55 protein-coding genes and 4 pseudogenes (1 of these 59 running past the window's edge) are annotated in these 57671 nt (G+C 40.6%); 54 read left to right on the top strand and 5 right to left on the bottom strand.

The window, feature by feature from the left end; all coding sequences use genetic code 11:
• From RDY04_RS07035 to RDY04_RS07015, 5 genes are all read left to right on the top strand, one after another.
• On the top strand, positions 1-914 hold the 3' portion of the coding sequence (locus RDY04_RS07035) for a tyrosine-type recombinase/integrase (protein ID WP_001291561.1). 304 nt of this gene lie to the left of the window's left edge; only the last 914 of its 1218 coding nucleotides appear in the window; the start codon falls outside the window, past its left edge; its stop codon occupies positions 912-914.
• 355 nt (positions 915-1269) lie between these two features.
• Positions 1270-2703, top strand: a complete 1434-nt coding sequence (locus tag RDY04_RS07030; protein ID WP_295495503.1) for an NADP-dependent glyceraldehyde-3-phosphate dehydrogenase — start codon at positions 1270-1272, stop codon at positions 2701-2703.
• A gap of 115 nt (positions 2704-2818) precedes the next feature.
• Positions 2819-3646, top strand: coding sequence for an alpha/beta hydrolase (locus RDY04_RS07025; RefSeq protein ID WP_303951154.1), 828 nt, complete (start codon positions 2819-2821; stop codon positions 3644-3646).
• Positions 3647-3697: 51 nt separating this feature from the next.
• Positions 3698-4438 carry an esterase family protein gene (locus RDY04_RS07020; RefSeq protein WP_303951156.1) on the top strand — a complete coding sequence of 247 codons (741 nt, stop codon included), beginning with the start codon at positions 3698-3700 and terminating at the stop codon, positions 4436-4438.
• Positions 4439-4483: 45 nt separating this feature from the next.
• Positions 4484-5647, top strand: coding sequence for an acetyl-CoA carboxylase biotin carboxylase subunit family protein (locus tag RDY04_RS07015; RefSeq protein ID WP_303951158.1), 1164 nt, complete (start codon positions 4484-4486; stop codon positions 5645-5647).
• 54 nt (positions 5648-5701) lie between these two features.
• On the opposite strand, the gene RDY04_RS07010 is transcribed toward RDY04_RS07015, so the two are convergent.
• The gene (locus tag RDY04_RS07010; protein WP_303951160.1) at positions 5702-6784 is read right to left on the bottom strand and encodes a DEAD/DEAH box helicase; all 1083 of its coding nucleotides are present in this window, start codon (positions 6782-6784) and stop codon (positions 5702-5704) included.
• Positions 6785-6875: 91 nt separating this feature from the next.
• On the opposite strand from RDY04_RS07010, the gene udk reads away from it, so the two are divergent.
• The 5 genes and pseudogenes from udk (at position 6876) to mprF (ending at position 13271) form a co-directional block, all read left to right on the top strand.
• Positions 6876-7511, top strand: a complete 636-nt coding sequence (gene udk / locus RDY04_RS07005; RefSeq protein WP_002890688.1) for a uridine kinase — start codon at positions 6876-6878, stop codon at positions 7509-7511.
• Positions 7512-7547: 36 nt separating this feature from the next.
• A complete protein-coding gene (locus RDY04_RS07000; protein WP_303951164.1) occupies positions 7548-9467 on the top strand; it encodes an ABC-F family ATP-binding cassette domain-containing protein in 1920 nt (639 codons plus the stop codon).
• An 89-nt stretch (positions 9468-9556) separates the two neighbouring features.
• A pseudogene (locus RDY04_RS06995) lies at positions 9557-9813 on the top strand (YiaA/YiaB family inner membrane protein).
• Between the two features lie 186 nt (positions 9814-9999).
• Complete coding sequence (locus RDY04_RS06990; protein ID WP_303951166.1) at positions 10000-10719, top strand: alpha/beta fold hydrolase; 720 nt, start codon at positions 10000-10002, stop codon at positions 10717-10719.
• The gene (gene mprF, locus RDY04_RS06985) at positions 10716-13271 is read left to right on the top strand and encodes a bifunctional lysylphosphatidylglycerol flippase/synthetase MprF (protein ID WP_303951168.1); all 2556 of its coding nucleotides are present in this window, start codon (positions 10716-10718) and stop codon (positions 13269-13271) included. Before RDY04_RS06990 ends, mprF begins: the two co-directional genes overlap by 4 nt.
• A gap of 51 nt (positions 13272-13322) precedes the next feature.
• On the opposite strand, the gene gatD is transcribed toward mprF, so the two are convergent.
• Both gatD and murT read right to left on the bottom strand, forming a co-directional pair.
• Complete coding sequence (gene gatD / locus RDY04_RS06980) at positions 13323-14111, bottom strand: lipid II isoglutaminyl synthase subunit GatD (RefSeq protein WP_303951170.1); 789 nt, start codon at positions 14109-14111, stop codon at positions 13323-13325.
• Positions 14111-15454 carry a lipid II isoglutaminyl synthase subunit MurT gene (gene murT, locus RDY04_RS06975; RefSeq protein ID WP_303951171.1) on the bottom strand — a complete coding sequence of 448 codons (1344 nt, stop codon included), beginning with the start codon at positions 15452-15454 and terminating at the stop codon, positions 14111-14113. The genes gatD and murT overlap by 1 nt, the downstream gene beginning before the upstream one ends.
• A gap of 101 nt (positions 15455-15555) precedes the next feature.
• Here murT and cdaA point away from each other — a divergent pair, with 101 nt between their 5' ends.
• The 31 genes from cdaA (at position 15556) to hisE (ending at position 41679) form a co-directional block, all read left to right on the top strand.
• A complete protein-coding gene (cdaA, locus tag RDY04_RS06970) occupies positions 15556-16407 on the top strand; it encodes a diadenylate cyclase CdaA (protein ID WP_295495524.1) in 852 nt (283 codons plus the stop codon).
• Positions 16404-17369, top strand: a complete 966-nt coding sequence (locus RDY04_RS06965; protein WP_303951174.1) for a YbbR-like domain-containing protein — start codon at positions 16404-16406, stop codon at positions 17367-17369. Before cdaA ends, RDY04_RS06965 begins: the two co-directional genes overlap by 4 nt.
• Positions 17370-17594: 225 nt before the next feature.
• Positions 17595-18947 (top strand): phosphoglucosamine mutase, encoded by a 1353-nt coding sequence (gene glmM / locus RDY04_RS06960; protein ID WP_303951176.1) that lies wholly within the window; start codon positions 17595-17597, stop codon positions 18945-18947.
• Between the two features lie 2 nt (positions 18948-18949).
• On the top strand, positions 18950-19390 hold the full coding sequence (locus RDY04_RS06955) for a GtrA family protein (RefSeq protein ID WP_295495470.1): 441 nt from the start codon (positions 18950-18952) through the stop codon (positions 19388-19390).
• A gap of 98 nt (positions 19391-19488) precedes the next feature.
• Positions 19489-20175: a tRNA (adenine(22)-N(1))-methyltransferase TrmK gene (locus tag RDY04_RS06950; RefSeq protein ID WP_303951179.1), complete on the top strand. Its 687-nt coding sequence runs from the start codon at positions 19489-19491 to the stop codon at positions 20173-20175.
• Positions 20165-20953 (top strand): Nif3-like dinuclear metal center hexameric protein, encoded by a 789-nt coding sequence (locus RDY04_RS06945; RefSeq protein ID WP_303951180.1) that lies wholly within the window; start codon positions 20165-20167, stop codon positions 20951-20953. Before RDY04_RS06950 ends, RDY04_RS06945 begins: the two co-directional genes overlap by 11 nt.
• Before the next feature lie 12 nt (positions 20954-20965).
• On the top strand, positions 20966-21793 hold the full coding sequence (locus tag RDY04_RS06940) for a ZIP family metal transporter (protein ID WP_303951181.1): 828 nt from the start codon (positions 20966-20968) through the stop codon (positions 21791-21793).
• Positions 21794-21857: 64 nt separating this feature from the next.
• Positions 21858-22949, top strand: a complete 1092-nt coding sequence (locus tag RDY04_RS06935) for an FAD-binding oxidoreductase (RefSeq protein WP_303951182.1) — start codon at positions 21858-21860, stop codon at positions 22947-22949.
• Positions 22950-23179: 230 nt separating this feature from the next.
• Positions 23180-24049 (top strand): glucose-1-phosphate thymidylyltransferase RfbA, encoded by an 870-nt coding sequence (rfbA, locus tag RDY04_RS06930; protein ID WP_295495484.1) that lies wholly within the window; start codon positions 23180-23182, stop codon positions 24047-24049.
• Positions 24049-24642, top strand: a complete 594-nt coding sequence (locus tag RDY04_RS06925) for a dTDP-4-dehydrorhamnose 3,5-epimerase family protein (protein ID WP_303951184.1) — start codon at positions 24049-24051, stop codon at positions 24640-24642. Before rfbA ends, RDY04_RS06925 begins: the two co-directional genes overlap by 1 nt.
• Positions 24643-24848: 206 nt before the next feature.
• Positions 24849-25895: a dTDP-glucose 4,6-dehydratase gene (gene rfbB, locus RDY04_RS06920; protein WP_303951186.1), complete on the top strand. Its 1047-nt coding sequence runs from the start codon at positions 24849-24851 to the stop codon at positions 25893-25895.
• A gap of 61 nt (positions 25896-25956) precedes the next feature.
• The gene (locus RDY04_RS09625; RefSeq protein ID WP_374110370.1) at positions 25957-26187 is read left to right on the top strand and encodes a hypothetical protein; all 231 of its coding nucleotides are present in this window, start codon (positions 25957-25959) and stop codon (positions 26185-26187) included.
• A 607-nt stretch (positions 26188-26794) separates the two neighbouring features.
• Positions 26795-27040 (top strand): hypothetical protein, encoded by a 246-nt coding sequence (locus RDY04_RS09620; protein ID WP_374110369.1) that lies wholly within the window; start codon positions 26795-26797, stop codon positions 27038-27040.
• Positions 27041-27236: 196 nt separating this feature from the next.
• Positions 27237-27977: a hypothetical protein gene (locus RDY04_RS06910; RefSeq protein WP_303951188.1), complete on the top strand. Its 741-nt coding sequence runs from the start codon at positions 27237-27239 to the stop codon at positions 27975-27977.
• 95 nt (positions 27978-28072) lie between these two features.
• On the top strand, positions 28073-29209 hold the full coding sequence (gene hemW, locus RDY04_RS06905) for a radical SAM family heme chaperone HemW (RefSeq protein WP_303951190.1): 1137 nt from the start codon (positions 28073-28075) through the stop codon (positions 29207-29209).
• A complete protein-coding gene (locus RDY04_RS06900; protein WP_303951192.1) occupies positions 29210-29953 on the top strand; it encodes an acyl-ACP thioesterase domain-containing protein in 744 nt (247 codons plus the stop codon).
• 1 nt (position 29954) lies between these two features.
• Positions 29955-30728: a TIGR01457 family HAD-type hydrolase gene (locus tag RDY04_RS06895; protein WP_303951193.1), complete on the top strand. Its 774-nt coding sequence runs from the start codon at positions 29955-29957 to the stop codon at positions 30726-30728.
• Positions 30718-31362 carry a TIGR01906 family membrane protein gene (locus RDY04_RS06890; RefSeq protein WP_303951195.1) on the top strand — a complete coding sequence of 215 codons (645 nt, stop codon included), beginning with the start codon at positions 30718-30720 and terminating at the stop codon, positions 31360-31362. Before RDY04_RS06895 ends, RDY04_RS06890 begins: the two co-directional genes overlap by 11 nt.
• Before the next feature lie 8 nt (positions 31363-31370).
• Complete coding sequence (locus tag RDY04_RS06885; protein ID WP_303951237.1) at positions 31371-32105, top strand: PHP domain-containing protein; 735 nt, start codon at positions 31371-31373, stop codon at positions 32103-32105.
• 161 nt (positions 32106-32266) lie between these two features.
• On the top strand, positions 32267-33190 hold the full coding sequence (locus RDY04_RS06880; protein WP_303951197.1) for a phosphodiester glycosidase family protein: 924 nt from the start codon (positions 32267-32269) through the stop codon (positions 33188-33190).
• The gene (locus tag RDY04_RS06875; protein ID WP_303951199.1) at positions 33171-33566 is read left to right on the top strand and encodes a hypothetical protein; all 396 of its coding nucleotides are present in this window, start codon (positions 33171-33173) and stop codon (positions 33564-33566) included. Before RDY04_RS06880 ends, RDY04_RS06875 begins: the two co-directional genes overlap by 20 nt.
• Before the next feature lie 765 nt (positions 33567-34331).
• On the top strand, positions 34332-35384 hold the full coding sequence (hisC, locus tag RDY04_RS06870) for a histidinol-phosphate transaminase (protein WP_303951201.1): 1053 nt from the start codon (positions 34332-34334) through the stop codon (positions 35382-35384).
• Positions 35381-36361 carry an ATP phosphoribosyltransferase regulatory subunit gene (locus RDY04_RS06865; protein ID WP_303951203.1) on the top strand — a complete coding sequence of 327 codons (981 nt, stop codon included), beginning with the start codon at positions 35381-35383 and terminating at the stop codon, positions 36359-36361. Before hisC ends, RDY04_RS06865 begins: the two co-directional genes overlap by 4 nt.
• Complete coding sequence (hisG, locus tag RDY04_RS06860) at positions 36354-37004, top strand: ATP phosphoribosyltransferase (RefSeq protein WP_002883998.1); 651 nt, start codon at positions 36354-36356, stop codon at positions 37002-37004. The genes RDY04_RS06865 and hisG overlap by 8 nt, the downstream gene beginning before the upstream one ends.
• On the top strand, positions 37001-38284 hold the full coding sequence (hisD, locus tag RDY04_RS06855; protein ID WP_303951205.1) for a histidinol dehydrogenase: 1284 nt from the start codon (positions 37001-37003) through the stop codon (positions 38282-38284). The genes hisG and hisD overlap by 4 nt, the downstream gene beginning before the upstream one ends.
• A gap of 19 nt (positions 38285-38303) precedes the next feature.
• Positions 38304-38888 (top strand): imidazoleglycerol-phosphate dehydratase HisB, encoded by a 585-nt coding sequence (gene hisB, locus RDY04_RS06850; protein ID WP_002888923.1) that lies wholly within the window; start codon positions 38304-38306, stop codon positions 38886-38888.
• Positions 38885-39493 carry an imidazole glycerol phosphate synthase subunit HisH gene (gene hisH, locus RDY04_RS06845; RefSeq protein WP_303951208.1) on the top strand — a complete coding sequence of 203 codons (609 nt, stop codon included), beginning with the start codon at positions 38885-38887 and terminating at the stop codon, positions 39491-39493. Before hisB ends, hisH begins: the two co-directional genes overlap by 4 nt.
• A gap of 48 nt (positions 39494-39541) precedes the next feature.
• Entirely contained in the window at positions 39542-40261 is a 720-nt protein-coding gene (gene hisA / locus RDY04_RS06840; protein ID WP_303951209.1) for a 1-(5-phosphoribosyl)-5-[(5-phosphoribosylamino)methylideneamino]imidazole-4-carboxamide isomerase, read from the top strand.
• 1 nt (position 40262) lies between these two features.
• On the top strand, positions 40263-41021 hold the full coding sequence (hisF, locus tag RDY04_RS06835) for an imidazole glycerol phosphate synthase subunit HisF (RefSeq protein ID WP_303951210.1): 759 nt from the start codon (positions 40263-40265) through the stop codon (positions 41019-41021).
• A complete protein-coding gene (hisI, locus tag RDY04_RS06830; RefSeq protein WP_303951212.1) occupies positions 41018-41356 on the top strand; it encodes a phosphoribosyl-AMP cyclohydrolase in 339 nt (112 codons plus the stop codon). The genes hisF and hisI overlap by 4 nt, the downstream gene beginning before the upstream one ends.
• Positions 41357-41364: 8 nt before the next feature.
• Positions 41365-41679, top strand: a complete 315-nt coding sequence (gene hisE, locus RDY04_RS06825; protein ID WP_002884043.1) for a phosphoribosyl-ATP diphosphatase — start codon at positions 41365-41367, stop codon at positions 41677-41679.
• A gap of 153 nt (positions 41680-41832) precedes the next feature.
• Here the strand turns inward: hisE and RDY04_RS06820 are convergent, their stop codons facing one another.
• Together RDY04_RS06820 and RDY04_RS06815 are read right to left on the bottom strand one after the other, a co-directional pair.
• Entirely contained in the window at positions 41833-42516 is a 684-nt protein-coding gene (locus RDY04_RS06820) for a DUF4956 domain-containing protein (RefSeq protein WP_303951216.1), read from the bottom strand.
• Positions 42509-43288, bottom strand: coding sequence for a polyphosphate polymerase domain-containing protein (locus RDY04_RS06815; protein WP_303951218.1), 780 nt, complete (start codon positions 43286-43288; stop codon positions 42509-42511). Before RDY04_RS06815 ends, RDY04_RS06820 begins: the two co-directional genes overlap by 8 nt.
• 425 nt (positions 43289-43713) lie before the next feature.
• On the opposite strand from RDY04_RS06815, the pseudogene RDY04_RS06810 reads away from it, so the two are divergent.
• From RDY04_RS06810 to nth, 13 genes and pseudogenes are all read left to right on the top strand, one after another.
• Positions 43714-44995 (top strand): annotated as a pseudogene (locus RDY04_RS06810) (carbohydrate-binding domain-containing protein).
• Between the two features lie 33 nt (positions 44996-45028).
• Positions 45029-46051, top strand: coding sequence for a glycosyltransferase family 2 protein (locus RDY04_RS06805; protein ID WP_303951220.1), 1023 nt, complete (start codon positions 45029-45031; stop codon positions 46049-46051).
• A 267-nt stretch (positions 46052-46318) separates the two neighbouring features.
• Positions 46319-46861, top strand: a pseudogene (locus tag RDY04_RS09615) (KxYKxGKxW signal peptide domain-containing protein); the annotation flags it as partial.
• A gap of 131 nt (positions 46862-46992) precedes the next feature.
• Positions 46993-48162, top strand: a pseudogene (locus RDY04_RS06795) (FtsW/RodA/SpoVE family cell cycle protein); the annotation flags it as partial.
• Between the two features lie 377 nt (positions 48163-48539).
• Positions 48540-49778, top strand: a complete 1239-nt coding sequence (gene hflX / locus RDY04_RS06790) for a GTPase HflX (protein ID WP_303951239.1) — start codon at positions 48540-48542, stop codon at positions 49776-49778.
• A complete protein-coding gene (locus RDY04_RS06785) occupies positions 49771-50412 on the top strand; it encodes a cystathionine beta-lyase (RefSeq protein ID WP_303951224.1) in 642 nt (213 codons plus the stop codon). The genes hflX and RDY04_RS06785 overlap by 8 nt, the downstream gene beginning before the upstream one ends.
• A gap of 31 nt (positions 50413-50443) precedes the next feature.
• Entirely contained in the window at positions 50444-51373 is a 930-nt protein-coding gene (gene rnz / locus RDY04_RS06780) for a ribonuclease Z (protein ID WP_303951225.1), read from the top strand.
• Positions 51373-52140 carry an SDR family oxidoreductase gene (locus tag RDY04_RS06775; protein WP_303951227.1) on the top strand — a complete coding sequence of 256 codons (768 nt, stop codon included), beginning with the start codon at positions 51373-51375 and terminating at the stop codon, positions 52138-52140. The genes rnz and RDY04_RS06775 overlap by 1 nt, the downstream gene beginning before the upstream one ends.
• A 12-nt stretch (positions 52141-52152) precedes the next feature.
• Positions 52153-54363: a single-stranded-DNA-specific exonuclease RecJ gene (recJ, locus tag RDY04_RS06770; RefSeq protein ID WP_303951228.1), complete on the top strand. Its 2211-nt coding sequence runs from the start codon at positions 52153-52155 to the stop codon at positions 54361-54363.
• A 114-nt stretch (positions 54364-54477) separates the two neighbouring features.
• Positions 54478-54996, top strand: a complete 519-nt coding sequence (locus tag RDY04_RS06765) for an adenine phosphoribosyltransferase (RefSeq protein WP_048788237.1) — start codon at positions 54478-54480, stop codon at positions 54994-54996.
• A gap of 173 nt (positions 54997-55169) precedes the next feature.
• Positions 55170-56114 carry a homoserine O-succinyltransferase gene (metA, locus tag RDY04_RS06760; RefSeq protein WP_303951231.1) on the top strand — a complete coding sequence of 315 codons (945 nt, stop codon included), beginning with the start codon at positions 55170-55172 and terminating at the stop codon, positions 56112-56114.
• Between the two features lie 70 nt (positions 56115-56184).
• Positions 56185-56883, top strand: a complete 699-nt coding sequence (locus tag RDY04_RS06755; protein ID WP_303951233.1) for a DnaD domain-containing protein — start codon at positions 56185-56187, stop codon at positions 56881-56883.
• Entirely contained in the window at positions 56883-57527 is a 645-nt protein-coding gene (nth, locus tag RDY04_RS06750) for an endonuclease III (RefSeq protein ID WP_303951234.1), read from the top strand. The genes RDY04_RS06755 and nth overlap by 1 nt, the downstream gene beginning before the upstream one ends.
• Positions 57528-57671 lie beyond the last annotated feature (144 nt).

The raw sequence follows: 57671 nt of genomic DNA, 5'->3' as shown, positions 1-57671 counted from the left end.
CTGAAACTGGACGCAAATATCTTATGGATATTTTGAAGAAAGACAAGTTAGGTGTAAGAAGTATTGACAGTATTAAGCCATCAGACGCTAAAGAATGGGCTATTAGAATGAGTGAAAATGGTTATGCTTATCAAACCATCAATAACTACAAACGTTCTTTAAAGGCTTCATTCTATATTGCTATACAAGATGATTGTGTTCGGAAGAATCCATTTGACTTTCAACTGAAAGCAGTTCTTGATGATGATACTGTCCCTAAGACCGTACTAACAGAAGAACAGGAAGAAAAACTGTTAGCCTTTGCAAAAGCTGATAAAACCTACAGCAAAAATTATGATGAAATTCTGATACTCTTAAAAACAGGTCTTCGTATTTCAGAGTTTGGTGGTTTGACACTTCCAGATTTAGATTTTGAGAATCGTCTTGTCAATATAGACCATCAGCTATTGAGAGATACTGAAATTGGGTACTACATTGAAACACCAAAGACCAAAAGTGGCGAACGTCAAGTTCCTATGGTTGAAGAAGCCTATCAAGCATTTAAGCGAGTGTTAGCGAATCGAAAGAATGATAAGCGTGTTGAGATTGATGGATATAGTGATTTCCTCTTTCTTAATAGAAAGAACTATCCAAAAGTGGCAAGTGATTACAACGGCATGATGAAAGGTCTTGTTAAGAAATACAATAAGTATAACGAGGATAAATTGCCACACATCACTCCACATAGTTTGCGACATACATTCTGTACCAACTATGCAAATGCAGGAATGAATCCAAAGGCATTACAGTACATTATGGGACATGCTAATATAGCCATGACGCTGAACTATTACGCACATGCAACATTCGATTCTGCAATGGCAGAAATGAAACGCTTGAATAAAGAGAAGCAACAGGAGCGTCTTGTTGCTTAGTAGTACAAATGAATTTACTACTTATTTACCACTTCTGACAGCTAAGACATGAGGAAATATGCAAAGAAACGTGAAGTATCTTCCTACAGTAAAAATACTCGAAAGCACATAGAATAAGGCTTTACGAGCATTTAAGAAAATATAAAAAGATAATTAGAAATTTATACTTTGTTTATACAAAAAAGAGACAAAATAATTGACTCATCCTTTGGTTAGGAGTAAAATACGGCTAACCTAGGTTAATAATTTTTAGTATTTTTTGTCAAAATTTTCTGAATAATCCTCATTTAAATGTTGGAATATTTCTAAAAAAATGATAAAATAGGTCTTATAATAGATAAAAGGAGTTACTATCTTGGCTAAACAATACAAAAACTATGTCAATGGTGAGTGGAAAACATCTGAAAATTCAATTACTATCTACGCACCTGCAAACGGTGAGGAACTTGGGTCAGTTCCAGCTATGAGCCAAGCTGAAGTAGACGAAGTCTACGCAGCAGCTAAAGCAGCACTCCCAGCATGGCGTGCGCTTTCATATGCTGAACGTGCAGCTTATCTTCATAAAGCAGCTGATATCTTGGAACGTGATGCAGAAAAAATTGGACAAGTTCTTTCTAAAGAAATTTCAAAAGGTTTGAAATCTGCAATTGGTGAAGTTGTTCGTACTGCTGAAATTATCCACTATGCAGCTGAAGAAGGTTTGCGTTTAGAAGGTGAAGTACTTGAAGGTGGTGCTTTTGATGCTGGTAGCAAGAAAAAAATTGCTGTTGTTCGTCGCGAACCAGTAGGACTTGTCCTTGCTATCTCACCATTTAACTACCCAGTAAACTTGGCTGGTTCTAAAATTGCTCCTGCCTTGATCGCTGGTGACGTTGTTGCCTTCAAACCACCAACACAAGGTTCTATCTCAGGGCTTCTTTTGGTAGAAGCGTTCGTTGAAGCTGGTATCCCTGCTGGTGTCTTGAACTCTATCACAGGACGTGGTTCGGTTATTGGTGATTACATCGTTGAACACAAAGCAGTTGACTTTATCAACTTCACAGGTTCAACACCAGTTGGTGAAAACATCGGTCGTTTGGCAGCTATGCGTCCAATCATGCTTGAACTTGGTGGTAAAGATGCCGCTATCGTTCTTGAAGATGCTGATCTTGACTTGACTGCTAAAAACATTGTTGCTGGTGCCTTTGACTATTCAGGTCAACGTTGTACAGCTATCAAACGTGTCCTTGTAATGGATAGCGTTGCAGATGAGTTGGTAGAAAAAGTAACTGCTTTGGTAGGTAATATCACTGTTGGTATGCCTGAAGAAAGCGCAAGCGTTACACCACTTATCGATACAAAAGCAGCTGACTTCGTTCAAGGTTTGATTGATGATGCCGTTGAACAAGGTGCTACTGCTAAAACTGAATTGAAACGTGAAGGCAACCTTATCTACCCAGCTGTCTTTGACCATGTGACAACTGACATGCGTCTTGCTTGGGAAGAACCATTTGGTCCAGTATTGCCATTCATCCGTGTATCTTCAGTTGAAGAAGCAATCAAGATTTCTAACGAATCTGAATTTGGACTTCAAGGTGCTGTCTTCACACAAGACTACCCACGTGCATTCGCAATTGCTGAGCAACTTGAAGTTGGTACAGTTCACATCAACAATAAAACACAACGTGGTACAGATAACTTCCCATTCCTTGGTGTTAAAGGATCTGGTGCCGGAACTCAAGGTGTGAAATACTCTATCGAAGCTATGACTCGTGTGAAATCAACAGTATTTGATATTGCAAACCACTAAGCGTTAAGCCAGTCAATAATTGTAAAAAATAAAGAGGGCCTTAGTTATAAGGCTCTTTTTCTGTAAAAATTTGGTATAATAGAATAAAATTTTGAATAGAGTGAGTTTTCTGACAATGAATAAATCTTATTTTTATTTGGTGATGAAGACGCATGAGTTAGAAGTTCCTTACACTGGTAAACTTCGTCGTGTGCGTGTTCTTCTACCTAAAAATTATGAAACGGATACAGATCGTTCTTACCCTGTCGTGTATTTTCATGATGGTCAGAATGTTCTTTATAGTAAGGAGTCATTTTCTGGCTATTCTTGGAAGATTATCCCAACAATCAAGCGCAACCCTGATATTTCGCGTATGATTGTTGTAGCCATTGATAATGATGGTCCTGCCCGTATGAACGAGTATTCTGCATGGAAGTATCAAGAATCTAATATCCCAGGTGTGCAGTTTGGCGGTAAGGGCGTAGAGTATGCTGAGTTCATTATGGATGTGGTAAAACCCTTTATCGATAAGGAATACCGAACACTTTCAGACCGACAACATACTGCCATGATTGGATCTTCACTTGGTGGTAATATCACTCAGTTTATGGGGCTTGATTACAAGGATCAAATTGGCTGTTTAGGGGTATTTTCTTCAGCTAACTGGTTACATCAGGAGGCCTTTGATCGATATATATCCCGTCAAGATCTAGATGCTAATCAACGTGTCTATATCTATGTAGGCACAGAAGAAGCTGATGATACAGACAAAACTTTGATGGCTGGTAATATTAAGCAGGCTTATATTGATTCGTCTCTGAGATATTATCATGATTTGATTGATCGTGGGGTTGATTTGGAGAATATCAAGATTCACATTCAATCCGGAGCTGAACATAATGAGGAGGCCTGGGCAGAGAATCTACCTGACTGTCTTCGCTTTTTCGCTGAAAACTGGGAATAGTTATACTTGCCATAACTATTTAAATTGTAATAAAGGAAAAGGAATTAAAATATGAATACCGAACATCTTAGCCACTGGAGTGGTCAGCTTAATCGTGAAATGTATGTTAACCGTTACGGGCACGCTGGTATCCCTATTGTGGTTTTTGCCTCATCAGGTGGTAGCCATAACGAATACTATGACTTTGGTATGATTGATGCCTGTGCACGCTTTATTGAAGAAGGACGCTTACAATTTTTTACACTTTCAAGTGTAGATAGTGAAAGTTGGCTTTGCGATTGGAAAAATCCACACGATCGTGCTGAAATGCATCGTGCTTATGAACGTTATGTTATTGAAGAAGCTATTCCATTTATCAAACACAAAACTGGTTGGTTTGATCCAATGATGACAACAGGATGTTCAATGGGTGCTTACCATGCGCTTAATTTCTTCTTGCAACACCCTGATGTTTTCAATAAAGTAGTAGCTCTAAGTGGTGTCTACGATGCTCGTTTCTTTGTGGGTGAGTTTGGAGGGGATGAAGCTATTTACCAAAATTCCCCATCAGATTATATCTGGAACCAAAATGATGGTTGGTTTATCGACCGCTACCGTCAAGCTGAGATCATCGTATGTACAGGTCTTGGTGCTTGGGAACAAGATGGACTTCCATCTTACTATAAACTTAAGGAAGCTTTTGAACAAAAGAATATTCCAGCTTGGTTCTCTGAGTGGGGCCACGATGTTGCTCACGATTGGGAATGGTGGCGCAAACAAATGCCTTATTTCCTTGATAACATGAATCTATAATATCGTATCTAAGCTATCTAAATAACTATCAAAGAGGAATCACTAATGAATTATCTTGTTATTTCACCATACTATCCACAAAACTTCCAACAGTTTACAGTCGAACTTGCTAATAAGGGAATTACAGTTCTTGGTATTGGTCAAGAGCCTTATGAACAGCTGGATCAATCTTTGAAAGATGCTTTGACTGAGTACTTCCGTGTAGACAATTTGGAAAATTTAGATGAAGTTAAACGTGCGGTAGCCTTTCTTTTCTACAAACATGGTCCAATCGACCGTATCGAATCTCATAATGAATACTGGTTGGAATTGGATGCAGCTCTTCGTGAACAGTTTAATGTTTTTGGTGCAAAGCCAGAAGATCTTAAGAAGACCAAATTCAAGTCCGAAATGAAGAAACTTTTCCAAAAAGCTGGAGTGCCAGTTGTACCTGGTGCTGTCATTAAAACTAACGAAGATGTGGATAAAGCTGTGAAAGAAATCGGTCTTCCAATGATTGCTAAGCCAGATAATGGGGTTGGTGCAGCTGCAACCTTCAAACTTGAAACAGAAGATGATATCAATCATTTCAAGGCTGAATGGGACCGTGAAACCGTTTATTTCTTTGAAAAATTTGTAAATTCCAGTGAAATCTGTACTTTTGATGGTTTGGTTGATAGAAATGGTAATATCGTATTTTCAACTACCTTTGATTATGCTCACACTCCACTTGACTTGATGATTTACAAGATGGATAATTCTTACTATGTTCTTAAGGAAATGGATCCTAAATTGCGTAAGTATGGTGAAGCCATTGTCAAAGAATTTGGTATGAAGGAACGTTTCTTCCATATTGAATTTTTCCGTGATAGTGATGATTATATTGCTATTGAGTACAACAATCGACCAGCAGGTGGTTTCACGATTGATGTATATAACTATGCCCACTCTATCGATTTGTACAAGGGTTATGCAGATATCGTTTCTGGTGATCAATTCCCTGCATCTCCCTTTGAACCACTTTACTGCTTGGCGACTTCACGTCGTGCAAGTTCTCATTATGCTTATTCAGAAGAAGAACTTTTCGACAAGTATCGTAAACAACTCAAAGTTAAGAAAATCATGCCAGCTGCCTTTGCAGAGTTGCAAGGTGACTACCTCTATATGTTGACTACTCCAAGTCGTGAGGAAATGGAACAAATGATTGAGGACTTTGGTAAAAAAGCTTAATCTGTATATGTTAAAAGCACTTCAGCGTTTGATCTGAAGTGTTTTTGTCATGTCTTATTTTTCGTGAAGTTCTTGGTTTTTCAGAACCAGTTCTGAAACTTTGGCGAATTTTTTAAGTTTTTTGAGATCTTCTGGATGGGTTACCAAGCTGATGACACTACCTTCATTTCCCATACGACCAGTACGTCCTGCACGGTGAGTGTAGGCTTCACGGTCTCGAGGAATATCGAAGTTGATGACCACTTCAAGGTTTTCAATATCAATACCACGTGCTAAGAGATCAGTCCCTAATAAGAGTGAAATCTCATGGTTCTTGAATTTTTCCAAGATAACCTTACGGAATTTGACGTTGATGTCACTAGCCAATGATACCGCTGAAGCTCCGTTAAATTGGAGGCGCTCTTCAGTAGCCCCAAGGTCAGAAAGACTGTTGAAAAAGACAAGGCCACGGAAATCAGGAATATTGGAGAACTTACGGAGAAGTTCGACACGGTTACGTTTATCAACACTGATATAATAATGTTTAATAGTGTCTAGTTTCTGATCAGACAGGTCATAAACGATAGTATTTTCGATAAGATCTTGATCGTCAATTTTGTTGGTTGCTGAAATATAGATCATTTGATGGTCACGAGGAACATGGTGGCTGATTTTTGTCACAAAGTGGTATTGGCTATCACTGAGAAGCTCGTCAAATTCATCGAGAACGATAGTATTGACGTTCATCATCTTGATCTTTTTGAGTTTAATCAGCTCAAAGACACGGCCAGGGGTTCCAATGATAATTTCTGGTCCTTTCTTCAGGCGTTCAATTTGTCGCTTTTGACTAGAGCCCGAAAGAAAGAGTTGGGCAGTGAGTCCTAGTGGCTCAGCCCACTGTTTGGTTACGTCGAAAATCTGTCCAGCAAGTTCAGAATTAGGTGCTAGGATAAGCAGTTGCTGAGCTTTTTGGGGCTTAAGAGAGAGAAGAAGTGGGAGAAGGTAGGCTAGGGTCTTACCTGTTCCAGTTGGACTGATACCTAAGATATTGTCCCCTTCAGTGATTGGTGCAAAGAGTTCTTTTTGAATGGCAGTCTCTGTAGTGATTCCTTTGTTTTTAAGGAGGTCTTGCCATTGTTCAGGAAAGTTTTTAAACATAAAAGTCTCATTTTCTATATGGATTTGCTTTTATTATATCATGATTTAGTGTAGAATAGATAAGAAAGACTATATTAGATAGGAATTTATCATGCCTAAAAAACCGATTATTATTGGGGTTACGGGTGGTTCTGGTGGTGGTAAGACCAGTGTTTCCCGTGCCATTCTATCAAATTTTCCAGATGAGAAAATTGCCATGATTGAGCATGATTCTTATTATAAGGATCAGTCACATTTGACTTTTGAAGAGCGTGTGTCAACGAACTACGACCATCCTTTTGCCTTCGATACAGATCTTATGATTGAACACATCAATGAGCTGATTGCTGGGCGTCCTGTAGATATTCCGATTTATGACTACACCCAACACACTCGCAGTGAAAAGACTTATCGTCAGGAACCACAGGATGTCTTCATTGTTGAAGGGATTTTGGTACTTGAGGATAAACGCTTGCGTGATTTGATGGATATCAAGCTTTTTGTAGATACTGATGATGACATTCGTATTATTCGTCGTATCAAGCGTGATATGGAAGAGCGTGGCCGTAGCTTGGATAGTATCATTGAGCAATATATCAGTGTGGTTAAACCTATGTATCACCAGTTTATCGAACCTACGAAACGCTACGCAGATGTGGTGATTCCTGAAGGTGTTACAAATACTGTTGCTATCGATTTGATTAATACTAAGGTAGCAAGCATTTTGAAAGAAAGTCAGAAAGCCTAAGCAGGAGCTTGGCTTTTTTGGTATAATTGAAACGTTATGATTATTTTACAAGGAAACAAGATTGAGCGCTCTTTCTCAGGAGATGTGCTCTTTGATAATATTAATATTCAGGTAGATGAACGTGATCGTATTGCCCTGGTTGGCCGTAATGGTGCTGGAAAATCAACCTTATTGAAAATCTTGGTTGGAGAGGAAGCACCGACAAGTGGTGAAATCAATACAAAACGTGATTTGAACCTGTCTTACTTGGCTCAGGATAGTCGCTTTGAGTCTAGTAAGACCATCTATGCGGAAATGTTAAATGTCTTTGCAGGTCTTCGTGCAGACGAAAAACGTCTTCGTGACATGGAAATGAAGATGGCCGAGTTGACTGGGGCAGAATTGGACAAGTTAATGACTGACTACGATCGCCTTTCCGAGGATTTCAGACAGTGTGGTGGTTTTACCTATGAATCTGATATCAAAGCTATTCTCAATGGTTTTAAGTTTGATGAAAGCATGTGGGAAATGCCCATTTCAGATCTTTCTGGAGGGCAAAACACGCGCTTGGCTTTGGCGAAAATGCTGCTTGAGAAGCCTGAACTCTTGGTATTGGATGAACCGACCAACCACTTGGATATTGAAACCATTGCTTGGTTGGAGAATTACTTGGTCAATTATCAGGGGGCTCTAATCATTGTCAGTCACGACCGTTATTTTTTGGACAAGGTGGCAACAGTAACCTTGGATTTGACCAAACATAGTTTGGATCGTTATGTCGGAAACTATTCAAAATTCATGGACCTTAAGGCTGAGAAGTTGGCCACTGAAGCAAAGAACTTCGAAAAGCAACAAAAGGAAATTGCTAAGTTGGAGGACTTTGTTAATCGTAATATTGTTCGTGCCTCTACAACTAAGCGTGCCCAAGCCCGTCGTAAACAGCTTGAGAAAATGGAACGCCTGGATAAGCCAACAGAAGGCCAGAAGTCGGCAAATATGACTTTCCATGCGGACAAGGTCTCTGGAAATGTGGTCTTGACAGTGAGGGCTGCTGCTATTGGTTATGACGATGAGATTCTCTCAGAGCCGATTTCTCTGGATGTTAAGAAAATGGATGCCATTGCCATTGTGGGACCTAATGGTATCGGAAAAACAACCTTTATCAAGTCGGTAGTCGGTAAATTGCCTTTTATCAAGGGAACGTCAACCTATGGTGCCAATGTTGAAGTGGGTTACTATGACCAAACCCAATCTGCCTTGACACCGTCGAACACTGTTCTTGATGAGTTGTGGAATGATTTTGCGACAACTCCTGAAGTGGAGATTCGTAACCGTCTGGGAGCCTTTCTCTTCTCAGGTGATGATGTCAAAAAGTCGGTTTCTATGCTTTCAGGTGGTGAGAAGGCTCGTCTGCTCCTAGCTAAATTATCAATGGAAAACAACAACTTCCTCATCCTAGATGAGCCGACCAACCACTTGGACATTGATAGTAAGGAAGTCTTGGAAAATGCCCTTATTGACTTTGATGGAACGCTTCTCTTTGTCAGCCACGACCGTTACTTCATCAACCGTGTGGCAACCAAAGTGATGGAAATTTCTGAGGATGGGGCAACCATTTATCTTGGGGATTATGATTACTACCTTGAGAAGAAGGCGGAGCTTGAAGAATTAGCACGACTTGAAGCGGAAGAAAATCAAGGGCAAGAGGAGAGCCAAGTAGCTTCAGCGGGTGCTAGTGATTATCAAGCTCAAAAAGCTAGTCAAAAAGAGATACGCAAACTAAGCCGACGTATTGAGCAAATCGAAAATGAATTAGAAACCATCGACGAACGCTTGGGAAAAATCTCTGTTGTCATGCTTGAAACCAATGATGTGGCGGAATTGTCTGACTTGCAGAAAGAACTAGATGACTTATCAGTCAATCAAGAGGCTCTGATGGAAGAGTGGAGTGACCTTTCGGAACAGTTGGAAAGTTAAACAAACATGGGAACCTTTTTATATTTTAAGTTGTAAAAGGATTTCATTGTTGTCATACTAGTCTTAGTATATAAAAGGAGACTAGATTTATGAACAAAGTGAAGAAAAAAGTGTATCGTAATATGACATCTTTCAATATGATGGCATGGGGATCATTTGCCTTCTTTGTAATCTTGATGTTGGTAGACCTCTATACTCATAAATATCCGTTGATGGTTAAGGGGGACTATCTTATGGGATGTGTTGGTTTGATTTCATCTTCATTTACGGTATCTAAGGTTGTCCGTGATAACCAAAAGATGAGGAAAACTATAACAAACTCATTGTCCCAAAAACTTATGAATAATAATAGGAGAAACCTGGAAAGGCTTTTTCTTTTTTGTAGAAAATGTACTAATATTCTGAGTTTTACTAAATAGAAGTGTTATAATGGGATGAGAGGGTTTGACACTTTGTTTTATGGTATCGGACCCAATGCCTTATAAGACTAATCATCGTATAAGAATACGTTAGTGAAAAGGTAGGTAATATTATGGAATTCAAAGTGAAAGATGGTCAAATCATCTATTATCGTGACCTCGGTAAAGGCTTTCCAATTGTCTTCTTGCATGGCAATAATTTATCAGGAAACTACTTTGGTAAGCAAGGAATTCTATATCGAGACTATCGTTTAATTTTCATTGATAGTCGTAATCATGGCAGATCCAGTCGTCAGAGTGCTAAGATGACCTTTGAACAGATGGCTGCCGATTTGGAGGAAATTTTGCAATTTTTAAATATCAAAAAGGCTCTGTTTGTTGGTCACAGTGATGGGGCTAATCTAGCTATGGTTTATGCCAGTCGCTTTCCTGACCGGATTGCAGGGCTCTTGCTTAATGCGGGGAATATGACCTTTAAAGGATTGACCAGACGCTCAAGATTTCTGGTTTATATACAGTATTATTGCCTAAAAGCCTTATCGCCATTTTCATCTAAAATGGACATCATGGCTCAGATAACGGAGCTCATGCTACATGATTTGCCACTTGATAGGGAACGACTACATCAGGCTTCTTATCCTGTTTGGGTAGTTATGGGACAAAGAGATGTCATTAGTATTAGTCATTCAAGGGAGATTTCGGACCTCTTCCCAATTCATAAGCTCTATGTTGAACGGAGACAGGGGCATCGTCTAGCTCAACGAAAATATAAGGTTTTTAATCAAATGATCTGTGAGTTAGTTAGAATTAGTCGAAAAGAGGTGGTGGCATGAAGCGACTTATAGAAAGACTTCAACCTTTAAAAACTGCCGTTAAATCTGTCTTCTTTATTTCTATTACGGTTCTTGTTGTTGTAGAGTTGGTTCGTTTAAAACGAACGATCACTTTAGAATCGCTAGAGTCAGCTTTATCAGGTCTGTCAATTTGGCATCTTGCTTTGATGGTGGTGATAGGTTTAGTTGCTGTGTCACCTATGCTCTTTTATGACCTTATCTTGAACAGGGAGTTAGAGACGGATTTTTCCAAATCCTATATACTAGAAACGAGTTGGGCTGTCAATACCATTAATAACTTGGCTGGTTTTGCCGGTTTAGTCGACGTGGGGTTGAGGTATTCCTTTTATTCTGAAGATGGGCAGGAGAAGTCTGGTGTTAAGGCACTATCACGTTTATTGCCTTACTTTATGTCGGGCTTGTCACTCCTAAGCGGCTTGGTGTTTGCTACCTTTTGGTTTTTCCCTCTAAGTCCAGACTTGAGAAAGTATTGGTTACTGTTATTGGGTATTTTCCTTTATCTGCCTTTTATTTTCTTTGTTTCTAGTCGTGAAAAGTTAACCTATTTTGGTCAAGTACCATTGAAAACGAGGCTAAGTCTTCTTTTAGCTTCTACAGCTGAATGGGGAACGGCCCTTGGGAGCTTTGTAAGTGTGGCTTATTTAATGGGTTTGCATGTTCCTCTTTATAATCTGATTCCTCTTTATTTCCTAGCGGTTATTATTGGTATCTTCTCTATGATTCCGGGCGGGATTGGTAGTTTCGATTTGATTGTGATTACCGGTCTGACTTCTATGGGGGTTAGTAATGCTCTAGCGGTCAGTCTACTATTGCTCTTTCGTCTAACCTACTACATCATTCCATTTTTATTAGGTGTTGTCTTCTTTTTCAAACACATGGGAGGCCACATCAATGAGAAATACTTCAAGATTCCTTCACGAGTATTTGGTGGAAGTTTCCATCGTATCCTTGTTTATTTGTTACGTTTTTTAGGAATCTTCTTGATTTTATCTGCCCTAATCCCAGAACGCTTGGCAAATGTTTACTTTATTAACCGTTTTGATCCTATTCAGGAACAGTTGATCTGGCAGTTTCCAAGTATTTTATTTGGAACCCTCTTTGTTTTCATGGCTCGTCTGATCAGACGTCGGGTTAAGGGAGCTTTCATTGCCTCCTTGATAACCTTTGTCTTGGCTTTAATTTATGTCAATCTCAATGGTATTTCTTGGGCAATGTCATTCCTAATTGTACTCTCTTTGGTGCTTATGTTGATCATCAGAAAGCGGTTGTATCATCGTTACTTTGTTTATAGTTGGGAAGACAAAACTAAGGATTTCCTTTTCCTAGCCTTTACTATTCTGGTTCTTCTTGTTCTGGGTGGCAGCGGTTTTTGGTCTCATTTATTGCCACCTAAGAACCGGGATGTTCTTGGACATTTTGTTCATATTTGGTTTGATATTTTACTGGGATCGGTAATCATTGCAACCATTGTTTGGGTTGTTTTGAGAGTTTTGACGCCTCGTCAGCATTTTGGTCAAAGCATGGATAATGAGCGCTTCACAGCACTTCTTGAGAAATATGGGGGTGCATCAGAAAGTGCTCTAGCTTATTTACATGATAAACGCCTCTTTTGGTATCGTATCGATGGACAAGACCAGGTAGTTTTCCAATTTGCACAAACCAGTAACAAGTGTGTGGTTATGGGCAATCCTATTGGTAATGAAATATATTATCGTCCAGCTTGGGAAGCTTTCTTGAAAAACTTATCTGATTGGAATTTACAGGCTTTATTTTATGAGGCGGATGAGAGTGTGACCCTTATGCTTCATGATTATGGCTTTGACTTCATGAAATTTGGAGAAAATGCCATGGTTGATTTGACGACATTTTCTGTAGATGGTAAGCATGGTAAGAAGTTTCGTAAACCAACCAATCGTGTGGAAAAAGCAGGCTTCCAGTTTAAATTACTTAATCCTCCATTTTCGGAGACCCAGATGCAGGAAATGAAGGCAGTCTCAGATATTTGGCTTAATGGTCGTAAGGAGAAAGGTTTCTCTCTTGGTTTCTTTGATGAAGCCTATCTACAACAAGCACCGATTGCTATCGTTGAGAGTGAAGAAGGCGAAATTGTGGCCTTTGCTAATATCATGCCAACCCAAAATAAACAGGTGGCGACCATTGACCTTATGCGTTACGACTTTGAGAAGGCTCCTGAAGGCATTATGGACTACCTTTTCGTCAAACTCTTCCAATACTTCCAAGCAGAAGACAAGAAGTACTTTGATATGGGAATGGCTCCCCTAGCCAACGTTGGTACTGAAGAAGATAGTTTCTTAGAGGAAAAGGTTGCCAATTTAGTTTATATTTTTGCTCAGCGTTTTTACTCTTTTAGTGGGCTCCAACGTTACAAGGAAAAATTCTCTCCAATTTGGTCTCCAAAATACATTGTCTATCCAAAAAGAACCTGGCTCTTGTTTGATATGATTGCTATTCTAAGGATTGATAATCGTAAAATTGAAGATAAAATGAAGAAAAGACGTCTTTGGAAGTAAATACGACAAAAAAAGTGACCCTCCAAGGTTCACTTTTTTTGTTTAAAAGAATTATTTCTCGAATTCAGCTTTTGATTTAGTATCTGCATACTCTTCAGCAATCTCGCTTGAGAGTATGTCATCATAACTTGGTAATTGAATATCCTGACCATATTTGTTACGAAGGGCAGTTGTTACCAAGCGGTAAGCAAGGTTAGCATTACGAGAAAGAATCGGACCATGGAAGTAGCTACCATAAACATTTTTATAGTGGACACCTTCAGTACCATCTTCTTTGTTATTACCATTACCGTAGACAACTTTACCAAGTGGTTTTTCATCATCGGAAAGGAAGGTACGTCCTTGGTGATTTTCAAAACCATAATAGGTTTCATTGAACTCTTCGTTATGGATTTTGATGTCACCGATGTAACGGTTATTTTCTTGATTAAGGGTGTAGTGGCCCATAACACCGATACCATCAATGCGGACACCGTTAGCCTGAATGTAATATTGTCCAAGAAGTTGGAAACCACCACAGATGGCTAGGATCACTTTATTATCTTGGATGAATTGACTAATGGCATCACGTTTAGATGGGAGATCTTTGGCAACGATAGATTGTTCGTAGTCTTGACCACCTCCAAAGAAGACCATGTCGTAGTGGTCCTTGTCGAAGTCATCTCCAACTGAAACGATGTCGAAGGTCATCTTAGCACCAAGCTTTTCCCCCACGTATTTCATCATAAGGACATTACCGTTGTCACCATAGGTATTGAGCAGATTACCGTAAAGGTGGGCAACATTTAGGTCATAGGTGTAGTCACGATTTTCTGGAGATTTGAGAGAAGTATAGGTCATTAGTTCATCTCCTTTCCAACAGCATGACGTTGAGCAAGAATGTCACGGAATTCAAGCATGGCAGTATAGGTCGCTAGGATATAGGCATGGTCGCAATCTTGTTTTTCAATCAAGGCCATAATATCTTCAAGTTTTTCTGCTTGCGTAATCTTGTCCTCTGGATAGCCAGTCACACGAAGACGGCGGGCAATTTCAGAATGGCGAACACCACCAGCATTAATCTCAGGGATATCCATTTCGAGAATGCTTTCAAAGTTGGCATCCCAAATCCAGCTAGTATCAATACCATCAGCATAATTGGCGTTAAGAAGGACTGACAAGCTAAATGGATAATCTGCAAGTTTAATCATGTCAAGAGCTTGGCTAGCTCCTACGGGATTCTTAATTAGTACGAGGGTACATGATTTGTCACCAATCTTAAAGGTTTCTTGGCGTCCAAAGACAGCACGACTCTTATCAAAACCAGCTTTGATTTGCTCTGGAGCCACTCCGAAGAATTCAGCGACAGAAACCGCAGCAAGGGCATTGTAGATGTTATAAAGACCACCGACATTAATCTTGTAATCTTGTCCATCAATGACAAATTCAGAAGTAGTGTTGGTAATTTTAGTCAACTCTGTTAGCTTATAATCTAATTCTGGACGGTGGAAGTCACAGTTAAGGCATACATAGTCACCCAAGTTAGCGTAAGTATTAAGGCGATACTGAAGAATGCTCTCGCACTTAGGACACACAATTCCTTCAGTATTATAATGAGCCAGCTCAGGATCATGTTTTTCAGTGTCAAAACCGTAGAAACGCACGGGATTGACTATCTCTTTAGAATTAAAGAGAGGACTGTCCCCATTAGCCAAAATAGTAGCCTCAGGTGCCTTAGCAGCACCGTCTAAAATCATCTGATAAGTGGTATAGATTTCACCATAGCGGTCCATTTGGTCACGGAAAATATTTGTGAAAACAAAAAGACTTGGAGTGATGTATTCAGTGATTTTTGGAAGGCTGGCCTCGTCAATTTCCAAGACAGCAATTTTCTTACCAGACTTGGCTTTTTTAGCTGTTAGGAAGGTAGAAGTGATCCCTGTGATCATGTTAGCCCCACTAGGATTGGTCACAATCTCACCAAAAGCTTCCTTAAGAATACCTACTGTCAAAGCTGTTGTCAGAGTCTTACCGTTGGTTCCAGTGACAACGACAATTTCGTAGTCCTTAGCTAAAGTGTCTAAAATATCTTTGTCAAATTTAAGGGCAATTTTTCCAGGCAGGGTTGAACCACGTCCCAATTTTGAAAGGACGAAATGGCTAGCTTTACCCGCCAGAATTCCCATGGTAGTTTTCATAGTCATGAATTTATTTTATCACAAAAAGTAGTGATTGTAGTCTCAAAATAGTTAGAATTCGTGGTATAATAGAAACTGTTTAAAAATTAAAAGAAAGTGTGATATGTATGGGAATACTTTCGTCCATTGATATTGATTTTTGGCGGTCACTCTTCGATAGTCCGCTGAAAGTTATCGTTAATAGTTTGGACATATTAATTGTTGCTTTTTTAATTTATCGCTTTATTAGGGCCCTACGAGGAACAAAAATTATGACCCTTGTTCAAGGGGTTGTCTTATTTATTTTAGTCAAACTGATTTCTGATTTTATAGGCTTCACGACGATTTCTTATTTGATGAATCAGGTCATCAACTATGGAGCTATTGCGGCGGTTGTAATCTTTGCACCAGAGCTTCGTTCTGCACTTGAAACATTTGGACGGACACCTCAGCATTTTTTGCAAAATAAAGAGGTCAGTTCAGATGAAAAATTGGTTCAAGCCTACGTTAAAGCTGTTAAGTACATGAGTCCTCGTAAGATTGGGGCCTTGGTTTCTATTGAACAGACTCAGACCTTACAAGAGCAGATTGCGACTGGGATTCCACTTGATGCGGTGGTGACTGGGGAACTGTTAATTAATATTTTCATTCCAAATACACCTCTTCATGATGGTGCAGTAATCATAAGAGATAATAAGGTTGCAACAGCTTGTTCTTATCTGCCATTATCAGAGTCTAATAAGATTTCCAAAGAATTTGGGACAAGACACAGGGCTGCTATTGGTCTTTCGGAACAAACAGATGCACTTACCTTTGTTGTATCTGAGGAAACGGGTGCGATTTCCATTGCGTACAAGGGCAATTTTTTGCACGGACTCTCAGTTCAAGAATTTGAACAAGAGTTAAGTCTTATCTTGTTGAAAGAGCAGGAACCACGTCAGTTATTCTTTCAACGTTGGATGGGAGGTGGTGAAAAATGAAGCGTTTAGTAAGATTTTTCACAATTGATCGCTTGTGGCAGATGGTAGTTGCCCTCTTCTTTGCTATCACACTCTTTTTCACAGCATGGTCGGGGAATACGCAAAATAAAAATAATAGTTCAATTGCATCCAATACTTTCACACAAACTGTTGAGTCGGTACCTGTGGATATCAAATACGATAGTGATAAGTACTTTATCAGTGGCTATTCCTATGATGCTGAGGTCTATCTGACAGCGACGACACAATTGGCCTTGACGACTGAAGCAACAAGTGATACACGTCATTTTAAGTTAGTTGCCGATTTATCAAATCTTGGCCAAGGGACAAGTCGTGTTCCTATTCAGGTTAAGAATTTACCGGCTGGAATGTCTGCCCAAGTATCACCATCGACCTTGACAGCAACCATAGGTAAAAAAGCTAGTAAGACATTTGATGTAGTTGCAAATATCACACCGGATAAGTTGGCTAATGGCTATGAAGTGAAAAAGGTTAGCTTGGATGAAACCAAGGTAGAGGTGACGTCAAGTGAGGATATCATTAATCAAATTGATCACGTTCAAGCAGTCTTGGAAGGCGATGACAACTTGTCTGATGATTATGATGGTAACTTGGTTCTTCAAGCAGTTTCGTCTAGTGGAACGATTCTAGCTAGTTCAATTTCCCCAGCTAAGGTTCATGCCAAGATTAGCTTGAGAAAATTGAGTAAATCAGTTCCAGTTAAGCTAGAGTTGACTGGCGATAAGGCTAGCAACGTGTCTAGAATCAGTTATAGTTTTGATCGTGCTCATGTGACCATTGTTGGTAGTCAAGAAGATATGGATAAAATCGATAGCATCACAGTCCCTGTAGACATTAGCCAAGTAACTAAGGATACATCGAAAACCTTAGAGCTTACAGCAGAAGGTGTCACAGTGCAACCAAGTACTGTGAAGGTTAACTTGAAAGTCACGCAAAAGTGAGGGAGTTACATTTTCATCAAATTCAGATATAATAGATTGGATTGAGAGGGAATAGTCTCATAAAAATGTAACCAATTAATAATATTTTAAAACAAGGGTTGAAAATATTGGTGCCATCTTATACAGTTAAATTATCTAGATAGGGTTCACTAGATTAGATTGACTCTTGCTAAACGGCATCAAAGTTTAAGGAGGATTTAGTGCACAGGCACTAATAGTAAATTTATGGGTAAATATTTTGGAACAGACGGTGTTCGTGGAGAAGCAAACGTTGAGCTTACGCCTGAATTGGCTTTCAAATTAGGTCGTTTTGGTGGTTATGTGCTTAGTCAACATGAAACTGGCCGTCCTAAAGTTTTTGTGGCTCGTGATACACGCATTTCTGGTGAGATGTTAGAATCTGCTTTGGTAGCGGGACTGCTCTCAGTAGGTATCGAGGTCTATAAACTTGGGGTACTTGCGACACCAGGTGTATCATACTTGGTACGTACAGAAAATGCTAGTGCTGGTGTAATGATTTCAGCCAGCCACAATCCAGCTCTTGATAATGGTATCAAGTTCTTTGGTGGTGATGGCTTTAAATTGGATGATGCGCGTGAAGCGGAAATTGAAGCTCTTCTTGATGCTACAGAAGATACGCTTCCACGTCCTTCAGCTGAGGGACTTGGAACACTTGTGGATTATCCAGAAGGTCTTCGTAAATACGAAAAATTCTTGGTGTCTACTGGTCTTGACCTCGGTGGTATGAAGGTTGCCTTGGATGCAGCTAATGGTGCGGCTGCGGTATCTGCACGTAACATTTTCCTTGACTTGAATGCAGAAATCGCTGTTCTTGGTGATCAACCTGATGGCCTTAACATCAATGCCGGTGTAGGTTCTACACATCCAGAGCAATTGCAGGCTTTAGTTAGAGAAACTGGTTCAGCAATCGGTCTTGCCTTTGATGGTGACAGTGACCGTCTCATTGCCGTTGATGAAAATGGCGATATTGTCGATGGTGACAAGGTGATGTATATCATTGGTAAATACTTGTCCCAAAAAGGTGAGTTAGCTAAAAACACCATTGTTACAACAGTTATGTCAAATCTTGGTTTCCACAAGGCTCTCGACCGTGAAGGTATTAACAAGGCTGTGACTGCTGTTGGTGACCGTTACGTTGTTGAAGAAATGCGTAAAAACGGTTATAACCTTGGTGGCGAACAATCTGGTCACGTTATTATCATGGATTACAACACAACTGGTGATGGTCAATTGACAGCTATCCAATTGACTAAAGTCATGGTTGAAACAGGTAAGAGCTTGTCTGAGTTGGCAGAAGAAGTGACAATTTATCCTCAAAAATTGGTTAATATCCGTGTGGAAAATAGCATGAAAGATAAAGCTATGGAAGTTCCTGCAATTGCCGCTATTATTGAAAAAATGGAAGCTGAGATGGCTGGAAATGGCCGTATCTTGGTTCGTCCAAGTGGTACAGAACCTCTCCTTCGTGTTATGGCAGAAGCACCAACAGATGATGAAGTGAACTATTACGTTGATACGATTGCTGATGTTGTTCGTGAAGAAATTGGATTGGACTAAGTATGATAGCTAAACTGAGAGCCTTCATAGCTACCGAAGTTTTCAAGTACCTTTTCTTTGGTGTCTTGGCAACTTTGGTTTACATGGTTAGTCGTACTTTGATTTTTCAGTTTACCCAACAAGGAACACTTTCAGCGGTCTTAGCAAATGCGATTGCCATTATCTTTGCCTTTTTTACAAATGACATCTTTGTCTTTAATCAGGAAACGACCGGTATGGCCACGCGCTTTGTTAAGTTCGTAGGAGCCCGCCTTTTGACCTTGGTCTTGGATTTGGCATTAGCCTTTTTCTTGGTAGATACCTATCCAGAAATTATTGGTCAATTCGTTGGCCATAGTCAGGCATGGGTAAATGGTATAGAGAGTGTATTTGCTCAGGTCCTTATCATTGTGTTGAATTATATTATTTCTAAATTCTTTGTCTTTACGGGCGAAAAGGTATAAATAAAAAGGAAGTTGTTAGGAAATGTGTTAAAACCATTTCTTACCAACCTCCTTTTTTGATATAATTGAAGAGACTTTAAAAAATAGAAAGATGAAACATGTACGTACAATTATCTCAACGCCTCAAGGACGTAGCAACCTACGTTCCCAAAGGCGCAAAACTCTTGGATGTAGGCAGTGATCATGCCTATCTTCCGATTTATTTACTTGAAAAAGGCTTGATTACTTCAGCTATTGCTGGTGAAGTGGTAAAAGGCCCTTATGAATCTGCTCTTGCTAATGTCTCATCCTCTGGTTTCCAAGATAAAATCGATGTGCGCTTGGCTAATGGCTTGGCTGCCTTCGAACCTGCTGATGAGGTAACAACTATCACGATTTGTGGTATGGGAGGACGTCTTATTGCGGATATCCTAGATGCTGGAAAGGACAAACTAACAGTCGTAGACCGTTTGATTTTACAACCTAATAATCGTGAAGATGATCTCCGTATTTGGTTGATGGAAAATGGTTTTGAGATTATTGCCGAATCCATCATGACTGAAAATGGCAAATACTATGAAATCATGGTGGCAGAAGCTGGTCATATGAGCCTTTCAGACAAGGAAGTGCGTTTTGGTCCTCATTTCATGAAAGACCAATCTCAGGTTTTCCAGCTCAAATGGCAGCGAGAAATCAATAAACTAGAGATTGCCTTAGGTTCCATTCCTCTTGCCAATCAGACTGACCGTGCAGCTATTGAAGATAAAATTCAAACCATTAAGGAGGTTTTGAACCATGTTAGCTAGTGAACTTATCAAGACTTATGAGGAATTTTGTCCACAGGAGCTTTCCATGGAAGGCGATGTGGTTGGCTTGCAGATTGGTAGTCTGAACAAGGAGATTCAGAGGGTCATGGTTACCTTGGATGTTCGTGAAAATACAGTAGCTGAAGCTATTGAAAAAGGTGTAGACCTCATCATTGCCAAACACGCTCCAATTTTCCGTCCAGTTAAGGATTTGGTGTCTTCCCCTGACCGAGATATTTTGCTTGACCTGGTTAAGCATGGTATTGCAGTCTATGTGAGTCATACTAATATTGATGTTGTCAGTGATGGACTTAATGATTGGTTTTGTGAGCTACTTGAAATTAAAGATACGACTTATTTGACGGAGACTTCTGAAAATCATGGAATCGGTCGAGTAGGTGATATCGCGCCACAGACCATTGAAGAACTTGCTCTTAAGGTTAAGGATGTTTTTGGTTTGGACAGTGTTCGTTTGGTGCGTTATGACCATGATAATCCTCTTGTTAGCCGTGTGGCTATTTGTGGTGGTAGCGGTCAAGGATTTTACCAGGATGCTTTGAAAAAGGGCGCACGAGTCTTTATCACGGGTGATGTTTATTACCATACAGGTCAGGAAATGATTACTAACGGTCTCTTGGCTATTGACCCTGGGCATCATATCGAAGCACTCTTTATCGCAAAGATTGCTGAGAAACTTGAAGTCTGGAAACGTGAGCATGATTGGAATGTAACCATACTTGAGAGTCAGTCTTCAACAAATCCTTTTGACCATTTGTAGGAGGATGTGTTTGTGACTTGGCTTTTACATCAAAATGTGGTCTTTTTAGCCTTGCTTGCTGGTCTTTTTACTTGGGGGTGTACCATTGTCGGCTCGGCCATTGTTTTCTTCTTCAAGAATATTAGCCGTAAATTATTAGATATCATGATGGGCTTTGCGGCTGGTGTCATGATTGCGGCCTCTTTTTGGTCGCTCTTGGATCCCTCTTTAACTTATGCGACTCAAAATGGCTATGGGAAGTGGTCATGGTTCCCTGCGGCAGCTGGTTTCTTGCTTGGAGGTGTGGCCCTTCGTTTGATTGATGCCGTCGTTCCCCATTTGCATTTGGGAAATGATATCTCGAAAGCTGAAGGGATTCAACCCCGCAAGAAAAAGTTGTCAAAGACAGCCTTGCTCTTTTTGGCTATCACCATTCATAATTTTCCAGAAGGATTAGCGGTTGGTGTTACCTTTGGTGCCCTAGCTGGTGGCAATATGACATTCGCGGGTCTTGTGGGAGCCATTGGTCTAGCTATAGGTATTGGTATGCAGAATGTCCCTGAAGGTGCAGCCCTCTCTATTCCTATTCGGGCAGATGGAAAATCTCGTATCAAGGCCTTTTATTGGGGCTCTATGTCAGCCATTGTAGAGCCTATAGGGGCTGTTATGGGAGCTGCTCTTGTTATGTGGATGATGACGATTATTCCTTATGCTTTGGCCTTTGCGGCTGGTGCCATGATTTTTGTGGTAACGGAGGAATTGATTCCTGAATCACAAACCAATGGTAATACTGATGTCGCCACCTTGGGACTCATGGTTGGCTTTGTCGTCATGATGGTCATGGACGTGGCCTTAGGTTAAAAATACTAGAGAGCTGTGTCTATTGATATAGGACTCAGCTCTTTTCAAATAGATGGAGTAAAAAATGGAAATTGCAATTGTTGGTGCAGGTATCGTCGGTTCAACGGCTGCCTACTACTTATCAAAAGAAAAAGACGTAGAGGTTACGGTATTTGATCATGGTATTGGACAAGCAACCAAGGCAGCAGCAGGGATTATCAGTCCCTGGTTTTCTAAACGCCGAAATAAGGCCTGGTATCGCATGGCCCGTTTGGGAGCTGATTTTTACCAAGATTTAGTTTCAGCTCTTGAAAAGGATGGTTATGACACGAGTTTCTATGATCAGTCTGGTGTGGCCCTTCTCAAGAAAGACGATAGTAAATTGGACGGTTTGTATCAGCATGCAGAAACTAGGCTAGAAGAGTCACCTATTATTGGTGAACTCTCCATAAAAAATGCTGACAACCTCCCTGAATTCACTGGATTTGACCGTTATCTCTATGCCTCAGGAGGAGCCAGAGTCGAAGGGGCAGAATTAACAGCGACTTTGATTGAGGCCTCTGGTTTTGAAAAGGTAGGGGGGCCAGTCACACTCTCTCCTCTTGATAATGGGACTTATGAGATTAATGGTCAAACTTTTGACAAGGTCATTCTCGCTTGCGGTGCCTGGCTAGGTCAAACGCTTGAACCCCTTGGTTTTGAAGTGGATGTTCGCCCTCAAAAGGGTCAATTACGAGATTATTTCTTTGAGGGGTTAGATACGGGTAAGTTGCCTGTTCTGATGCCAGAGGGTGAATTAGATATCATTCCTTTTGCGGGTGGAAAGATTTCGGTAGGGGCCAGTCACGAAAATGACAAAGGCTTTGATTTGACGGTTGATGAAGCTGTTTTAGAAGGTTTGGAGGAGGAGGCTAAGACCTATTTTCTTGACTTAAGAACTGCTAAGTCCTTCTCTGAACGTGTGGGAACTAGAGCATACACCAGTGATTTTTCGCCTTTCTTTGGAGAAGTTCCAGAGCTTAAAAACGTCTTCGTTGCTTCAGGTCTAGGTTCCTCAGGGCTTACAACAGGGCCACTGATTGGAAAAAATCTAGTTGATTTGGCCATGAATCGCTCTGGTAACTTGGACAGTTCAGATTATCCAGTGACTCAGTACGTTAAGAAGAAAGATCAATAGTTGTAAAGCCCCTCAACATATTAAAATTTAAGAAAAGGATGACAATCACTATTTCCAAGAGTAATAGTGCAAGAAAAGGATTGTATTCGAAATTCTTATTCTATTTGATTAAGAAAATGGACACTTGTGATTTTCTTAATGAAAGCTTAAGAACATAGGGTTTACCGTGACAAGAGGGCTGAAAAATGCTAGAATATAGGTAATATATTAGAGAAAAAAGGAGCCTTCTTATGAAAGGTATTATTCTTGCAGGCGGTTCAGGGACACGTTTGTATCCATTGACACGTGCTGCATCAAAACAACTGATGCCGATTTACGATAAACCAATGATTTACTACCCACTCTCAACGCTTATGTTGGCTGGTATTAAGGAAATCCTCATCATCTCAACGCCACAGGACCTTCCACGTTTTGAAGAGCTCCTTGGTGATGGTTCTGAGTTCGGTATTTCACTTTCTTATGCAGCACAACCGAGTCCAGATGGATTGGCTCAAGCCTTTATCATTGGTGAAGACTTCATTGGTGACGATAGTGTTGCCCTTGTCCTTGGGGACAACATTTTCCATGGCAATGGTCTTTCTGCCATGCTTCAACGTGCTGAAGCTAAGGAAAAAGGTGCCACAGTCTTTGGTTATCAAGTTAAGGACCCAGAACGTTTTGGTGTTGTTGAGTTTGACGACAATATGAATGCCATCTCCATCGAGGAAAAACCTGAGCATCCAAAATCAAACTTTGCTGTAACTGGTCTTTATTTCTATGACAATGATGTCGTGGAAATTGCCAAAAATATCAAGCCAAGTCCTCGTGGCGAACTTGAAATCACGGATGTTAACAAGGCTTACCTAGAACGTGGAGATCTCTCTGTTGAGCTTATGGGACGTGGCTTTGCTTGGTTGGATACAGGCACTCACGAAAGTCTCTTGCAAGCTGCTCAGTACATCGAGACAGTTCAACGTTTGCAGAATGTCCAAGTAGCTAACCTTGAAGAGATTGCCTATCGTATGGGTTATATCACTAAAGAACAGGTTCTTGAATTGGCACAACCACTTAAGAAAAACGAATACGGACAATATTTGCTCCGTTTGATTGGAGAAGCATAATGACTGAACAATTTTTTGGTAAAGAACTAGCTGCCCACAAGATTGATGCCATCCCAGGTCTGATTGAATTTGATATTCCTGTTCATGGAGATAACCGTGGATGGTTCAAGGAAAACTTCCAAAAGGAAAAGATGTTGCCACTTGGTTTTCCAGAATCATTCTTTGCAGAAGGAAAATTGCAAAATAATGTTTCTTTCTCACGTAAAAATGTTTTGCGTGGTTTGCACGCTGAGCCTTGGGATAAATACATCTCAGTAGCAGATGAAGGAAAGGTTCTTGGAACATGGGTTGACCTTCGTGAAGGCGAAACGTTTGGGAATACTTATCAAACAGTCATTGATGCCTCAAAAGGAATCTTCGTTCCTCGTGGTGTTGCCAATGGTTTCCAAGTTTTGTCTGACAAAGTATCATATAGCTACCTCGTAAACGATTACTGGGCACTTGAGCTAAAACCTAAATACGCCTTTGTCAACTATGCTGACCCAAGCCTTGATATCAAGTGGGAAAACTTGGAAGAAGCAGAAGTCTCAGAAGCAGATAAAAATCACCCATTGCTCAAAGACGTTAAGCCACTAAGAGCAGAAGATTTGTAAAAATAAACCTTGCACAGCATTTTTGCGACTGCAAGGAGCCTGTTAGGATAGTTCCTGCCCTAGTGGAAACAAGATTCCCATAAGGGAATCTTGTAGGAGAATCCGGAGACTTCGGCATCGGATTTAGCCATGAAACCGAAGGGTTGCTGGCGTCCCTCGCTAGCGAAAGGAACGATTAAGAAAAAACAATATTTTTTGGAGAAAAAATGACTGAATATAAAAATATCATCGTAACTGGTGGCGCAGGTTTCATCGGTTCAAACTTTGTACACTATGTCTACAACAACCATCCAGACGTACATGTGACTGTCCTTGACAAACTCACTTACGCTGGTAACCGTGCTAACATTGAAGAAATCCTTGGTGACCGTGTTGAATTGGTTGTTGGTGATATTGCTGATGCTGAATTGGTTGATAAATTGGCTGCTAAGTCTGATGCTATCGTTCACTATGCGGCTGAAAGCCACAATGATAATTCATTGAACGACCCATCACCATTTATCCACACAAACTTCATTGGGACTTACACACTCTTGGAAGCTGCTCGTAAATACGATATTCGTTTCCACCACGTGTCAACAGACGAAGTTTATGGTGACCTTCCATTGCGCGAAGATCTTCCTGGACACGGTGAAGGTCCTGGTGAAAAATTCACAGCAGAAACAAAATACAACCCATCATCACCATACTCATCAACTAAGGCTGCTTCAGACCTTATCGTTAAAGCATGGGTGCGTTCATTTGGTGTTAAGGCAACAATTTCAAACTGCTCAAACAACTATGGGCCATACCAACACATCGAAAAATTCATCCCACGTCAAATCACCAACATCTTGGCAGGAATTAAACCAAAACTTTATGGTGAAGGTAAAAACGTCCGTGACTGGATTCACACTAACGACCACTCAACTGGTGTTTGGGCTATCCTCGCTAAAGGTCGTATCGGTGAAACTTACTTGATTGGTGCTGATGGTGAAAAGAATAACAAGGAAGTTCTTGAACTCATCCTTGAAAAAATGGGTCAACCCAAAGATGCTTACGACCGTGTCACAGACCGTGCTGGTCACGATTTACGTTACGCTATTGACTCAACAAAATTGCGTGAAGAACTTGGTTGGGAACCACAATTCACAAACTTTGAATCAGGTTTGGAAGAAACGATCAAGTGGTACACAGATCACCAAGACTGGTGGAAAGCCGAAAAAGAAGCTGTTGAAGCTAACTACGCTAAGACACAAGAAGTGCTTAAATAATTGGAAAATCTATCACTTATAAGCTAGTGATAGATTTTTCTATTGAGAATTGTTAGGAGAGATGACGAATCGAAAAGAATGTCTTGAATATTTTGAAGCGATTAATGATCGTAAGCCCACTATTCAGGAGTGTCAGCAGGCCCTTCTAAATGGTGAATTTGTTATGGAAGGAAAACAAGCTACTTTTTCCAACGATGGGAAATCTGTGACTGAAGGAGTCATGCCTTTACCAAATCAAACGACTGGTCAAATGGTTAACCCAGCTTCTTTACAGCAAATGGTCTTTGTTTAGAATAAAAAGTTTGGGAAGAAGACTTTTATTGGTCTTGGGATTGCTTTATTTCTTGTTATAGCAACAAGTCTTGGATTCTTTTTGTTTTCTTCCAAAGAAACAAACTTGGGTGGCTTGTGGGTAAATGGTAATAATGACGGACTTGTTTATGATTTAAAAGAATTCAAAACTTTTTACTGGCTATACGGAAGATAATATTAAAGAAGTTTCTCTCGGTAAGAAGGTTCGACAAGAGTTTGAAAGAAGCATAAAGGCGGTAAGTGATTCAAAACTAAAATCTATTGCTGATTTTGACAAGAAGTACCAATTCCATACAAAAGAGGTCATACAGGTTAAGACTGAACGATATGGCTACTATAATCTGGTTCAGAAGGATGGGACAAATGTCATTTTAGACATAGGCTTATCAGAAGTATATTCCCACGGATCAAATACTAAAGAATTTAAAAAGAGATGTCTTTTTTGTAAGGCAGGGGATCCCAAAGTTTTTGTTGGAAAATGGAAGACATTTAATTATGAAGATGAATCAGAAGGAGAAGCAACTATCTCTGAAAATGGTGTTATTATTACTGAATCAGATGATTTATCTATCTTAATTGCTAAACCTTTGAAAGAATATCTGGTGGACAAAACTGGTAAAGTAGATAATGATAAGGTGCAAAAAGAGTTTGCTAGAATACAGAAGTCTCTTAAGTCACATCGTTACCAAGCTAAGAGTGTTAATGATATCTACCACGATGAGAGAAGTTCCTACTATTTAGCAGTTGTAGATGGTGGCAAGCGTATTGTTATCTTAGAGGATAGCTACGATCATTCCTATTCAGGTTATCCTGAAAGAGAAGGTACTCGCTAATATCAGATAAGATAAGGAGTACATAAATAATAGTCAAGAGTCTATCATTCCTGTGGGAGTGATAGGCTTTTTTGGTTAAAAGGACGTATTAACTTATGACAGTGACACAATTAATTACATAAATATTACAAAAATTACATAAAGTACTTGATATCTGTAACAAAATAGATATAATAGACATATAGAAAAGAGGTTTATGAAAATGAAAAGAAAAGCTATTCGTGTTTGTTCCCTTGTTTTGTTATCTGTAGCTGTCTCTACAGCGCTTGTCGGATGTGGCTCTAAGTCAGAAAAAGACACTGCAGCATCATCTACAACTTCAACTTCTAAAGTAGTGAAGCCATCTGCTAAAACAAAAACATCTGAGCAGCAGTCTGCTAAAAAGGCTAAGACAGAAGCTTCATCTTCAAAGGATTCTAAAGTTCAAGAAGAAGCGAGTGCTCCTGAAGCTAGCTCTTCAAAAAGTCAAGCCACAGCTGGAACTGATGGTCAAGCAGGAACAAGTAGCAGTGCTGCTTCTGAGTCAAACAAGTCTAGTCAAGCAACAGCTGATACCCAAAGTGACGCTCCTGTCCCAGCAGGTTTGGTTGGAACTTGGACAGGTACGAGTCCTCAAGCAACAGACATTAGTTTTACAGTTGATGCCGAAGGAAACATTACTTCAAAGGCAAATTTCAATGTTGATTACGAACCCTATCGTCAAAGCTCTACAACTGCAAAAGCTGTTCAAATTTCTGGAAATCTCTATGTTTGGGAGGGTGGCGATTTTTCTACCTTGCTTCCTGGTATTACAGGACTAGGGGGAGCTGGTTTCCAAGCTAAGCCTGGCTTTATTCTTAAAAATGGAACTTACACGCCAGTTCAATTCATCTCTGACTTGGGACCAACCTTTGATTATAGCAACTATAATGCTTTCCCATTCTCATTAACAAAATGAAGTAAAGAAGCTATCTGGAGAGGTGGCTTCTTTTTTGGATCAAACTCTTATCATTCAAGGTCTCATTTCTGCTTAAAAAATGGTAGAATAGTTACATGCAAACAAAACCAACGTCAGCCTATGTGCACATTCCATTTTGCACACAAATTTGTTATTATTGTGACTTTTCTAAGGTCTTTATTAAAAATCAGCCCGTTGATGACTACCTACGGGCTTTGATTCGTGAGTGGGAGCTTTTAGATATCAAGGAGCTTCGCACTCTTTACATTGGTGGTGGGACACCGACAGCTATTTCTGCGGAGCAATTGGACTACCTTTTAAGCAATCTTCAGAGGAACTTAGATCTGTCTAAGTTGGAGGAGTTTACCATCGAGGCCAATCCCGGTGATTTGACGGTTGATAAGATTGAAGTACTCAAAAAATCTGCTGTTAATCGCGTCTCTTTAGGGGTTCAGACCTTTGATGACAAGCATTTGCGTCAAATTGGTCGCAGTCACAATCAAGCACAGATTTATGAAAGTATTGATAGCTTAAAGGCTGCTGGTTTTCATAATATTTCCATTGACCTCATTTATGCACTACCAGGTCAAACCATGGATCAGGTCAAGGAAAATGTGAAAAAGGCACTTGAACTGGATATTCCACACTTAAGTCTCTATAGCTTGATATTGGAACATCACACGGTTTTTATGAATAAGATGCGTCGGGGTAAGCTTAATCTCCCGACTGAGGATTTGGAAGCAGAGATGTTTGACTATATTATCCAAGAGTTGGAAAAAAATGGTTTTGAGCACTACGAGATTTCAAACTTTACCAAACCTGGGATGGAGAGTTGTCACAATCTCATGTATTGGAATAATGATGAGTATTATGGTGTGGGTGCTGGAGCCTCTGGTTATGTCAATGGTGTTCGTTATCGCAATAGAGGACCTATCCAGCATTACCTTAAGGCTATAGCTGAGGATGGTCATGCGAGACTTCACGAGGAGCATCTGACTAAGGCGGAGATGATGGAAGAGGAGTTCTTCCTTGGTTTGCGTAAAAAGTCGGGAGTGTCCATCAAACGTTTTGAAGAGAAGTTTGGCTTGTCATTCGCGGATACTTATGGGGACATTGTGAAAAAATTACAGGAAGATGGACTCTTGGTCAAGGATTCAGAGGTGGTTCGTATGACCAAACGAGGACTTTTTTTGGGTGATAGTGTCGCTGAACAATTTATCTTGGAGGATTAGATGGGATTAAAATTTAGTATTCCTTATCAGATTCCGTTTTATGAGACGGATATCACGCATCAGGTAAAATTACCGCACTTATTGGCTTTTTCATTGCAAGTATCTGGTATGCAGTCAGAGTATCTGGGGAATACGGATAAGGAAGTTTTTGATAAATACGGTCTGGTTTGGATTGTGACAGACTATGCGATTGAGATTGACCGCTTGCCTCGCTACAATGAAAAGGTGACCATTACAACGGAAGCTATTTCCTATAATAAGATTTTCTGTTACCGTAATTTTTACATCACAGATGAAACTGGTCAACAAATCATGCTCTTTAAGACTACTTTTGCCCTTATGGATTATGAAACGCGTAAGGTAGCCGAAGTGCCAGATGAGGTGGTAGCACCTTATGGGGCTGATAAGACTAAAAAGTTGCTTAGAGGGCCTCGTTATAAGGCTTTGGAAAATCCAATTGAGACGCTTTATCGTGTGCGTTATTTTGACCTAGACATGAATGGCCACGTTAATAATAGCAAGTACTTGGAGTGGATGTTGGATGTTTTTGATTTGGCCTTTTTGACCAAGTACACACCAGCCCATATTGACCTCAAGTATGTTAAGGAAATTCATCATGGGTCAGAGATTATTTCAGGCTATGAGTTTGACCAAGAAAATTTGAGCAGTCAACACCAGATTTGTGTTGATGGTAATGTTCATGCCCAAGCCACTATTCAATGGAAAGAAATAGGAGACGAGTAATATGACATATAAAGGTTATTTGATTGATTTAGATGGAACCATTTACAAGGGTAAGGACCGTATTCCTGAAGGGGAGGCCTTTGTTAAGGAGTTGCAGAAGCGTAAAATTCCCTATCTTTTTGTGACGAATAACAGTATGCGTACACCAGAGATGGTCCAAGAGCTTTTGCGTAATCAGTGCGAGTTGGAAACACCTCTTGAAACTATTTATACAGCAACCCTGGCGACAGTTGACTACATGAATGATATGAATCGTGGTAAGACAGTTTATGTTATTGGTGAGACTGGGCTTAAATCTGCTATTGCGGATGCGGGATATACGGTAGATGAGGAAAATCCTGCTTATGTGGTAGTGGGATTGGACCGTGAAGTCACTTATGAAATGCTGGTTAAAGCAACCCTTGCTATCCATAAAGGGGCTGTATTTATTGGGACAAACCCAGATTTGAATATTCCAACTGAACGTGGTCTTCTTCCAGGTGCGGGTTCCCTCTTAGCTCTTATCGAGGCGGCTACACGTGTGCCTCCAATCATTATTGGTAAGCCTAAAGCTATTATCATGAACAAGGCTCTTGAAATCCTTGGGACAGAACGTAGTCAAACGATTGTGGTTGGTGATAATTACTTGACCGATATTACAGCTGGCATTAAAAATGACTTTCCAACACTTCTTGTGACGACTGGTTTCACCAAGCCGGAAGAGGTTGCGGATTTACCAGTAAAACCAGATCATGTGCTTTCTAGTCTAGCGGAGTGGGATTTTGATGCGAACTAAGATTGAGGCTGTTCTGACTCCGATTTGGCTCTTGGCCTTTTCTATTCTATTGACGATTTATCTGGCTTGGGTTTTTTATTATTTTGATATTGACTGGATGCATCTTTGGGACTATGTCATTCTTGGCAAGACAGAGCTCTGGCATAATTTCAATATCCTCATGAAGTACCTGACCTTTCCTTGGGTTGGTCATCTGTCCATGCCTGATTTTCCATCGTCGGAAAGTGGCCTTAAGCATTTTCATGATGTGAAGTGGCTCTTTCATTTGGTGCAGGGGCTTGTTATTCTACTAGCTTATCCAGCAGTAACCTCTCTTTGGCGTAATGTGAAGAAGGGGACCTTTGGTCTTTACGTTAAACTTTATATGAGTCTAGCACTCTTGCCGGTCCTTATTGGGGTTGTGGGGCTTTTTCTCGGATTTGATGAGTTTTTTACGCTCTTTCATGAAGCACTCTTTCCTGGGGATAGCAGTTGGCTCTTTAATCCAATATTGGACCCAATTATCAATGTTTTGCCAGAAGAGTACTTCCTTCAGTGCTTTGTGATTTTCTTTATTATTTATGAGGGAATCATGGTGAGTCTGACCTGGTTGGCCCGTAAGCAGCTTAAAATGTATTTGAAAAATAAGGAGTAGTTATGTCTATTCGTGATAACCATTTGCATACCCATCATTCTTATGATTCGGATGCGAACTTTACTGACTATTTGACGCATTTTGATGGGGAGATTGTAACGACTGAGCATTATGATCTTTCTAATCCTTATACTAAACAGGATGATGTGCCCGAGTATGAGGCCTATAGTCGTGAGATTGAAAGTCTTAACCGTAAGTATGGTAATCGTATTAAACGTGGCATCGAGATTGGTTATTACCAACCTAGGGAAAGGGACATTTTAGACTTTCTGGATGGCAAGGACTATGATCTCAAACTTTTATCTGTTCACCATAATGGGGTCAATGATTATCTTGATGATGAGGTTGCTGATATGGACAAGGCAAGCATTATTCAAGAGTATCTGGACAAGTTGGAGTACGCTATTGGCCGTGTGGATGCAGATGTTTTGGCCCACTTTGACTATGGTTTCCGCCTGTTTGACGTGACTGTTGATGAGCTAAAAGCTTATGAAGAACAACTCAAACGTATTTTCCAGAAAATGATGGCTAATGATTTGGCTTTTGAGCTGAATGCAAAGAGCATGTATCTCTATCATCACGAAGACCTCTACCGTTATGCCCTAGGCCTTGTTAAGGATTTGGGATGTCGCAAGTATTCTATTGGGTCTGATGGTCATAAATTAGAGCATTTCCGTCTGAACTTTGATAAAATTCAGAAGCTCTTGAGAGAATTTGATATTACTGAAGATATGATTATATAGTGAAGACAGCTTCAACTGAAGCTGTCTTTTTCTTAAGGGAAACTTAAAGAAAAGGCGTGGTTGTGGGAATTATAGAAGATTTTAAGATTTGCTTGTTATGCTAATTTCAAGCAAAAGAAACTTATGGTTTCTATCTTATCTTTCAAAATTGGAGGTTTTCTATGAAATTTCTCAAAAGGCATGCCTATGCCTTACTCTTTACCCTTTTTCTGATGGGGGCAAATGTTTACTCTCTCTTAAAGGTCTTTGTCATTCCCTCAGCGGTCTCAACGGTTTCAGCCAATACGACTAGCTCAACCACAGCTTCGTCGACAGCATCTACCAGCACTGGTAAGGTAACTAAGACGGATACGACTTATAAAGATGACAATATGGATATCAAAATCACGACGGGTAAAACCAGTGATACCACATACTATGTGGCAGATATCAAGCTTTCGAATGCAGATTACCTTAAAACGGCTTTGGCACAAAATACCTATGGGACCAACATCACCGAGACTACTTCAAGTATTGCCCAGCAAAACAATGCAATCTTTGCCATCAATGGTGACTATTATGGCGCCAACCAGTCGGGCTATGTGATTAAAAATGGTCAAGTCTATCGTGATACTGATCGAAACAGTGACTACGAGGACCTTGCAGTCTACTCAGACGGTAGCTTCAAGACCTTTAAGGAGAGGGATACAACGGCTCAAAAATTGGTCGATTCAGGTGTGGTCAATACCTTTGCCTTTGCTCCAACCTTGGTTGAAAATGGTAAAATAGCTGTCTCAAAAAATGAAGAGGTTGGTCAAGCCATGGCTGACAATCCACGTACAGCCATCGGGGTCATCGAAGAGAGTGATGGCAGTGTGCATTATATTGTCATTGTCTCTGATGGTCGTACCAGTGAATCGTCAGGGTTGACCCTCTATGAAATGGCAGAGTTGATGAAATCTTATGGCGTGACGACAGCTTACAACCTTGACGGTGGTGGCTCATCTACTATGTACTTCAATGGTCAAGTCATTAACAAGCCAACCACAAACGGAAACAAAATTTCAGAAAGGGCGGTGAGCGATATTGTTTACATCGGTTACTAAAAAATCAGCCACCAAACACTTTTTTACTTATATCGGTCTAACCATTTTTAGCCTTCTATTTACCTTTGTTTATGAACGCTTTTCTTATGGTGAATCATCCATGTTTATGCGTATGATGTTCTTTGCACCATTAGCTGGAGTACTTATCTATCTACTTACGGGACTGGGAATGTCTTGGGTGAGAAATCGTGCCTCGAAATTCTTATTAAATTCAGCAATCGCAGTTGTAGCAAGTGCCTGTTTAGTTAAAGGAATTGTTGAAGTGTCAGGACGTACAACTAGTGTAGATATGCCCTATTGGTATGTGGCAGCTGGATTACTTTGTTTGAGTCTTCTAACAGGATTTATCAGACCTAGAAAACTGGCTAAAAAATGAAAGCTTGGAGTAATGCTTCAGGCTTTTTATCTTGCTTTGAAAATTTATTTAGGATAAATATACAAATAATAAAATGAAGAAATTATTTTAAATGAAGAATTTGCTTAAAGACATTTTCATAAAAAATTACTGAGCCTGATTTTTTTGTGATAGGAATTTAGATAGAACGAGACTGTCTATAGTGATGGTATTGCCTGAATCTATCGTGTTTCCTGCGCTAGGAATTTTTGAGACATGAGGTTCAAAACTTAGGCATGGAACTTTTGGATGGCTAGAATTATCCACCGAATCATTTCACCCGCGTCCGTTATCACCTTAGGAAACTCTCAAAAACCTATGTGTTTCTTTATTAAATATACAAGATTTTTATTTTTTATAAAAATATACAAAAAAGGCTTGTATTGTTTTGAATTTTCATGTAGAATAATTTCAAATTAAATCGTTGAGAGAAAAAGTCAGATCGTTTCACAGAGAATGCGGGCAGCTGAGAACGCATGAGATCAAAGACGACACATTCTTGAGAGCGTATGCGAACTCTGGATGACAGTAGTGTACGACGGGTGGTTCCGTTAGAGACTGGGAGTTACAAGAGAGACCTTGTGACTTCATGAGGAAGAGGGGGTGACCCCTGTTCGAATTAAGGTGGAACCACGTGCCAACGTCCTTGCAAAAGTTGTTTTTGCGAGGGCGTTTTTTCGTTACACTTGCTTTTAGCATTTGTAGCTAGCCGTACACTTGGTTGGAGTTGAACAGAAAGGATAAACTATGGAAATCAAAGGATTACGAAAGATTGAACCCTATGTAGCGGGTAGTCAGCCTGCTGAGAAAAATATCATTAAGTTGAATACTAATGAAAATGCCTATGGACCAAGTCCAGCAGTCCATCAAGCTTTAGCATCCTTTGATGCCCATCAGTTACGCAAGTATTCGACTTTGGATCAAGCGGCTTTACGTCAAGCTCTGTCTAATCAGTTAGGTGTTCCTGCCGATCAAGTGATTATTGGAAATGGGTCAGACGATATCTTATCAATGGCTTTTCTAGCTTTCTTTAACAGTGAGGAAGGAGTCTTGTTTCCAGATTTGACCTATGGTTTTTACAAGGTATGGGCAGATTTGTATCGCATCCCCTTTAGAGAGGTGCCTTTGACCTCCTCATTTGAGATTGATACTCAAGATTATCTGGTTGAAAATACTGGAATTGTCCTTACTAATCCGAACGCTCCAACAGGTATTTATAAACCTTTAGATCAAATCGAGGAAATCGTAAAGGCCAACCAGTCAGTAGTTGTGATTATTGATGAAGTCTATATTAACTTTGGTGGGGAGACTGCCTTACCTCTCCTAGAAAAGTATGACAATGTGTTTATCACTAGGACCTTTTCTAAGGACGCCTCACTTGCAGGCTTGCGTGTCGGCTATGGCATCGGAAGTCCAAAGCTAATGGCTGTGATCAATGCCGTCAAGAATTCGGTCAATCCCTATAATGTGGATAGCATTGCAGAAGTCCTAGCGACTGCAGCCGTTAAGTCTTGGGATTATTATGAGGATAGCTGTGCTAAGATTATGGCTACACGTGACTGGTTTAGTCAAGAATTGAAGGCTATTGGCTTTGATGTTCTTCCTTCAAAAACCAATTTTGTTTTGGTCAAACCGCACGGAGTGACTGCAGGCCAATTGTTTGACTATCTCCAAAGTAAGAAAATTTATGTCCGTTATTTTCCAAAAGTGGAGCGTATTTCAGACAGGCTACGCATCTCTATTGGAACTCAGGATGAGATGGAGCGTGTACTAATGACAATACAGGAGTTACAAGCATGAAAAAAACGACCTTAGCCTTAGGAATGCACGATAAACTTTTCAAACGTGCCCGTACCATGTATCAGATTGAACACCGTATCTGTGATTTGTTGATGACAAAGGGCTTTCTTCGAATTGAGACACCAACCTTGGAGCATTTCGAAGTCTTTAGCGATGTTGTAGACAATGGTAACTACAATTTCTTTGATAAAAATGGAGATCTTGTTAGCCTACGTCCTGATATTACCAGCCAAATTGGGCGCGTGATTGCTTCGACACAAGTTCATACACCCATTAAATTTTCTTACTCTGGAAAAGTCTTTAACTACAATGAGGAGATGCGTGGCCTATCAAATGAGCATACGCAAGCTGGTATTGAAATTATAGGATTTCCCGTTCACCAGGCTATGGAAGAAGCTGTGATATCTGCTAAGGAGGCTCTGGATGCTGCCGGTGTCAAAAATTACAAGTTTGAATTTTCACATGCCCGCCTCTTGCAACTCATTTTTGAAGAATTAGACCTTCCAGTAGTAAAAGAAGCAGAGTTGGCGGCCTATATCCGTGACAAGTCAATCACAGGTCTCAAGGAATTCACCAAAGAAAATTCAAGTCAATATGACAAGGTCTTGGAGCAGTTGCCCTTCCTCTTTGGTGAGACAAAGACTGTTTTGACCAAGGCTAGACAGTTGACAGACAGTGAAGCCTTTTTGACAGCCTTGGATAGTTTGGAAGTCTTAACCAATCGTCTAGCAGATAGTCTCCCAGAGACGACGCTTGATTTGGCTCAATTGCCAGCAGTGCCTTACTACACAGGCATGATGTTTAAGGTCTTTGGTGACAAGGTGCCGGATGCCTTTGTATCTGGTGGCCGCTACGATAAACTGTTTGAACGCTTTGGTGCCACCGAACTAACAGCGGTTGGTTGGGCCATTGATGTCGATTCGGTCTATCAAGCAGTGCATGATGATGTGGAATTTGGAGGTGACTTGGATGACTAGCAATCAAATCACAATTGCTTTGACTAAGGGACGTATTGAGAAAGATACGGTTAAATTACTAGAGAAAGCTGGCTTTGACATGTCCTTCATGGCTGATAAGGGCCGTAATTTGATTTTCGAAAGTCCTGACAAACGTTTTCGTTTTCTCCTGGTCAAAGCACCAGATGTGACCACCTACGTCCGACATGGTGTCGCAGATATTGGGATTGTTGGGAAGGATGTTTTGGTTGAACATCCGACAGGCTATTTGGAAATGTTAGACCTTAATTTTGGCCTTTGTAAATTCTCCGTAGCATCAACAGAAGACTATAATCCTGATGACCATAAGCGTAAACGTATTGCTACCAAGTATCCAACTATTGCGACGGACTATTTTAATCAAAAGGGTGAGGATGTTGAGATCATTTCGATTCAGGGGAGTGTTGAGATTGCCCCGGTCATTGGTCTAGCGGATGCCATTGTCGATATTGTGGAAACAGGGAATACCCTTGTTGCTAATGGCTTAAAAGTTTATGAAGATATTTGCAGGATTTCAGCACGCATGATTGTTAATAAGGCTTCTTTGAAAAATAACAAGGAAGTTCTACCATTCATTTGTAAGATTGAATCACTTGTAGGGAACGAGGAGGTACCGTTCGAATGAGACGATTAACTGGAACAAATAAAGAAATTGCGGAGCTTCTTTATCAGGAGCAATTGGAACTGTCAAAAGAAAATAAAGACGTTGAAAGCACTGTTCAGGCTATCATTGAGGATGTCAAAAAACGTGGAGACGAGGCCCTTCGTGACTATTCAGCTAAATTTGATAAGGTTGACTTGACTGATTTTGAAGTTGGACAGGACTTGATTGATCAAGCCTTTAAAGAGATTGATCCAGAGGTATACCAAGCCCTAGTTAATGCTAAAGAAAACATTGAATCTTATCACAAACATCAGTTGGAGACTGGTTTTGAGGATCAACCAAGTGAGGGTGTTATTCGTGGTCAATTGATTCGTCCCATCAATCGTGTGGGTGTCTATGTGCCTGGAGGAACTGCGGCTTATCCGTCATCAGTTCTTATGAATGTCATCCCTGCTAAAATTGCTGGGGTTAAAGAGATTATTATGATTACGTCGCCTCAAGAGCACTTTGTTCCTGCGATTCTGGTAGCCGCTAAATTAGCTGGTGTGGATAGCATTTACCAAGTTGGTGGGGCTCAAGAGGTTGCGGCCTTGGCCTTTGGTACAGAAACGATTCCAAAGGTGGACAAGATTACAGGTCCCGGAAATATTTTCGTGGCGACTGCCAAGAAACAAGTTTACGGTATTGTCGGTATTGATATGATTGCAGGGCCATCAGAAATTGGTGTCATTGCTGATAGTAGCGCTAATCCAACCTATGTGGCGGCTGACCTCTTGTCTCAAGCAGAGCACGACACACGCGCACGCGCCATTTTGGTCACAGATTCTGAAGCCTTGGCTGATGCGGTTGAAAGTGAGATTGAACGTCAACTAAAGCTTTTGCCACGTGAGGCAATTGCCCGTCCCTCTGTCGAAAATAACGGCCGTATTATTATTGCCAATGATACAGATGCCATGTTCGAACTCATGAACTTGGTTGCGCCAGAACATTTGGAAATTGCTATGGACAATGCCTATGATTACTTGGAAAAAGTGGAAAATGCTGGTTCCGTCTTTCTTGGTCACTTTACCAGTGAACCAATTGGCGACTACTATGCAGGTGCCAACCACGTTCTTCCAACGACAGCGACTAGCCGCTTTTCATCAGCATTAGGCGTGCACGATTTTGTCAAACGTATCCAATATACACAATACGATAAGGCAGCAGTCAATAAGGCTCAGCACGATATCACAACCTTGGCTTATGCGGAAGGCTTGCAGGCCCACGCCAAGGCAATTGAAGTCAGAAACGACAATAATTGAGAGAGTAGAGGAAGAAGTTATGAGACAAGCAGAAATTGAACGTAATACCTTTGAAACCAAAATTAAGTTAAGCCTCAATTTGGATGCTCAAGAACCTGTAGACATCCAAACAGGTGTCGGATTTTTTGACCACATGCTGACCTTGTTTGCCCGTCACGGTCGTATGTCTTTGGTGGTTAAGGCTGATGGCGACCTCTGGGTTGATAGTCACCATACCGTTGAAGATGTCGGCATTGTCCTTGGGCAAGCTCTTAAAGAGGCCTTGGGCGATAAAGCAGGGATCAACCGTTATGGAACGGCTTTTGTCCCTATGGATGAAACTCTCGGAATGGCAAGTTTAGACTTGTCTGGACGTAGCTTCCTGGTCTTTGATGCTAGTTTTGATAATCCAAAATTGGGTAATTTTGACACAGAATTGGTAGAAGAATTTTTCCAAGCCTTGGCCTTTAATGTTCAAATGAATCTCCACCTCAAGATTCTCCACGGAAAAAATAATCACCACAAATCAGAAAGTCTTTTCAAGGCTACAGGACGTGCCTTGCGTGAGGCAATCACAATCAATCCTGATATTCACGGCGTAAACTCGACAAAGGGGATGCTATGATTATCGTCATTGATTACGATGCGGGGAATACCGCAAATGTTCTGCGTGCCCTTGAAAAAATAGGTGTGACTGCAGAATTGTCTGCTGACAAAGAAAAAATCCTAGCTGCAGATGGTTTGATTTTACCTGGTGTAGGTGCCTATCCAACAGCCATAGCAGAGTTGGAGCGAAGAGGCTTGGTAGCTGTTATCAAAGAGGCGATCGCACAGGGAGTTCCCTTTTTAGGAATTTGTTTAGGCATGCAGATTTTAACAGAAAAAGGGCTGGAACATGAAGAAACAGCTGGTCTTGGCTTTATTCCAGGTGTCTGCCGTCCTATTCCAGCTAGCAAGGAGCAACCTGTCCCACATATGGGGTGGAATGATTTGGCTGTTAAGCAAGCCAGCCCTTTAACAGATGGTTTAGATGGCCAAGCCGTCTACTTCGTTCACAGTTATTTCACAGATGTCCCTAGCCAATACATTGATGTTACCGCAGATTATAGTATTGAGGTGCCAGCCATGATCCATAAAGATAATGTTTATGGGGCCCAATTTCATCCCGAAAAATCAGGTGATATTGGCTTAGGTATTCTTGAAAAATTTGCAGGTTTATGTAAAGCCTAGAAGCTAGTGAGAGCAAAGACTTTTTAGTTAGAAAGGATGGTAGGGGAGATGCAAATTCTACCAGCAATTGATATTAAGGATGGACAGGCTGTTCGTCTCTTTAAAGGAGATTTCAATCAACAAACCGTTGTCAATCCCGATGTTATTGAGCAGGCAAAGACCTTTAAGGATGCGGGTATTCAGTTTATTCATGTCGTCGACTTGGACGGTGCCCTAGATGGTCGTGCCACTAACCGTGACTTGATTGCAGAGGTCAAGAAGGTTTCTGGACTTGGCATCGAAGTTGGTGGCGGTATCCGTACCTTGGAGCAGATTCGTGACTATTTGGAAGTTGGTATCGACCGTATCATTATCGGTTCAATGGCTGTTAAAAATCCTGACTTCGTTAGAGCAGCTTTAGAGGAATTTGGTGCCGATAAAATTGTCGTAGGTATTGATGCCAAGGCAGGGTTTGTCGCTACTGAAGGCTGGTTGGAAACAAGCAATGTGGACTATATCACCTTGGCCAAGGAAATGGAAAAGATGGGCGTAACCCTCTTTGTCTATACAGATGTTGATCGAGATGGCACACTGACAGGACCCAATCTTGATCACTACAAACGTTTGGTAACTGAACTGACGACCGCCAAAGTCATTGCTTCTGGTGGAATTGCAGAAGTAGCTGACTTAAATCATCTAGAAGAGATTGGTGTGGCAGGAACCATTGTCGGTAAAGCCTACTATAACGGCAATATCACTCTAGATCAGCTCAAGTCTTTCGGAGGTTAATATGCTTAAAAAACGTATTATTCCCTGTTTGGATGTCAAGGATGGCCGTGTCGTCAAGGGGGTCAATTTTGTGAATCTGACAGATGTTGGTGACCCTGTTGATTCTGCGCGTGCTTATTATGAAGCTGGTTGTGACGAACTTGTTTTCTTGGACATCACAGCGACTTCAGATCATCGTGAAACAACGGTTGACATGGTGCGTCGTGTTGCCGACCAGGTCTTTATTCCTTTCACGGTTGGTGGTGGTATCCGTTCAGTTGAAGACATGAACAAGATGCTCAAAGCCGGTGCTGACAAGGTTGCCGTCAATTCCTCAGCCCTAGCCAATCCGCAACTAATCGCTGATTGTGCTCAAAAATTCGGGAACCAGTGTGTAGTGGCTGCGATTGATGTGAAAAAGATGGCTGATGGGAGCTGGCATGTTTTTGTGGCTGGTGGCCGTAAGGATACAGGTAGGGACGTCATCCAATGGGCTCAAGAAGTCGTCGCTTTGGGGGCTGGAGAACTCCTCTTAACCAGCATGGACAAGGACGGCACTAAGTCTGGTTTTGACTTAGAAATGCTCAATCGTGTGGCGGAGGTCGTCGATGTTCCGATCATTGCCTCTGGTGGTGCAGGAAATATTGAGGATATTGTAGAAGTCTTTGAAAAGACAACAGCAACGGGTGCTCTGGCAGCCTCTATCTTCCACTTTGGTGAGGTAAATATAGGCGAAACCAAACAAGTCTTGGCAAATGCAGGAATTGAGGTGAGACGATGACAGAGGTTAAACTTGATTTTGACAAACAAGGAGGACTGGTGCCAGTCATTGTGACAGATTACAAGACGGGGCAGGTGCTCATGTTGGCCTATATGAATGAGGTGTCCTATCAGTTAACCCTTGAGACCAAACAAATGCATTATTGGAGCCGTTCTAGAAATGAACTTTGGCATAAGGGAGCCACGTCTGGCCATTTTCAATATGTCAAAAGCATCAAGACAGATTGTGATCAGGACACCCTGCTTATCGCTGTGGAACAAGAAGGAGCAGCCTGTCATACAGGAGCCTACAGCTGTTTCTTTACGGATATATATGATGACAATCAAGATAGATAGGAGTAGCTATGTTAGAAACACTTTATAAAGAAGCCTTAGATCGTAAAAAAAATCCCAAAGAAGGATCTTATACCAATTACCTTTTTGACAAGGGCCTAGACAAGATTCTTAAAAAGGTTGGCGAAGAAGCAACAGAAGTTGTGATCGGAGCCAAAAATGCTGATAAAGAAGAAATTGCCAACGAGACAGCAGACGTCCTCTATCACCTAGCAGTCATGCTCGTTGAAACAGGGGTTAGCCCTGAAGACGTTGAAGCCGTTCTTAAAGCACGTCAGGGCAAGCAAAGCAATGTCCATGACCGAAAAGAAGTAACGGATTATTAAGGATTATCTCAACCGATTGATATTAAGAATAAAAGCTTGAAGTGAATGTATTGAAAAGTATTCAAAAAAGTTTAAGTAATTAATTTCTCTTTGAGAAATCATTTGTAAAACCAAAAGACATCTCCGAAAATCAGTCGGAGATGTCTTTTGGTTTTACAGATTCTTTTTCTTCTTAGCTTTTTTGGTTAGGGCAAGGTTACAATTTTCAATATTTGAGATTAGGTGATTCGTCAATTGGAAGTCATCCACTTGAGGATTCAAGTCCACTTCGTAGACCAGTTGCATGGTTTCACCTCCACCTGTGGTATTAAGGGAAATCAAGTCACACTCGCTAGTGAAATTGAGCAAGGCTTTAGTGATTTTTTGATCAATCAAGTCTTGGTAGGAGACGTTAATGGTCAGGAGTCTACGACGTTGGTTGTCGGTACGACTTTGACGATTTTCCAAAAGGAGCCAAACAGCCAATAGAAAGGCGGTGAAGAGGACTGCCAGTAGCAAATATCCTGTCCCAGATGCTAGACCAATAATCATGGCCATGAAGATGGCGATTATCTCTCTGGAACCACTAGTCGCTGATCGAAAACGAATGAGACTAAAGGTCCCTGCCACGGCGATAGAGGTCCCCAAACTCCCATTGACAAGGAAGATAACTAGGGTCATCAAACATGGAAGTAGGGTCAAACTGATGACAAATTCTCTGGTGTAGAGGGTTCGGTATTTGTAAGTCCAGGTAAGAGCTAAGCCTAAAACAAGGCTGACCAGTAAGGCCAGCATGAGTTGAAGGGGACTAGCGGTTGCGGTCGCATCATTAAAAATAGAGTTGAAGAGATTAGACATAGGTGGCAGCTCCTTTTTCCTGAACTGGATGTGGACCGTAGTCCAGACCTTGAGACTTATGATAGGCACAGCTGTATTTGGAGAATTTCTGCTCTTCCAAACCATGTTTATCTAAGATAGCTTGAAGCCAGTCAGGTTTTTTGCCAGGTGCCTTGATTTCCATGATAATCGTATCTTCATCAAGAAGGGGAAAACCATGATTCCCCTTAAAGAGACTGACGTCTTCATCACGGTAAGTCAAATTTTGGTCAAGGGTAACACGTACTTTATTGTAGGCATAGCCTTCGATAGTCTCTTTTTCTTTCATCGAAAAACGGTCGTAGTAGATATACATACGAGGTTTGAGCCCCTCATCATAGCGTTGACGTAAGTGGTGGATATCCTGTAAGAGCTGGCGGTCAGTGATTTGACCATGATTCTTACCGTCTGTCATCAAATTAGTGATGGCAAGCGGAGTTGAAACGAGACGAAACTTATGACCGATTCCTTCATCATCTTTGGCTTTAACCTCTAAAAAGACCTTACTATCAATTTTGGGATTGGCTAGGTAGGTGCGCATACGGATTTTTTCTTGACGGTGATTACCATCTAGGGCATCTTGAATGACGTCAAAATTATCCGTATCAAAGTAAATATTTGAAATGGTAGATGTCGGATAATCATCCTCTACCAAATACTCCTTAAGATCAGTGAGCAGGTCTTCAAGATTTTCCTTTGAGACCACATATTTTGTTTCAATACGTTTAAAACGTGTTTCCAATTGTTTAACCATGAAAAAACTCCTTTTATTGATAAGATACAAATCCGTACAGCAACTCACAGGAAAATAGGGGGCTGTGGCAGGAGCTTTAGCTCCAATCAGAGTCCATCTTTTTCCACTGAGTTGTAGGCGTGTTCAATTAGATAAGATACAAATCCGTACAGCAACTCCCAGGAAAATAGAGTGTTGTCGCAGCACACCTACCCTTAAACAGTCGCCTTATTCTTTTTTGTTTTATAGTAAAAAATTGAGTGTAAATGTACTATTTCTATAAAGCACTTACTTGCTCGCCTATTAGTCTATGGGACTTTTCTGAAAGTTTTCCTAAGCTAAACTTTCACCAAACTTAACTTAAGATAAGTTTCAATTAACCTTCAGAAATGTTTTAGCTAAGTCCCGTAAACTGTAATCATCAAAAAGAACCCGAGAGGAAAAATATGAAATCAAAAAAACTAAAAAAAATGGACGGCTTTATTAACCTGTGCAACAGCCCTAACAGTCATGACAGCTTGTAGCCAATCAAGTAGTCAAGCAACTGGGACGACGTCAAGCACTACATCAAAAACGAGTGCAGTGACAGCAACGACCAGCAAGGAAACAAATAAGAACAACAGCAACTATTTTACTTCTAAAGATTCTGATACCTCTTATAATGAAAGTTCAGCTACTAAGATTAAGTTATCAGGCTCATCTGCGGATATTTCAGGTGATGGTGTAGCCCTATCAGGTTCAACTGTAACCATCTCTAAAGCGGGTACCTACGTCATTTCAGGAAAATCCGATGGACTCCAAATCAAGGTGGACGCCGGCGATTCAGATGATGTTCATATTGTTCTAGATGGTGCTACCATGACAAACACAAATGCAGCCATCAATGCCACAAGTGCTGGCCATGTCTATCTGACACTTAAAGATGGCACTACAAACACACTTTCTGATTCAAGTTCTAATAGTGATCAAGATGCGGATGCTGTGATTTTTTCTAAAGGAGATTTGACCATTAATGGTTCAGGTACTCTTAACATTGATGCCAAGAAAAACAACGGTATTAAAGCCAATGACAGCCTTCATATGACTGGCGGTACCTATAAGATTTCCTCAGTCGGTGATGCCTTCAATGTCAACGATGAACTCAACATCACAGGAACAACTATGACCATTGAAGCCGAAGAAGATGGTGTTAAGGTCGACAATGATGACGACACCTCAGTAGGCACCATGTATCTGTCTGATAATACTATGACTATCAATGCTGGTGATGATGGTATTCATGCCTCTGGTGACCTGATTATCGATAGTGGTACTTACAAAGTTGAAAAATCAACCGAAGGTATCGAAGGTAAATCTGTGACTATAAATGGTGGAAATATCGATGTCTATGCAACGGATGATGGTGTTAATGCCGCCAATTCTAATGCTAGTCAAAGTGAGATTTTCTTCAAGATGACCGGTGGAACCCTAAATGTTGAGGTTGGCCAGGGCGATACTGACCCAATTGATTCTAACGGCGATATTATTGTATCGGGTGGAACAATCAATTTGACTGGTCAGTCTGGCTTTGACTTCGATGGTTCAGCGACCTATACCGGTGGTGACATTACTATCAATGGTGAGAAACAAACTAAGATTGAGAACTCAATGCCTGGTGGTGGAGGCCCTCAAAGTGGCGGTGGTCCCCAAGGTGGTGGCCCAGCAGGTGGCTTTGGTGGAGACCAATAAAGCATCATAGGATGAAACAGAAAGGAAGTGCCTATGTATATTGTTATTCCAGCTTATGAACCAGACATTCGCTTGATTCAGGTGGTTCAAGATATTACTTTAAAACTCCCTAAAGCGCGCATTATTGTTGTTAATGACGGGAGTAGTCCATGCTATGACGACTTTTATGACGAAACGGCTCTTTTTGGAGCTACAGTCCTTACACACCCTATTAATAAAGGAAAAGGAGCTGCTCTAAAGACGGCCTTTGCTCACATTCAAGAAGAAGTAGTCAGTCAGCACCTTTCGGCGCAACCTATTGTCACAGTTGACAGTGATGGTCAGCATCTGATTAAGGATATTGTCCGTGTGGCCAAGGCGACTAAGGAAAATCCAAGTCATCTTGTCTTGGGTGCGCGTGCCTTTGTTGGTAAGGTGCCAGCACGAAGCCGTTTTGGAAATAAAGTGACTGCTGGGCTCTTTCGTCTAGTAACTGGTCAGAAGGTAACGGATACCCAGACTGGTCTTCGAGGCATATCAACAGACCTTATCCCATGGTTGCTTAATCTGGATGGTAATCGTTTCGAATACGAGTTTAATATGCTACTTGAAGCTAAAAAGTCAGGTCACCAAATCTCGGAAGTCCCCATCGAAACGGTTTATTTAGAGGAAAATAAAAGCTCGCACTTTCGGCCCATTCGTGATTCCATCCGTATTTACAGCCCTTTTTTAAAGTTCTCTGGCACAGCTGTTTTGGCCTCAGTCATTGATGCAATAGCCTTATTTGTGCTCTTTGCCTTGACGAAGAATCTGCTCCTTTCGGTCGTGCTAGCGCGTGTGATTTCGGCTTCCAGCCAGTGTCTACTGAACGCTAATGTGGTCTTTAATCCGACAAGCTCCCTCTTTAGATCGAGTGTTCGCTACTTTATGTTGGTCTTGGTTCTCTTAGCTTGTAACTATTTCTTGCTTAGTAGCTTAGTGGCTATTGGTTTAGGACTGGTTCTGGCTAAATTACTTACAGAAACCTTACTATTTTTAATCAGCTATAGGGTTCAACATGACCTTGTCTTTGCTTGATATCTGAATTGAAAATTGTAATCTAGTTAAATAACTGTATTTAATTCTCTCATAGCTTTAAAAAATTCCTAGAAAATAGAAAAACTACCGTTTTCAAGATTCGGTAGTTTTTAATGTTTATCGAAATATAAATCAATTTAAATTACGATTAAAAGAATATAATGATATGAAAAATGAGATATTTGAGTGAAAAAAACATGATATAATGAAAATGTTTGAATTATGTAGATTTTCATTTAAACTAGGAAAATGAAATGAGGATCTAAAATGGGGAAAAAGGTACATTACACGCTTCACAAAGTTAAGAAGCAATGGGTGACGATTGCCGTAACTAGGGCAGCAATTGCTGCTATGTGTAGGTGGTGCTACAGATACACCAGCAAATGGAGCAGCAACGACAGATACGATGCTGACAGTAGCTGAAAAACCAAAATCTGGTGTTACTGAAAAAGAAAAACAGCATCGCTCTCTTTGGACGACATCAAGCAAGTTGATGGTAGGTACTACTATGTCAAAGAAGACGGTTCATATAAAACGAATTTTGCTGTTTCTATTAATGCCCAGTTGCTTTACTTAGGTAAAGACGATGTTTTGACAAGCGTTTCAATACACTTATTAGCATCAGGAACAACTAACCTGGTTGATGGCTTCTTTTCACATAACCGGGCCTATGATTGTGAGAAAAAAGCTTGGTGTTGGTAGATGATTACTTAACACCTAACAGTTGGTGCCGTCCAGTTACTATTTTGGAAAATGGTGAAAAAATGGCATGTATCAACAGAGAAAGGCTTCCGTCCACTTTTGATGGCAATGAAAGAAGTCAATCACTTTTGTGGTTGCTTTTTTCGTTAAAAATTAACAACTTTTTATACATTCAGGTCATTTGTCCGCCCGAAAAAGTGGTATAATAACTCTTGCTAAATCTTTATTTTGGAGTACACATGGCTAAGTCAAAAAATACTATTGAAAGTCGGATAGATTACTCGATTCTCTTGCCAGTCCTCATCTTACTGCTGATTGGTCTGGTCTCGGTTTTTATCGCGACAAATTTTGATTACCCAAAGAATCTCGTGCAAGTCATGTCTCAGCAAGTACTATGGATTTTTCTTGGTTCGGTACTTGCTTTTGTTGTCATGTTATTTAATACAGAGTTTCTTTGGAAGGTAACTCCCTGGCTTTATATTTTTGGCCTGGGACTTATGGTTCTGCCTCTTGTTTTTTATTCATCTGCTTTGGTTGCCTCGACAGGAGCAAAAAATTGGGTCAGTATTGGATCAGTCACCCTTTTTCAACCATCAGAATTTATGAAGATATCTTACATCCTTTTTCTTTCGAGAATAGGTGTTTGGGCTAAACAAGGAAAAGAAGTAACTGAGCTTAAGGATGACTGGTTGTTACTTTTCCAATATATAGCGGTCACGCTTCCTGTCTTAGGCTTACTGGTTCTTCAAGGTGATATGGGAACGGCCTTAGTCTTCCTCGCTATTTTAGCGGGTATAATAGTGGTTTCGGGAATATCCTGGCGTATCATCCTACCGGTAGTGCTAGCATTTGCAGCTAGCATAGCTCTGTTTATAATGGTGTTTATCACAGATTGGGGAAAGGAAGCCTTGATCAAGTTAGGGGTTCAGACTTATCAGATTAACCGTATCTCAGCTTGGTTGGACCCATTCACTTATGCGGATGGCATAGCCTTTCAACAGACACAAGGGATGATATCGATAGGTACTGGGGGTATTTACGGAAAAGGTTTTAATCATCTTGATTTGAATGTACCAGTTCGTGAGAGTGATATGATTTTCACAGTTATTGCAGAAGACTTTGGTTTGGTAGGTGGTGGATTGGTTCTGTTGACCTATCTCTTCCTCATTTATCGCATGTTGCGAGTGACTTTTAAGTCTAACAACCGTTTCTATACCTTTATTTCGACAGGTTTTATCATGATGATTGTCTTCCATATTTTTGAAAATATTGGGGCAGCAGTTGGAATTCTTCCTTTGACAGGTATTCCTTTGCCCTTTATTTCTCAAGGGGGATCATCACTCATCTCAAACTTGATTGGTGTTGGTCTGGTGCTTTCCATGGCTTATCAGACTAACCTCAACGAGGAAAATAAAATTCTCCTGGCTATGTCTCGTCGTATGCGTACGTCTGGAACTAGTCAAGTGAAACCTATTTCTAAGAGTAAGTCCAAGAAAAACAAGTCTTCGAAGAGTCTTACCAAGGCCTCTCAAGAATTGGTCAAGGCTAAAGATAAGGTTGATAAGGCCACTGAGAAAATGCGTCAAACCATTTCTCAAAATACGCCAAGCATTCATCAAGGCAAGCGTCGTAAGGGTTCGAAAAAGAAACCGACACGTAAACATTAAGAGAAAGCAAGTTGGTTAATCCAACTTGTTTTTCTTTGAAAAAAATTAAGGTCTGTGACCTTTTCTTTGCCCCTGCCTGTGGTATAATAGAAGTTGACTATTTTGAAAAGGGGTTTGCTATGATAGAGACAGCCAAACAGCAAGAACGTGCTATTTTAGTAGGTGTTGAATTGCAAGAAACAGAGCATTTTGACATGTCAATGGAGGAACTTGCCAGTCTTGCCAAAACTGCAGGAGCAGAGGTTGTAGCTAGCTATACCCAAAAACGTGAACGCTATGATAGTAAGTCTTTCGTAGGTTCAGGAAAATTAGAAGAAATCAAGGCTATGGTAGATGCGGATGAGATTACTACGGTCATTGTCAATAACCGTTTAACGCCTCGTCAAAATACCAATCTTGAGGCGGCATTTGGTGTAAAAGTTATTGATCGTATGCAATTAATTTTGGATATCTTTGCCATGAGGGCTAGAAGCCATGAAGGGAAACTTCAGGTTCACCTAGCTCAACTTAAATACATGTTGCCCCGTTTGGCTGGTCAGGGGATTATGCTCAGCCGTCAAGCAGGAGGCATTGGTAGCCGTGGACCTGGTGAAAGTCAGTTGGAGCTTAATCGTCGTTCGATTCGTAACCAGATTGCTGATATTGAACGCCAATTAAAGATTGTTGAGAAGAATCGAGGAACCATTCGTGAAAAGCGTGTTGACTCAAGTACCTTTAAAATTGGTTTGATTGGTTATACCAATGCTGGAAAATCAACGATCATGAACCTTATGACGGATGATAAGCAATATGAGGCTAATGAACTTTTCGCGACCTTGGATGCAACGACTAAGAAAATTTACTTAAAGGATCAGTTTCAAGTGACCTTGACAGATACGGTTGGTTTTATTCAGGATTTGCCAACAGAATTGGTTGCTGCCTTTAAGTCAACACTTGAAGAAAGTCGTAATGTGGACCTTCTTTTGCATGTCATTGATGCGAGTGATCCTAATCACGAAGAACATGAGAAGGTGGTCTTAGACATTCTCAAAGACTTAGACATGACTGATATTCCTCGCCTAGCAATCTACAATAAGATGGATGTAGCTGATAATCTGGTAGCAACAGTCTTTCCTAATATTCGTCTCTCAGCACGTGACAAGGAAAGTCGTGAGGCCCTTAGAAGACTCTTGATTGATGAAATTCAACAGATTTTTGAACCCTTTAGTATTAAGGTCCATCAGGATCAAGCTTATAAACTTTATCAATTGAGTCAATTAGCCTTGTTAGATAGCTACACTTTTGAGACAGAAGTGGAAGAAATTACAGGTTATATTTCACCGAAAAAAAAATGGAAATTGGAAGAATTTTATGACTGATTATATGGATTTAGCTTTAAAATATGGTGGTTTTACAAGTTTAGATAAGGTCTATTTGGAAAATACCTTGTCAGACCTTTCGGACAGTCAAAAATTGGCTTTCATTACGCCACCACCAAGCGTGATTAATGCTTATTTTGCAGAGATTTACCAAAAACAATCTCCTGAAGCAGCGACGGATTACTACTTGGACCTTTCAAAAGAGTTGAACCTCTTTAACCCTGCACCATCTTTTGATGAGCACAAGCCATTTATTCGTCTCAATTTGTCAGGAAAATCTTATGGATTTTGCTATGAAAATGTTGATGAGGTGGCTTTAGTCTTTGCCGAGCATTTAGAGGTTCCAACGGCTAGTATTTTGTTTGAGCTTGCTCAAGTTTTCCCGCAGTATAAGGTTTATCTTGAAGGCACTCAGATTAAGATGGCCAAGGTTGACTTTGATGAAAAAGTATTGGAAGAGTTAACACCTGAGACACAGTTACTTAGTCGTGTAACTAAGTTGAAGGGGAATGTCATTAAGTTGGCTAGCTTCAATCAAGATGAATTAGTGGAACTTTTGTCTCAATATAAAGGGCAAACTGTTTATTACGGATTTGCTCAGCGTGAATGCCTGGCTTATATTGTCCAGAAATAAGAAGAACGATAGATAGAAAGTATAGGAAGTCATGGAATTACAATTTTTAGGGACGGGTGCAGGGCAGCCCTCCAAGGCCCGTAATGTGTCGAGTCTGGTTCTGAAGTTACTCGATGAAATCAATGAAGTCTGGATGTTTGACTGTGGAGAAGGTACCCAACGTCAGATTTTAGAAACAACAATCAAACCTCGTAAAGTTAAAAAAATCTTTATCACACATATGCATGGAGACCATATCTTTGGCCTACCTGGTTTCTTGGCTAGCCGTTCCTTCCAATCGAGTGAAGAACAAACTGACCTTGAAGTTTATGGACCAGTCGGTATTAAACAATATGTTATGACCAGTCTTCGTACCTCGGGGACACGCTTGCCTTATCATGTGCATTTTAAAGAAATTGATGAACATAGTCTAGGCTTGGTTATGGAAGATGACAAGTTCGCTGTTTATGCAGATAAGTTGGATCACACCATTTTTTGTCTTGGTTACCGTGTGGTTCAAAAGGATCTCGAAGGCACCTTGGATGCTGAGGCCCTTAAGGCAGCAGGCGTACCATTTGGTCCGCTTTTTGGACAAATTAAGAATGGACATGATGTGGTTCTTGAAGATGGAACGAAAATTATTGCCAAAGACTTTATTTCCGCACCTAAGAAAGGTAAGGTTATCACTATCTTAGGTGATACCCGTAAGACAAATGCCAGTATTCGACTTGGATTGGGGGCAGATGTCCTGGTCCACGAGTCTACTTATGGTAAGGGTGACGAAAAAATTGCCAAGAGCCATGGGCATTCAACCAACATGCAAGCAGCACAGGTTGCAAAGGATGCGTCAGCTAAGCGCCTTCTTCTAAATCACGTATCAGCTCGTTTCTTGGGGCGTGATATAGGTAAGATGGCAGCAGATGCTAAAACGATTTTTGAAAACACCCACATCGTTCGTGACTTGGAAGAGGTAGAGATTTAATGGCTAGACAACGTATTATCGCTATTACTGGTGCCTCAGGAGGCCTTGCACAAGAAATTGTCAAGCACCTCTCACCCAGTGATGGGATTATTCTCTTAGGACGAGACAAGGACAAACTTGAGAAATGTTATCGCCATGTGGAAAATAAAACTTGTCTTGCTATTGACATTAGAGATGACAATGCCATTAAAGAAATGGTCGATTATCTCTATCAACGATTTGGACGTATTGATGTCTTTATCAATAATGCTGGTTTCGGTGAATTCAAGTCTTATGATAATTACACTAGCCAAGAGGTACGTGATATGTTTGATATCAATACTTTTGCGACGATGACCTTTTCACGTCTGATGGCTGAGAAAATGGTGAAGCAAGGCCATGGTCATATTATCAATATTGCCAGTATGGCAGGGAAAATTGCGACAGCTAACTCAAGTGTCTATGCAGCAACAAAGTTTGCGGTAATTGGCTTTTCAGATGTCCTTCGTCTAGAGTTGGCTGATAAGGGGGTCTATGTGACAACAGTCAATCCTGGTCCAATTGAGACAAGCTTCTTTGACCAAGCCGACCCCTCTGGAGCTTATCTTGAGAGTGTTAGAAAGTTTGTCCTCAGTCCTAAATACGTGGCTAAAAAGATTGTCCGTATTCTGGGGAAAAACAAACGTGAAGTCAATCTACCACGACTCTTATCAGTCGCCCACAAAGGCTATACGCTCTTTCCCAAGATGGCCGATTATCTTGCACGAACAAGCTTTAATTATAAATAAAGAAAGAAGAACATGATTACATCAACGTATGATTGGAAAATAAACACAAAAGAGCCAGATGCTGGCTTTTTTAAACTTGCCAAAGAACATGGGCTGGCAGAAACAGCAGCCAAGATTGCTTATGAACGTGGCATTACGACAGAAGAGGCTCTTGAAGACTTTCTAAAGGCTGATTTATCACACCTTCATGACCCTTATCTTCTTCATGATATGGATAAGGCAGTGGCTAGAATTCGTCAAGCCATTGAAAATTATGAGCAAATCTTAGTCTATGGGGACTATGATGCGGATGGGATGACATCAGCATCTATTGTCAAGGAAGCTCTTGAAATGATGGGCGCTGAGGCTCGAGTCTATTTGCCTAACCGTTTTACAGATGGCTATGGGCCAAACGAAAGTGTCTACAAGTATTTCATTGAGCAGGAAGGCATTTCACTCATTGTTACAGTGGATAATGGGGTATCGGGTAATGAGGCTATTGCTTATGCGCAAGAGCAAGGTGTGGACGTTATCGTTACAGACCACCATAGCATGCCGGCACAGCTTCCAGATGCCTATGCCATTGTCCATCCAGAGCATCCAGATGCCGATTATCCTTTTAAGTATTTGGCAGGATGTGGTGTAGCTTTCAAATTGGCAGCTGCCCTTCTTGAAACTATTCCTACAGAGATGTTGGATTTGGTAGCCATTGGTACCATTGCTGATATGGTTAGCCTAACGGATGAAAATCGTATTATGGTCAAGGTCGGCCTGGAAATTCTCAAGACTACTGAGCGAATTGGGCTTCAAGAATTGCTCCGCATTTCAGATGTGGACCCAACAACGATTTCCGAAGAAACGGTAGGCTTCAAACTGGCTCCTCAACTCAATGCTTTGGGTCGCTTAGATGATCCAAATCCAGCCATTGAACTACTGACCGGATTTGACGATGAGGAAGCACAAGCCATTGCTCTGGAAATCAATGCCAAAAATGAAGAACGCAAGGAAGTTGTTCAAAAAATCTTTGACGAAGCTATGACCATGGTAGAATTGGACAAACCAGTTCAGGTTTTGGCCAAGGAAGGTTGGCATCCTGGCGTTCTAGGTATTGTGGCGGGTCGCATCATGGAGCAAATCAGCCAGACAGTAGTGGTTTTGAATATTGAAGATGGCTTGGCTAAGGGTTCGGCACGTAGTTTGGAATCAATCAATATCTTTCATGCCCTTGATGACCACCGAGACATCTTTACTGCTTTTGGAGGACACGCTGGAGCAGCTGGGATGACCCTTCCAGAGGAAAATCTTGGTCAACTATCAGAGATCTTGTGTCAGTATGTCTACGATAATAACATTGATACGAGTGCCAAAAATACGCTTAATTTAGACGAGGAGCTCCAACTCAGCGAGCTTAGCTTGGATACCATTAAGAGTCTAGAAAAACTAGCACCTTTTGGTATGGATAATAAAAAGCCAGTCTTTTGGCTACATGATATTACTGTCACTCAAGCTAGGACAATGGGACAAAATGGAGCCCATCTTAAGTTTAAGGTTAAGCAAGGTAAGGATAGCTTTGATGTTGTCGCTTTTAATAAAGGGAATCTGCTTCAAGAATTCCAACAAGCTCAAGGTTTGGAATTGGCAGTGACCTTATCTGTTAATGTTTGGAATGGTCAGACAACGCTACAGCTCATGCTAGAAGATGCGCGCGTGGACGGTATTCAGTTATTTGATTTTCGCTCAAAAAATATGTCACTACCTGAGGGCCTACCAACGGTAGAAGAAGCAGCAGACACAGAGCCTGCGGTTGTCCTCAACACCCTACCGGATTCAGCGACGGAATTAAAAGCGTGGTTTGAAGGTAAAGCTTTCCAGGCTATCTATTTTAAAAATAATATAAAGGAAGCCTATTATCTGACAGGTTATGGCACAAGAGAGCAATTTGCAAGGCTCTATAAAACCATTTACCAATTCCCAGAATTCGATGTTCGCTATAAATTGGATGAACTCAGTCATTACCTTAAAATCGACAAGATTCTTCTGATTAAGATGATTCAAATCTTTGATGAATTGGACTTTGTGACTATTGATAATGGTGTTATGACAGTCAATAAAGAAGCTGAAAAACGTGAGATTGAGGACAGTCAGATTTTCCAAGATCTGAAACGACTCGTTAAGTTCCAAGAACTCATGGCTCTGGGAACACCACAGGAAATTTATGATTGGCTCTACAAACAGGAGCAGTAGTGACTAACTAAGATAACTGGTTTAGAATCTAGAGGTTAGCATTTTCTAAATCCACGGATTCATGCTATAATAATATGTAAATATTTTTTGGCAAAATGCCTATAGGAAGAACAAATGAAATTAGAAGATTATATTGCATCTATTGAAAACTACCCTAAAGAAGGGGTTACTTTCCGTGATATTAGCCCGTTGATGGCTGATGGAAATGCTTATAGCTATGCTATTCGTGAAATCGTTCAGTATGCGACTGACAAGAAGATTGACATGATTGTTGGTCCTGAAGCGCGTGGTTTCATCGTTGGTTGTCCAGTTGCTTTTGAACTTGGTATTGGTTTTGCTCCAGTTCGTAAACCTGGTAAATTGCCACGTGAAGTGATTTCAGCCGATTACGAAAAAGAGTATGGTGTCGATACTCTTTGCATGCATGCCGATGCAATCAAACCAGGCCAACGTGTACTTATCGTTGATGACCTCTTGGCAACTGGTGGTACCGTCAAAGCTACAATTGAAATGATTGAGCGCTTAGGTGGTGTCGTTGCTGGTTGTGCCTTCTTGATTGAGCTTGATGGTCTTAATGGACGTGAAGCAATCGAAGGTTATGATGCTAAAGTATTGATGAACTTCCCAGGATAAATCTATTTATGTTTTACAAAAGAAGGCCTCAGGGCCTTTTTAACTCTTTTAAAAAATAAGTGTGTCATCATATAGTTTAAAGTTATAACTAACTAGAGAAAATATATATTTGATAACAATATTTACCCGGTTTATAATATGAAGATAGAATAAACAAGGATGGAGATGTTGTTATGCCTATAAAACTTGATAATAAGTTACCAGCTCTTGATGTATTGCGTTCGGAAAATGTCTTCATCATGGATGAGAATAGAGCTAGTAGCCAGGATATTAGACCAATGGAGGTCTTGATCCTTAACCTAATGCCAACTAAAGAAGTGACAGAAACTCAGTTGCTACGTCTTCTAGCAAATACACCACTCCAAATTAACGTAGAGTTTCTGTATATGGCTAGTCATAAATCAAAAAATACCCATGCCGAACATATGGAAACCTTTTATAAGACTTTTGATGAAATTAAGCATAAGTATTACGATGGTCTTATCGTAACGGGGGCTCCTGTTGAACAAATGCCTTTTGAGGAAGTTGATTATTGGCAGGAATTAACACGAGTTTTTGACTGGTCTAAAAAGCATGTTTATTCAACTCTTCACTTGTGTTGGGGAGCTCAAGCAGGTCTCTATTATAAACATGGGGTTGATAAGGTTCCCTTGTCAGAGAAATTATCAGGTATCTATAAGCAAACGGTTGACATGCCAGAAAATTTCCTCATGAATGGCTTTGATGATAGCTTTGTGTCACCGCACTCACGCTATACAGAGGTAACTCTGGAAGATATCAAGAATAAAACAGATTTAGACGTTGTTGTATCAGGTCAAGAGGTAGGTCTGTCCATTCTGGCAAGCAAGAATCTTCGCGAAGTTTATAGTTTTGGTCATTTCGAATATGATTATGATACTCTGGCCAGAGAATATCGAAGGGATTTGGATGTAGGCATCAATCCAGATGTGCCAGCAAACTATTTTCCTGGGGATGATCCAAGTCAGGAACCTAAACTTCGTTGGAACCTTGCGGCATCAGCATTCTTTAGTAATTGGATTAACTACGCGGTATATCAAGAAACACCCTATCGTTTAGAAGAGTTGGAAGACGATTTTTCATTCTACGGTTATTTGTAGTAGGTCTCTCAAAAGACTTATGTTGAAACATAAAATTTTTGAGTTTACCTATCTAATCTGAAAGGTAAATATGAGTTTTTTTGAACAATATCGAACAGGAAATCTAGTCCTTCCAAATGCCTTATTTTTTCACTTTAAGGATATTTTTCCATCAGCGGATGACTTTTTAGTTTGGCAGTTTCTCTATCTACAAACGACTACTCAGATTGGAGAAGTGGCCTCTAGCCAGATAGCGCAGGCAACTGGAAAGACCCTCACTGAGGTTAATAAAAGTATTACGACATTAACTGAGGCTGGACTCCTTGATTTTACGACTATTAAAGTTAATAATGAAATTGAGATGGTCGTTGATGCTTCACCTGCCTTAGCAGTATTAGACAAGCTAGTGAGTAGTGAAAAGCCAACGACAGGTCCTGTTGTTGGCCAACCAACAAATACACAGCTTATTAAACAGCTGACATATGAGTTGGAACAGGCTTTGGGAATCTTGAATCCTATGGTAATCGAAGATTTAAATAAGGAAATTCAGGAAGAACACACTGACCCGGAATTAATCCGTGAAGCTCTGAAAGAGGCAGTATTTAACCGAAAAACCAACTGGAATTATATCAAAGGGGTTCTTCGTAACTGGAAAACAAGTGGTATTACTACTAAAATTCAAGTTGAAGAACGTCGTTTGGAGCATCAAGGAAAGAAACAACATCAGCAGGTTTCGGATGAGTTCAAAACTGGTATGGATGCGGCCCGTCAATTGTGGGGTGGTCAATAATGTTAGGTAAAAAACGAGTTAATGAAGCTCTGGCCTTAATGGGAAAGATGTTTCCAGATGCACATGGCGAGCTGGAGTGGGAGACTCCCTTTCAACTACTAGTTGCTGTTATTTTATCTGCTCAAACAACAGATAAAGCCGTTAATAAGGTAACACCAGGTTTGTGGGCACGTTATCCAGAAATTGAAGATTTAGCATCTGCTAATCTTGATGATATTGAAATGTGCTTAAGAACCATTGGGTTATATAAGAATAAGGCAAAGAATATCATCAAAACTGCTAGAGCTGTTTTAATGAATTTCGACGGACAAGTTCCCAAAACTCACAAGGAATTAGAGAGTTTACCTGGTGTGGGACGAAAAACAGCTAACGTCGTATTGGCTGAAGTCTATGGTATTCCTTCTATTGCTGTAGATACGCATGTCTCACGTGTTTCTAAAAGGCTAAATATCGCACCAGAGGATGCTAGTGTAGAGGAAATTGAAGCGGAATTGATGAAGAAAATCCCAAAGAAGGATTGGATTATCAGTCATCACCGTATGATTTTCTTTGGACGCTATCATTGTTTAGCCAAGAATCCTAAATGCCAGACCTGTCCTCTTCAAAGTTATTGTAAGTATTATAAAGAAACAACTAAGAAATAAGCTGGAGAATGTCGTTTTCTGGCTTTTTGTCAACTGTAGTGGGCGAAAAGCTAACATCTAGAGAGGACCTGATAGGTCTTCTCTTTTTTTATGTTCAGAGTGATGAAGACACGCTTCTTAAAGTTGATGAAGTTTCTAAAACCG

This window comes from uncultured Streptococcus sp., assembly GCF_902463925.1.
Lineage (GTDB): Bacteria > Bacillota > Bacilli > Lactobacillales > Streptococcaceae > Streptococcus.
This window is presented reverse-complemented; position numbering and strand designations above follow the sequence as displayed.

Bases quoted from the DNA above. Each gene is read 5' to 3' on its own strand.
- RDY04_RS07025 (WP_303951154.1), top strand. From the start codon at position 2,819: ATGAATAAATCTTATTTTTATTTGGTGATGAAGACGCATGAGTTAGAA.
- RDY04_RS07020 (WP_303951156.1), top strand. From the start codon at position 3,698: ATGAATACCGAACATCTTAGCCACTGGAGTGGTCAGCTTAATCGTGAA.
- RDY04_RS07015 (WP_303951158.1), top strand. From the start codon at position 4,484: ATGAATTATCTTGTTATTTCACCATACTATCCACAAAACTTCCAACAG.
- RDY04_RS07010 (WP_303951160.1), bottom strand. From the start codon at position 6,784: ATGTTTAAAAACTTTCCTGAACAATGGCAAGACCTCCTTAAAAACAAA.
- udk (WP_002890688.1), top strand. From the start codon at position 6,876: ATGCCTAAAAAACCGATTATTATTGGGGTTACGGGTGGTTCTGGTGGT.
- RDY04_RS07000 (WP_303951164.1), top strand. From the start codon at position 7,548: ATGATTATTTTACAAGGAAACAAGATTGAGCGCTCTTTCTCAGGAGAT.
- RDY04_RS06990 (WP_303951166.1), top strand. From the start codon at position 10,000: ATGGAATTCAAAGTGAAAGATGGTCAAATCATCTATTATCGTGACCTC.
- mprF (WP_303951168.1), top strand. From the start codon at position 10,716: ATGAAGCGACTTATAGAAAGACTTCAACCTTTAAAAACTGCCGTTAAA.
- gatD (WP_303951170.1), bottom strand. From the start codon at position 14,111: ATGACCTATACTTCTCTCAAATCTCCAGAAAATCGTGACTACACCTAT.
- murT (WP_303951171.1), bottom strand. From the start codon at position 15,454: ATGACTATGAAAACTACCATGGGAATTCTGGCGGGTAAAGCTAGCCAT.
- cdaA (WP_295495524.1), top strand. From the start codon at position 15,556: ATGGGAATACTTTCGTCCATTGATATTGATTTTTGGCGGTCACTCTTC.
- RDY04_RS06965 (WP_303951174.1), top strand. From the start codon at position 16,404: ATGAAGCGTTTAGTAAGATTTTTCACAATTGATCGCTTGTGGCAGATG.
- glmM (WP_303951176.1), top strand. From the start codon at position 17,595: ATGGGTAAATATTTTGGAACAGACGGTGTTCGTGGAGAAGCAAACGTT.
- RDY04_RS06955 (WP_295495470.1), top strand. From the start codon at position 18,950: ATGATAGCTAAACTGAGAGCCTTCATAGCTACCGAAGTTTTCAAGTAC.
- RDY04_RS06950 (WP_303951179.1), top strand. From the start codon at position 19,489: ATGTACGTACAATTATCTCAACGCCTCAAGGACGTAGCAACCTACGTT.
- RDY04_RS06945 (WP_303951180.1), top strand. From the start codon at position 20,165: ATGTTAGCTAGTGAACTTATCAAGACTTATGAGGAATTTTGTCCACAG.
- RDY04_RS06935 (WP_303951182.1), top strand. From the start codon at position 21,858: ATGGAAATTGCAATTGTTGGTGCAGGTATCGTCGGTTCAACGGCTGCC.
- rfbA (WP_295495484.1), top strand. From the start codon at position 23,180: ATGAAAGGTATTATTCTTGCAGGCGGTTCAGGGACACGTTTGTATCCA.
- RDY04_RS06925 (WP_303951184.1), top strand. From the start codon at position 24,049: ATGACTGAACAATTTTTTGGTAAAGAACTAGCTGCCCACAAGATTGAT.
- rfbB (WP_303951186.1), top strand. From the start codon at position 24,849: ATGACTGAATATAAAAATATCATCGTAACTGGTGGCGCAGGTTTCATC.
- RDY04_RS09625 (WP_374110370.1), top strand. From the start codon at position 25,957: ATGACGAATCGAAAAGAATGTCTTGAATATTTTGAAGCGATTAATGAT.
- RDY04_RS06910 (WP_303951188.1), top strand. From the start codon at position 27,237: ATGAAAATGAAAAGAAAAGCTATTCGTGTTTGTTCCCTTGTTTTGTTA.
- hemW (WP_303951190.1), top strand. From the start codon at position 28,073: ATGCAAACAAAACCAACGTCAGCCTATGTGCACATTCCATTTTGCACA.
- RDY04_RS06900 (WP_303951192.1), top strand. From the start codon at position 29,210: ATGGGATTAAAATTTAGTATTCCTTATCAGATTCCGTTTTATGAGACG.
- RDY04_RS06895 (WP_303951193.1), top strand. From the start codon at position 29,955: ATGACATATAAAGGTTATTTGATTGATTTAGATGGAACCATTTACAAG.
- RDY04_RS06890 (WP_303951195.1), top strand. From the start codon at position 30,718: ATGCGAACTAAGATTGAGGCTGTTCTGACTCCGATTTGGCTCTTGGCC.
- RDY04_RS06880 (WP_303951197.1), top strand. From the start codon at position 32,267: ATGAAATTTCTCAAAAGGCATGCCTATGCCTTACTCTTTACCCTTTTT.
- hisC (WP_303951201.1), top strand. From the start codon at position 34,332: ATGGAAATCAAAGGATTACGAAAGATTGAACCCTATGTAGCGGGTAGT.
- RDY04_RS06865 (WP_303951203.1), top strand. From the start codon at position 35,381: ATGAAAAAAACGACCTTAGCCTTAGGAATGCACGATAAACTTTTCAAA.
- hisG (WP_002883998.1), top strand. From the start codon at position 36,354: ATGACTAGCAATCAAATCACAATTGCTTTGACTAAGGGACGTATTGAG.
- hisD (WP_303951205.1), top strand. From the start codon at position 37,001: ATGAGACGATTAACTGGAACAAATAAAGAAATTGCGGAGCTTCTTTAT.
- hisB (WP_002888923.1), top strand. From the start codon at position 38,304: ATGAGACAAGCAGAAATTGAACGTAATACCTTTGAAACCAAAATTAAG.
- hisH (WP_303951208.1), top strand. From the start codon at position 38,885: ATGATTATCGTCATTGATTACGATGCGGGGAATACCGCAAATGTTCTG.
- hisA (WP_303951209.1), top strand. From the start codon at position 39,542: ATGCAAATTCTACCAGCAATTGATATTAAGGATGGACAGGCTGTTCGT.
- hisF (WP_303951210.1), top strand. From the start codon at position 40,263: ATGCTTAAAAAACGTATTATTCCCTGTTTGGATGTCAAGGATGGCCGT.
- hisI (WP_303951212.1), top strand. From the start codon at position 41,018: ATGACAGAGGTTAAACTTGATTTTGACAAACAAGGAGGACTGGTGCCA.
- hisE (WP_002884043.1), top strand. From the start codon at position 41,365: ATGTTAGAAACACTTTATAAAGAAGCCTTAGATCGTAAAAAAAATCCC.
- RDY04_RS06820 (WP_303951216.1), bottom strand. From the start codon at position 42,516: ATGTCTAATCTCTTCAACTCTATTTTTAATGATGCGACCGCAACCGCT.
- RDY04_RS06815 (WP_303951218.1), bottom strand. From the start codon at position 43,288: ATGGTTAAACAATTGGAAACACGTTTTAAACGTATTGAAACAAAATAT.
- RDY04_RS06805 (WP_303951220.1), top strand. From the start codon at position 45,029: ATGTATATTGTTATTCCAGCTTATGAACCAGACATTCGCTTGATTCAG.
- hflX (WP_303951239.1), top strand. From the start codon at position 48,540: ATGATAGAGACAGCCAAACAGCAAGAACGTGCTATTTTAGTAGGTGTT.
- RDY04_RS06785 (WP_303951224.1), top strand. From the start codon at position 49,771: ATGACTGATTATATGGATTTAGCTTTAAAATATGGTGGTTTTACAAGT.
- rnz (WP_303951225.1), top strand. From the start codon at position 50,444: ATGGAATTACAATTTTTAGGGACGGGTGCAGGGCAGCCCTCCAAGGCC.
- RDY04_RS06775 (WP_303951227.1), top strand. From the start codon at position 51,373: ATGGCTAGACAACGTATTATCGCTATTACTGGTGCCTCAGGAGGCCTT.
- recJ (WP_303951228.1), top strand. From the start codon at position 52,153: ATGATTACATCAACGTATGATTGGAAAATAAACACAAAAGAGCCAGAT.
- RDY04_RS06765 (WP_048788237.1), top strand. From the start codon at position 54,478: ATGAAATTAGAAGATTATATTGCATCTATTGAAAACTACCCTAAAGAA.
- metA (WP_303951231.1), top strand. From the start codon at position 55,170: ATGCCTATAAAACTTGATAATAAGTTACCAGCTCTTGATGTATTGCGT.
- RDY04_RS06755 (WP_303951233.1), top strand. From the start codon at position 56,185: ATGAGTTTTTTTGAACAATATCGAACAGGAAATCTAGTCCTTCCAAAT.
- nth (WP_303951234.1), top strand. From the start codon at position 56,883: ATGTTAGGTAAAAAACGAGTTAATGAAGCTCTGGCCTTAATGGGAAAG.